The organism is Marinococcus halophilus (assembly GCF_002265875.1).
GTDB classification, from domain to species: Bacteria; Bacillota; Bacilli; order Bacillales; family Marinococcaceae; genus Marinococcus; species Marinococcus halophilus.
Genome location: NZ_NPFA01000008.1, coordinates 115,344 through 170,600, shown reverse-complemented (window position 1 = coordinate 170,600; position 55,257 = coordinate 115,344). Strand labels below are relative to the sequence as shown.

Here is a 55,257-nt window from a genome sequence, read left to right as displayed (position 1 = left end):
ATACAGTATATGGGTCTCCACCTTTCTCCTGAATATCCGGCATTTGTTGATGAGCGCATCTGCTAAACAAATTTTTTCTTCTGCTTCTAAATGGAATCAGGCTGTTTTAGCCTTCGGCTTAACGGATGAAGTCTTCGCCCTGATCTCTGCCAGAAAAGATAAAACAAATGTATTTTTTGGGATCGGGGTTTTCTTGGCAGCCTACATCAGCTGGGTAGCTTTTTCGTGTGCAGGATATTATTTTGGCGCTTTGTTTCCCGATTATCTTCAGATCAGCATGGACTTTGCGCTGTATGCCTTGTTTGCGGCATTATTGTTTCCAATGATTTTAAAATACCGGATGGCTCTATATACCGCTGGCTTAAGCGCAGCAATCAACACACTTCTTGGACTCTGGATTCCCTCCGGATGGGCCATTCCAACAGCAATGACAGCTTCAGTATTTATTGTCGTATATGCCAGTTCTTTGAAGCAGGAAAAGGAGAGTCAGCCATGAACATGCTTCTCTTAATCATTGGAATGGGTGTTATTACATACGTAACGAGAGTTGTGCCCTTTTTTTCGTTAAATATCGAACGCCTGCCCCTTCCAATTCAGCAGGCACTTCAGCTTATTCCCTACGCCGCGCTCGGAGCAATGCTGCTTCCGGGAGCCCTTCGTTCTCCGCCTGATACCTGGTTTGGTCTGCTTGGACTCTGCACTGCTTTTTTGATTGCCTTTTTAGGCGGAAAATTTATTGCTATTATTTGCGGCACTGTCGGGCTGCTTTCCCTCGCTGCTTTTTTTATTTATTAATATAAAAAGCAGGAGCTCTGCCAGCTCCTGCCTTACGGGTTTTTGGACGTGTCCAAAACCGGAGAATCCAGATTTTCAGCAAGCATTTGGAATTCTGCCTGGTACGAATTTTCAGGGTCGAGAAGATCTGCATCAAGCTCCCCGTCCCACCTCCGTTTGTTTCCCGGGCTGACCTCCACGGATTTCTCCGCCTGCGTAAACACCTTTCCTTCTGAATAAACATAAACCGTCTCAGAGTCGTCTTCTTTTTTAACAATTACTTCTGCTTCCTGGCCGTCCTGGAAATTCAGCTTCATTTCTTCATTTCCCGTATTTTCAAATTCTAAATGCCACGTGTTGTTTTCAGTATCCAGCGTCCCGGAAAGCGTCCACGTGTTTTCTTCCATTGAAGCTTCCAGAGTGCCGGGGGAAGATTCTTCAGCCTGTTCGCTGCCACAGCCAGCTGGAAATATACAGAAACACGCTATCACCGCAGCTAACCACTTTTTTACAGCCATTCCTCTCACTTCCCGGCTTTTTTGATCAGTCGTCTTTACGGAACAGACCGAACACAGTAGTTGTGTTAATAATGTTTGTAAACGCCTCCGGATCTGCTTCCTGGACTACTTGCTGAAGCGTGTACATTTCATAACGCGTAATCACTGTCATTAATATTTCTTTTTCGCTGGCATCAAATCCTCCCCGCGCCGGAATCCGTGTAATTCCTCTGGTCAAATTTTGATGAATAGCATCCCGCATTTCGTCCGGATTTTTCGTTACAATTAAAGCCGTCAGTTTTACATGGCGTGTGTGGATAGTATCTATAACCCTCGAGCCGACATACAGCGTTACCAGGGTATATAAGGAGCTCTCCCAGTTGTATAAAAACCCGGCTGCTATCACGATAATCCCGTTTAACAGCATAAAATATGTGCCGACCGGACGATCACCCATACGGGCCAGTACGAGGGCTACAATATCCAGGCCGCCTGCCGAAGCACCCCACTTTAAGGCTACGGCAGCCCCAGCTGCTGTGATCGCTCCACCAAAGACACTGTTTAATAAAATGTCTCCCGAAAGCTCGGTAATAGGTATAAGGTCCAGAAAAAAGGTCGTCAGCGCTACGTGTAAAAAGCTGTAAAACGTAAACAGCCGTCCTACTTTGAACCAGCCTAGCATAGCAATCGGTATATTAATTAAAAACAAAAGCACCCCAGTGGAGAACGGCAGAAAGCCTGCAATAATCTGCGCAATCCCTGTAGCCCCGCTCGCAAATACGTTTGCCGGCTCCAAAAACAAGTTTAGGCCGACCGCCATAATTAAGGCCCCAAATACGATAACCAGGACGCGTGTGACCTCTGAGACGATAGATGAATGGCTTGTAAGCATAGTGTCCCCCTTTCTGCTGCAATGTTTATTCTAAATATGGGAAGAAGCCCATTTTGAGGCTGCTATCATCCCTTCTCTCGTTACTTTGTGACCTGCTTCCTGCTGAAGATAATAGGCCTGCCTGGATGACTCTCTATATGGGAGACGTTCAAAAAAGCGATACGACAGTTCGTAAGGCACCACATCATCTTCTTTTCCGTGCCAAAAAAAGATAGGCTTCGATTCAACTTTAGCAGGTTCAAGAGAAAGATCGTAGGTGGCCAGCTTCTCTAAAAGATCCTGTTCCTCGTGCTCTGACAGCTCCCAGTCAGTGTTTTTCTTTAGCGAACGTATCTGCTCTTCGGCCATCGCTTTCCAGGACGGCGACCCCATCATGATTATGCCCCCCTGAATCCATTCAAACGATTTAAGCGCCCCGCATGAAATGATTCCTCCCATGGAAGTGCCGGAAACGTATATGCGGCCGCTGTCAATCCATTTATATGTAGTCATTTCATTCACCAGGCTTTGGGTTTCGTTTACCGCCTGCATAACAATATCCCAAAACGCATAGGTTCTTCTGCCAGCATCAATATCTCCCGCGCGCTCTCCGTGATAAAGAGCGTCGGGGAGCACGACCCGGATCCCCTTTTCTGCCAGATAATAGGCAAAGGAAAGATTTTGTTCTTTACTGCTGCCAAGTCCGTGCCAAAATAAAACCGTAGGCTGCGGATGAAGTTTATCTGCCTGCTTGAAGATATGCAGGCTTGGAATATCTGCGATCGTTTGGTTTTCAATGGTAATCATGCTATTCCATCCTTTGCAGCCATTATAGTAGTGCACTCTGAATATTGTACCCCAGTAAAGCAATTATTGAAAAGACCGAAGCTTTCCATGTGCTCTAGAAACAAAAAAGACAGCTGCGTGCATTTAGCACTTCGACAGCTGTCTCTTTTTTGCCTATTTTTCGTCTTTTTCCTTTGCTGTCCGGAGCGGTTCTTCCTCTTTTTCCTCTGCTTCTTCATAATGAAGTACAGAATATTGAGCACCTTCAGAGACCATTTTGTTGTCTTCAAAATCCTGAGGGTCCGGGTTGCCCACCGTTTCATTCAATTCTTTATCTTCATCTTCCTTCGTTTTGCCGCCTACCTTAGCCGCAGTGCGCTTAGATACATCTTTTACCTGGGCCCTTGTTTCTCCGTCTTTTAGAAAGTAGACGGCTGCGCCCACAATTAGTGCCGTCAGTACGGTCCATAAAATACCATTTTTCTGCATACAATATGCCTCCTGTCTCGATCAACTGATTTCAGTGCTTCTTTTCGCTATTTCCCAAATCATTTAATACTAAACCCTTCTTCTTTATGAAAAATGTTACATAGAAAAACTGCAGAATTAATCTGCAGCTTCTCCCGAATTATTTTTTATATAGATCGTTTACGTCTTTCAATGGGTTTTCCATGCCGGAATTTGTTTCTTCATCCCAGGCGAGCATTCCTCCAGCAAAATTATAGACATTCTCGATCCCATTATCCTGAAAATACTGAGCCGTATGCTGGCTTCTCGAGCCGCTCCGGCAGATAAACACATATGATTCATCTTTTTTGAACTGATCGATCACTTCAGGCACCTGGTTCATCGGAAGCAGAGGCACCCCCGGTATGTGCCGTTCCTCATATTCCCCCGGCTCTCTTATATCAATCATGATTGGTGTATTTTTTTTGCTGCGGTATTGTTCTTTCAGTTCGTTTACATCTATTTGACGGATTCCTTCTAATTCATAGGCCATACTGGTTCATCCTTTCTATATTAACTTTCGGATTAATTCTACCATCTATATACTGATTCGTTAAAAGTCTTGTACCTTTGAATATGCCGTGTCTGATACAATAATGTAAGAATAGGAGGCGGTCAGCTTGAATAACGATATTATTTCGCTGTTTCCAGAAGCAGTGCCTAAGGAGCGGTGGAAAAAAATCACCCGCCCCGAACACTACCTTTATTACCAGCTTCCGGATGGCTCGCAAATGGCTCTTCCCATTCAATCCCTGTCTGTCCGGGAGCAGCGGCTGCTCGAAGCTATGCTTACACCGATTTCTCCCGGCATAGAGGAAGCTTCTCCATGGGCAGATTACCTTCAGGAAAGAAGCGATAAGCTGCCTGAACGGATTCCTGATCCGTTTCGCTTTTTGTTTCTTGAAGGCTCCAGCCTGCATCTTTGGAGAAACGATATTCATGATACACTTCTCGAATATTACCAGCGCTCTGTCGTCCTATCAGCAATTAGTGATGAAAAGCTTCTTGCCATCATCCCGGACGATGGTCCGGAAGAAGAAGAAGTATTTGAGGCTCAGGAACTATCAACTCTGCTTATGGGAGACACGATGGTTGACGCTTCTGTGTATTACGGGAGAAAAATTTACCGCAGTGAAAATCTCCGTTCAATTTTTCAGCAGGAACAGAAAATGTTTTCGTTTCTTCAGGAGCAGCAGCCTTCCAGGCGCTCTTTCGCTCCCTTTGAAGCGTTGCCCTGTATCCATATGGCCGAAAATAATCAGCTCTCAAAAAAAGAGCTGATCCATTATGCCCTGGGCGGACTCGAGCAGGATGAAGAATTAATGCATACGCTCTATACTTTTTTCCTCGAAAATTTAAACAGCAGCGCCACTGCCAAAAGGCTTCACCTTCACCGGAATACGCTGAAATACCGGCTCGACAAAGTGACAGACCGGATTGGCATCGACGTCAAACAGTTCCTGCACGCTGCCCCGCTATTTTTGCTTCTTCAGGCTCAGTACGGCTCGGGCATCGCATAGGTTATACTTTTTTAACTTTATTCGAAAGTGTACCAATCGCCTTTACATAGACCTCTATCTCGTCTCCATCCTGTAAATACTTAGGAGGAGTAAAACCTGACCCGACCCCTGACGGCGTCCCTGTCGCAATGACGTCGCCAGGTCGAAGCGTCATTCCGCTGGATAATTGTTCGATCAGTTCGGCAATGCCGAAGATAAGGTCCGATGTGCTTCCGGACTGTCTTTTCTCTTTGTTTACATACGTTTCTAGTTTCCATTCCGAGGACTGATCGGAAGGACCGACAGTAACATATGGCCCAATCGGTCCGTACGTGTCCCCGCTTTTGCCAAGAAAAAACTGCTGATGTCGCTTTTGTACATCCCGGGCGGTAACATCATTGAACAGCGTATATCCAAACACATGCTCCATCGCTTGTTCCTTGGAAATCCGCCGGCCAGCCTTTCCAATAACTACAGCTATTTCCCCTTCGTAATCAAGAGCCTTTGTAAACGCTTCGTCCAACTCTATATCTTCCCCATCCGCAATCAGTGACGAAGAAGCTTTCGTGAAGACCAGAGGTGCTTCCGGAGCGTCTTTTTCACCCATCTCCGCAGCATGGTCTGCATAATTTTTTCCAATGCAGATAATGTTCTGCCCTTCCCGCTTTACCGGCGGAAGCACCTTTACGTTTTCAGCAGCGTACGTTTTGAATTGGTGGCGGTGCTCTGCATAATCCTGCCACCGCTCCACAAGCAGGGCATTTGCATTAACAGTTTCTTCAAGCCACTTTCTTAAATCGCCATCTTCCCCAATTTCCAAATCAACATACACGTCAAATTCCTCATCGTATCCCGCAAGAAACGACTGGCCATTTTGTTCTACCGCTGCAATCCTCATGATTATTTTCCTCCTTGAACATTATTGTGTCTGCTCAGCACTGATCGTTACTCCGTCGAGCTTTAGGGTCCCCCCGTCCAGCAGCCGGCTTTCGGCTTCTTTTGCAGAAGCCTGCCATTCCTGTTCATACGCTTCTTCAAACCTTACCCTGGAATGGTTAAAAAATATGCCGTTTCCGGCTATATACTGATCATACGATTCCAAAAAAGCCTCTTCCCCGGTTACCCGGACTCGAACAAGAACGTCACTTCCGTTCCATTGGTCGTTTTTATAATATCCAAAAGCGTATACGTTATCCAGCACCGCGTAAGAGCCCAGCGGGATAATGGCTTTTGTTTCCTGCGCCTGTTCCAGGCTGTCCGCGGTAATTAATTGTTCCCCCGGCTGCAGGCGGTCGGCAAAGCTGAAGCTCAAGTAAAAAAATAAACCTACCATAAAAACAGCGAGCAAGGGGGAAAGCATCCGTTCTATGCGTTTCGACCGGTTTGCGCCCGCCCGGTGCAGTGCATATGCAACCGCTCCTCCTATTACCAGTGTAACAATGGCGCATATGACGTAAAAAATCCAGGGGGTTATTGTCCAAATCATCGTCTAATCCTTTCTTCATGTCTTCGTTAAAAATTCCTTTCCTATCGTATCATATCCTCCCTCCCCATCAGAAACAGAAGCTTTTTCCCTCAGCCGTATATACGGGTTTATTTCTGGATGAAAGCGGTAATACAACTTTAAATACCTCAGGGGGGATTGTTGATGAACAAACTGCACACCTCACTGGCTGTCTGGGCACTTTTTTTATTTGTTATGGCCTTTGTTCTCCCTTTTGCGACAAACGGCACCAGTATTCTGGCTGATTTAATGCACAGCTATACGATCTATGGCTTCTTTTCCCTCGTACCAATCATTGTTTACGGAACTATCCTCTCCATTTGTTCAGACTGGATCACTAATCTTTTTTTCAAGCGTTTCCCCGAAGTCTCTCTCGTTCTGCATATTATTGGCGGTGCTTTTGTTTACGTTTTTTCCCAGCATTGGAACATTGCACTTATGGGGATTTTCGCTGCTGTTTTGTTCTTCACGCTTGATCAGCTGTTTGTACTCTGGCATCGAAGGTTTACCTTTATGGCAAACATTCCATTTGTTCTCAGCTTCAGCAGCGTCCTTCTAATGTTCATTGGCGCTTCCTTTCCCTGAAAAAATATAAATAAGCCCCGGGAACTTCAGCCCCGGGGCTTATTTGTTATGAAGGGTTCACCCGAAAAAGAGGCTGCCCGTATTCTACTAATTCTCCGTCTTCCACCAGGATCTCTGCAATTTCTCCACTGACTTCTGCTTCAAGCTCATTCATTAATTTCATCGCCTCTACGATACAAACGATGGTATTCGGCTTGATCGTTGCCCCTTTTTCTACATAAGCACCTGCTTCCGGTGAAGGTGAGCGGTAGAATGTGCCTACCATCGGGGAAGTAATTTCATGATAATTAGATTCATTGTTCTTTTCTTCGCTGCCTTCCGGCGCACTTTCTTTTTTCGTTTCTGCCGGCTGTGGGGACGGCTGGGCGACAGGTTGCGGTGCCGGTTCTACAGCTTGCTGTGCCACGGGCCTCATTGCTGATTCTTTACGTATAGTAACCTTTTCTTTCATGTCGTTTCGAATTTCCAGTTCTCCGACAGACGAGTCGTCCACCGCCTGAATGAGCTCTTTAATTTCTTCAATAGAATACATTAAGCTTCTCTCCTCTCAAAAATAAACACTTACACATGCGTTGAACTTAAGAAAAAGCGCTGATACTTTTGCTGCTGCCTCGCTTTTTCAGTAAGCACCGCATTCATTACCAGATCGCCAAATATGTTTGCGATGTCTTGAAGCGAATACAAACCGCTTGATTTGTACCACTTGTATGTCCAGTTCATCATTCCAAATATCGCCATCGAGGTAATCGGCACTGGAAGCTCCTTTCGAAACTCTCCTTCTTCAATACCCTTTTCGACCAATTGAAACATCGTATTCTTGTATTCATCCCGTTTAGCTTCAAGCCGCTTGAAATAATCTGCAGATAAATGCTTTCCTTCCTGGTAAAACACTGTTACGTGCGGGCGGTACACTTCAAACATGCGGACAAACGAGCGTATCACTTCATATAACCGCTCAGCCGGCGTATCATACCTGGACTGCACTTCATCGGCCTTTGTGAGCACGTAGGTGATAAACGATTCATGAATAGTATAGAGAAGTTCTTCTTTAGACGTGAAGTTGTGATAAAAACCGCCTTTAGATGTGTGGCTCTGTTTCACAATGCGATCGACGGTGACCGCATGGAAGCCAAATTCTTCAAACAGCTCTAAAGCTGCATCCGTAATTCGCTTTTTCGTCGATCTGGTCGCCATCGATCCTTCCGCCTTCCTATATGCTAGACACTGCTTTCTTCTTCCATAATAGAATAGGTGTCCAAAAAGTTTGTAGTAAAGTTTCCGGAAACAAAATCTTCGTGCTCTAAAAGCTTTAAGTGAAACGGGATCGTCGTATCTACTCCGTCGACGACAAATTCGCGCAGCGCCCGCTTCATCCGGGCAATCACTTCTTCTCTATTTTTCCCGCGGACAATAAGCTTAGCTACCATCGAATCATAATAAGGAGAAATTTTAAACCCGGTATACATTGAGCTGTCCACCCTTACTCCAAGGCCTCCCGGCGGCAGATACAGATCAAGCTTTCCGGGGGAAGGCCTGAAATTTTTGGCAGGGCTTTCCGCGTTGATTCTGCATTCCATCGCCCACCCCTCTATTTCAATTTCCTCCTGCTTTACCTGCAGCTCATGGCCGGCTGCTGCATAAATCTGTTCCTTGATTAGATCGACACCGGTCACTTCTTCTGTCACGGGATGCTCTACCTGAATCCTTGTATTCATTTCCATAAAATAAAACTTTTTATGGGCATCCAAAAGGAATTCCACTGTACCTGCCCCACAGTAGTCAACTGCTTTTGCAGCCTGAACGGCAGCCTCTCCCATCGCCTCTCTCGTTTCTTCATCAAGGGCCGGTGAAGGAGCTTCTTCTACAAGTTTTTGGTGACGCCTTTGAATCGAACAGTCCCGTTCTCCTAAATGGATAACGTTTCCGTGACTGTCTGCCATAACCTGAATTTCAATATGTCTCGGCTCCACGACCAGCTTTTCCATGTAAACACCGGCGTCTCCAAAAGAACTCTCTGCTTCCTGGCGGGCCATCTGGATGCATTTATCCAGGTCTGCAGCGGTCTGGGCTGCGCGCATTCCTTTGCCGCCACCGCCGGCAGTAGCCTTGATCATAACAGGATAACCGATATCTTCTGCCAGCGCATGAACGTCCGTATTTTCATCAATCAATCCATTACTTCCTGGTACAACCGGCACGCCCGCTTCTCTCATTGTTTCTCTTGCCACGTCCTTTGTTCCCATACGCCGGATGGCTTCCGGGGAGGGACCGATAAACGTAATATCATGGTCTGCACAAATCTCGGCAAACTCTGCGTTTTCGGCTAAAAATCCGTAGCCTGGATGAACTGCTTCAGCTCCGGTTTTTAAAGCAGTAGAAATTAAATTAGTCATTTTTAAGTAGCTTTCCGAGGAAGCGTACGGCCCTACACAGTAAGCTTCATCCGCCATATGGACGTGCAGGGCGTCTTTATCTGCTTCTGAATACACGGCCACGGTTTCGATTCCAAGCTCCTGGCAGGCTCTTATAATACGAACGGCGATCTCACCGCGGTTGGCTATTAATATTCGTTTAAACATACTTCGCGCCTCTCTTTCTGTAAACAACCAGCGGCTGATTCCCGCCCCCGCTGACAATCTATCTCGAAAACCCTTGATATGTAAGGATTTTTCATAATTATACTACCCTTCATTTTATTCCTTTTGTCAATTCTTCTCAACAATTTTTTTAAAACTTTTCTTTCCTTCCTGTTAAGCGTACATAAACCCAGCCATTTTGTCTGATATAATAGATGCTTAAAGAGAAAAGGAGTGGGTTCTGTTGACCAACACTGTAACTACATATGTTAGAGATGAATATTCTGTTTTAGCGGATGTTATCATGTGCGAACCCAGGCATATGGCCATTAAAGAAGTAATAAATGAAATGCAGAAGCAGCATGCTTCCGCCAATATCAATATAGAAAAAGCAATACTTCAGCATAACCAGCTCTCGGCTGTCATTCAGGAATTCGGGGCTTCTGTGCATTTTCTCCCTGCTTCCGCTTTTCTGCCCGAGCAGGTTTTCACCCGGGACATCGGATTTGTTATTGATGAGAAATTGATCGTATCAAATATGGGCGCCTCTATCCGTTTAGAAGAAACCAAAGCACTCGCAGACTGGTATGAGCGTCGTTACGGCTCGTGCTTCTATTTAAAAAAAGGCACCATCGAAGGCGGGGATGTTATGCTTTCAGATGATCTTCTTTTTATCGGCCAGAGCTCCCGAACGTCTGGCGAAGGACTTGAAGAACTCCAGCAAATGTGCCCCCATAAGCAGATTATACCGCTCCATTTCGACCATCGCCATCTCCACCTGGACTGTATTTTTAATATTGTGGCCAGTGCTACTGCTATTGTTTATGAACCTGCGTTTGAAGCAGACAGCCTGGCAGCAGTCAAACAACGTTTTAATATAATCTCTGTACCAGACGAAGAGCAGGCCCGGCTTGGCACCAATGTATTCTCCCTGGGCCGCCGCCACATTATATCGCTGCCGGAAAACATGCATGTTAACAAACAATTAAGGGAATACGGATTTATAGTTCATGAAGTGCCCTACGATGAAATCATCAAATCCGGGGGCTCTTTCAGATGTACTACTCTCCCCTTGCGGCGGGTAGAAAAAATTATTAATAAAGAAAGGAACGTGGAACAATGATCATGTCTGCAGAAGAGATTCAAAATGAGCTTAGCAATCTGCCCAACTGGAATAACGACGAAGACAGGGCCATTGTGCGTGAATATAAATTCTCCAATTATCTAGACGGCATTGAGTTTGTTAAAGAGGTCGCGGCACATGCAGAAAATGTTCAGCACCACCCAAAAATTACCGTGGACCACACCAATGTAACTATTTCTTTTACTACTGTAGATCAGGGCGGCGTCACCGAAAAGGATTTTAACGCAGCTAAAGAAGTAGAACGACTTGCTGAAGATGTCCAATAGCGCTTAAATTCTTTTCTATATAATTCGTCTAAAAACAGCTGCCGAAGCTTTGAATCGGCAGCTGCTTTATTTTGCGAGGCTAAAGTCACTATTTACATGTATCTTTATACAGACTTTTATGCCTTTACATATGTAACAGAGATACTTATATTAATAATTTGTCTTAAATACAGATTCAATCGCTTGAGTATATTATGGACTCCCTGGATGCCGGGCTGGCAGAAATTTGCTTTCCGCCCCGTCTTGTCCAAGTTGAAATTACAGAGGATAATATCTATTACGATCCCCAAATGACCATTGATTTTTATTAACCGCCTCCAGCAGCGCGGAGTCAAAGTTGCGCTTAACGACTTTAGTGCGGGAAGTTCGCCGCTGCATTCCCTGCAGGATCTTCCTATTGACTTGGTAAACCTTGACCGCAGTTTTATCCTCCATATTCCTTCTGCTAATTTTGATATAACACTTCTAACCGGCATTTACCGTCTTAGAAGAGCTCGGGCTCGACGTTGTTACGGAGGGGGCTGAAAATGCCGAACAGCTGGAGTTTGTACAGCAGTACAGCACCTCTTCCTATGTCCGGGGATATTACTTCAGCCGTCCGGTACCAAAAGCAAAACTAATGGCTTTTATGCAGGAAAACAACAAAAAAATTCTTCATTTACCCATTAACAGGGGCAGCTGCCTTTTATGCATCTGCCCCTGTTTCAATTAATAAGAATGCTTTTTTTCTACTGTGCCATCTTTTTTATAAATGACGGCTTCCGTGCCTTTCTTTTCTGCCACTTCTTTTGCACGTTCGATAGCGTATGATTTGTTGTCGTAGACAATATCCGGTTTTTTCGCACTTTTCGCCCGGACAGCCCAGCCATCTTCATGCGGCTCCACCAGCTCGGCTTTTTCCATCAGCTCCGGGTCAGAACTGCTTTCCCCGTCGTCACGGGATTTAGGATCTTCTTCTTCCATGAATTCGGTTACTTCTTCTTTAGAAGCATTATTGTACCATTCTTTTGCCTGTTCGGTCGCTATTGGAATGGCCCGTCCTTCATCGTAGCCATCATCGAGCATGGAATTGGCTATATCAATTGCTTTTTTCTTCACAGGCTTGTCTAAATTCTTTAAGGATGAAGGGTAATCATTCATCGTCCAGGGCATGTTCTTTCCTCCTTGTTTTTTGAGTTACCTTTCTTTTCCCTCATGGGTTTTAAATAAAAACCAGCTTTTTTCTTTTAGAGGAGAGCAGAGCTTTAATTTTTTAGGATAATTTGTATGAGAAACTGTTTAGGGCACTGAAAAGCAGGGTACGAGAGAACTAGACATTATTATATAATCCACATGCCCTGGTGCTCTGCCATAAATCATGGTACCATTTATTAGGCTGTAGGATTAATCGCATTTATTGTAAGGAGGAATGGTGAATTATGGATATGATCGGTGGCATAGCTTTACTTATCATTGCGGTAGCTTTTGCAGTATTAGTTATTTTCTTAGCCCGCGTTTTAAGTAACCTCACTAAAACATTGAACGGGGTGAACGAAACAGTAGACAAGCTGCCTGACCAGCTTGACCAGGTAATGAATCAATCGGAGCTGATTTTACATAACAGCAACGAGACGATTCTGGATGTGAATGAAAAGCTCCATTCGTTGAGCCCGCTGTTTTATATTGTTGGAGATGCCGGGGAAGCTTCCAGAAAGCTCAGTTCAAGCCTTGTTGATATGACAGCAGGCATGAAGCGAAGCTCCACTGAAGGTAAAGGTAAAGTGAACGAGCAGGCTCTTGGCGGCCTTTACGGCACTCTTGCTTTAGGATACTACATGTACCAGAAGCGCCAGGCTATCAAGGACTGGAAAGAGGAGAATACAGGAAATGCATAAAAAAAGCCTATGGTCGGGAGTTGCTGCCGGATATGCTGTTTCGGTGCTTGCCAGTCTGCTCACTGCTCCGAAAAGCGGAAAAGAATACCGCCGCAAAGTATCTTCCGGAGCAGGAACCGTACAGCAGACACCCGCCCGGGTGAAAGGAAAAGCGAACGCCCGGGCCGAAAAGCTGTATGAATCCGGAAAAGTCCGGTACGAACTGCTGCACGGTAAACTCGATAATATCCGCCTGGAAGCCCGTATCAAAGGTGCATCAAGTATGCAGCACCAATCAATGCAAAAACCAGCTGATGAATAAAATCAGCTGGTTTTTCTTTTATTTTTTTATCCGTTTCCACCCTTTTTTCAAAGGCGGCAGAGAAAGCTCCCCGCGTTCAAATATGTTTTTTATAATAAACTCACTGTAATGCACTGCCTGCTGGTACGAAATTCTTCCCGGAAGCGGAGGCTGCATGTCCACTACGCAATCAATGACTACCGGCTTGGTGGCAAGCACAGCTTTTTGCAAAGCCTCATGCAGCTCCATTTTTGATCTTACTCTGTAGCCTTCACCACCGCACGCCTTGGCAAATTCCGCAAAATTAATATCACTGATATCTGTTTCCGTATCCAAGTGACCCATCTGCTGTTGCTCGTACTCAATCATTCCAATTTTTTCATTGTTAAATATGACACATATCATTGGAAGCCTGTACTTCACGGCAGTGGCAAAATCCTGCATGCCCATTGCGAAGCCCCCGTCCCCGGCAAGCATAACGGTCTGCCTTTCCGGCCAGGCCGCCTTAGCGGCGATTGCACCCGGAAGACCGCAGCCCATCGTAGCCATCCATCCAGAAATGACGAAATCCTGTTTTTTCAGCTTCAAATAACGAGTCGCCCATACGGTGACATTTCCAACATCTACAGACACTACCGCATTTTCCTCCAAAAACTGCTGCACTTCGTGAATTACCTGTGGCGGCTGCAGCGTGTCTGTTTCCTCGGTCATATCTTTTTCAAGCTCCTCCCACCACTCCTTCCTCTTTTCTTTATATTTTTTCATAAAGGCGGAAGCTTCCCGGCGTTCGAGGTTTTCCGTGTACCACTTCAGAGCCATACCAAGGTCAGAAACTAAACCAACCGTCACAGGATAGTATTTCCCTATCACTCTTGGGTCAATATCGATCTGAATCGCTTTCGTGTTTTTCGGCATAAAATCGCGATAAGGAAAGGATGTTCCCGCCAATATCAGCAAATCCGCTTCCTGAACCGCTTCGTAGGACGGCGTTGTGCCAATCTGTCCGTTCTGTCCCAGGCTGTGCTCGTGCTCGTCAGGGACGACACTCTTTGCAAGCAGGGTGGATACCACCGGGGCCTGTATATGTTCAGCAAATGAAAGCAGTTCACTGACGCTTTCCCTAGCTCCCTTCCCGGCTAGAATTACCGGCCTCTGCGCCTCGTGCAGCAGTCGGGCGGCTTCCACCATATCTTCCTTCTGCGGCCAGATCTGCGGCCTGGCAAACGCACTGGAGGACATAGGGACTTCGCGCTTAATTTCTGCCGTGGAGATGTCGTCCGGGATAACGAGCACGGACACACCCTTCTCTGTATATGCAGTACGAATCGCCTGGTGCAGCATATCCGGAAGCTGCTCGGCGCTTTGTACACGCTCGTTAAACACACTGACATCAGCAAACATTTGGTTCAGCTGGATTTCCTGAAAATTGTCTGTGCCTATGATCGAAGATTCCACCTGGCCGACCAAAGCAAGCACCGGCACTTTATCTCTTTTCGCGTCATACAAGCCGTTCAATAAATGAACACCACCGGGGCCGGCAATGGAAGAGCAAACTCCCAGCCTTCCTGTGAGCTTCGCATAAGCTGCGGCGGCAAGAGCCCCGGTCTCTTCATGACGGATCTGGATGTATTCCAGGCCGTCTTTCTCCTTTCTCAGCTCTTCCATGAGCTCATTAATGGAATCCCCGGGCATTCCGTACAGATGGCTTACTCCCCATTCTTTAAGTATTTCCACCACTTTATTTCCTGCTGTTTGATTGCCCATCGCACCCGTTCCTCCTGTTTTCACGAATTTTCACAATTCTTTACTTCTCTACCCCTCTTCTTATTTACTTCAAACCTCCTGGCGTTTGTTTTTTCCTGTCACTACTGAAAAAGCCTCTCCCATATTGGGAAAGGCTTAGCGGTTGTCTATCGGCTCAGGGTATAAATCATGCTGAAACAGCCGGTTTTCTGCAAGCTGTTCGTATTTGCTCCCCGCCCTGCCGTAGTTTACAAACGGGTCAATCGAAATACCGCCACGCGGAGTGAATTTGCCCCAGATCTCCAAATAACGAGGGTTCATTAAATGGACCAGATCGTTCACAATCGTATTTATGGAATCTTCATGGAAGCCTCCGTGGTTTCGAAAGCTGAACAAATACAACTTCAGCGATTTGCTTTCCACCATTTTTTCATCCGGAATATAGCTGATATACAGCGTGCCAAAATCTGGCTGTCCGGTTTTTGGACAGAGCGTGGTGAATTCCGGACAGTTAAATTTTACGAAATAGTCCCGATATGGGTGCGTATTTTCAAATGTTTCCAGCAGAGAAGGGTCGTACTCAAATGTATACGATGTTTTTTCACTGCCCAGCTGGTCTAATTGTTCAATGTCTTCTCTTTCCGGCATGCTTTTTTCCTCCTTATACTCCCTGTTTGTTTCCCCAGAGCAGTGTATGCAGCTGCGGCAGGACCCGCACTCCATTTAAACGCTCTTCCTGCAGCACTTTTTCTGTAAGCCATTCGTATTTCGCAAGCAGGTGATCTCTTAATTTCTCCACCTGCGGCGTTGCGGTGTCGTCATTTCCCACCTGCAGATACATTGTTACGTCAGGATAACGCTCATGCACGTCTATCGCATATTTCAAATCGTTTTCATCAAAAACGACGACCTTCAGGCTGAGGGCTTTATCCCTACGCGGCTGCAGTTCTTCCATATAACGGTCCAGCCTGGGCCAGTCCGTTTTCATCAGCGAACTCGGCGGCTTCGGAGAAACTGTTACTTCGTCAATTTCCTTTACCCATTCGTTCCAGATAGACCCCTGCGTCTCAATCGCCGTCTCAATTCCATGCTGCTGCAAAAGCTCCACAAGATCTCCGAGCCCGGGGTGCATGGCTGGATTGCCTCCAGAGATGGTGACGTGATTAAAGGCTTCTCCTCCGGTTTCTTTTAATTTATCATAAATGGCTTCTGCACTCATCGCTGCTGCTTTTTGCGATCCGTCCCACGTAAAGGCGGAATCACACCAGGAGCACCGGTAGTCACAGCCGCCAGTGCGAACAAACATCGTTTTCCGTCCGATAACCATGCCTTCCCCCTGAATTGTCGGTCCGAATATTTCCAGTACCGGTGTTGCTTTCATTTAGGAAAAGTCCCCCTCTTTGGGCCGAAACACAGCATAGCTTGTCGGAGTCTCCCTGACGAGCACCTGCAGGCATTTCGGTTTATTGGACGTTTCATCGAGCTTCTGCTGGACTGTTTTCCAGATCACCTGGGCCACCACCTCTGTCGTCGGATAAGCGGCTTCAGTTTCTTCACTGGCAAACTCTGGATGGTCGTTCAGCATCGTATGGTCGTAGCGCTTATGGATCCATTTTTTTAATACAGTAAAATCAATTAAAAATCCGTTCTGGTTCAATTCATCACCGGCCACCGTCACATTGATCGTATAAGTGTGCCCATGCACCCGGCGGCACTTCCCCGCTTCTTCAGACGGGATATAGTGCGCCGCACTTAAATGCATATCTTTATTTAATTCATACCGGTAGTTGTGCGGCCACTGTGGGTAATACGAATAGATCATAATCCTTCCCTTTCTTTTTGTTCCAAGTATTGCTCATACCCGGCACGACGCAGATTACAGGCTGGGCATTCCCCGCACCCGTCTCCTGGTATGCCGTGATAGCAGGTGAGCGTTTCATCTTTTATATATTTAAGCCTACCGAGACGGTCGGCAAGCTCCCAGGTCTCTTTTTTATCGAGCCACATTAACGGTGTATGCAGCACAAACTCTTTGCCTATCGCCAGGTTTAACGATACATTCAGTGATTTCACAAACACATCCCGGCAGTCCGGGTATCCGCTGTAATCGGTCTCGCATACACCTGTAACGATATGTTTTGCCTTTTTCTGCGAGGCAAGAATCGTTGCAAAAGAAAAGAATAACAGGTTCCGGCCTTCTACAAATGTAGAAGGAAGCTCTCCGTCTTCCCCTGCCTCCACTTCAATATCATCCCGTGTTAATGCATTCGGCGCCAGCTGACTTAAAAGTCCCATATCCAGCACATGATGCTCAATATTAATATCCTCAGCAATCCGCTTTGCTACTTCTATCTCTTCATCGTGCCGCTGTCCATAAGAAAAAGTTACGGCAATAACTTCTTCAAATTGCTCTAATGCCCAGAACAAACAGGTCGTGCTGTCCTGGCCTCCACTAAAGACAACGACCGCCTTTTCATTTTGAAAACCCAATTGTTATTCCTTCTTTCCACCAAGACATTTCACAGCGTTCCTATTATAACATCTTTTTGCGTACGTGCCTCTGCTCACGCTTACCTCGAAAAAACCCGTGAACAGTAAAGGTCACGAGTCTTTTGAATCGTTATTTTTCATTTCACGTATGTACGTTTCTGACTATAATGTTATTCATTTTCCTGGTCTAAAAAAGCGTGGCTTCCCATCGCATTCCGCTGTCCCTGGTATTTACCTGTATAAGGCACTCCTGCTTTTTGGTCCATTTCAGCAAATACGAGCTGGGCGAGCCGTCTTCCGGACGTTAAACGAATGGGAAGGCGATTGGCGTTGTAAAGCTCGAGTGTAATCTCTCCTTCAAATCCTGGATCTACCCATCCAGCATTTTGAATAAAGAGCCCCATTCGCCCGATCGAGCTTCTCCCCTCCACAAAAGCTGTAATATGCTGGGGGAGCCTGATATATTCTTTTGTAGTCGCAAGCAGAAACGAATGCGGAGGTATAATCACCTGGTCGCTTTCAAATTCTACATATTTGGCGGGCTGGTCCAGCTGAATCGACTCAATAGCGTTTTCGTCGATTTTTAAAAAGTGCGTGCCCAGACGAATGTCTACCGATGCCGGCTGGATTTGATGGTCTTCTAACGGATCGATACTGAGAGCGCCCTGACCCATCATCGAGCGGATTGTTTGGTCGGAAAGTATCACCAGCTCTGCCTCCTTCGCATTTCTTTCTTTCCCAGTATAAAGAACAATGAAGAAAAACGCCAACACCGCAAAGCAAGGGGAAATTTTTCTTTTTATTATTTCACAAAAAAGCACCCTCCAGGCGGAGCCAGAAGGGTGTTAATGCCGTGTTATACAAATTCGAGTTCCAGCTTGTATCCTTGTTCAAACAATACTTTTCCGTCCTTGTATTCATCCATCAATTCTTTATAGGCCTCTGTCCATTCGTTAAAAGCCTTCTTGTCATGCATATCCAGGGAGTCATCAATTTTGCGCAGAAGCCGCTCTCTGTTAAATTCAAACACAGCGTACTCCATCATCATTTGAGCATATAGAGATTGAAGAATCTGCCTTGAAGGTCTTCTTCCATTCTGAATTGGCTTTACTTTTTTCATAAAATGCTGTTCATGAGTTGGATGTAACATATTCGTCGAACCCCCTGTTCTTATTGCAGCGCCCGCTGGGCACTGATCTTTTTTAAAGCGGGCGACGCGCGCATGGCCTCCCAATGCCTCTCTATTGATTGCCAATAATTTGTGTGTACTGCACTATACCCACCTTTAATGCCAATAAAACTAATCGTCTGACAACTTCATGGAAAATAAAAACGAATTGTATCCGCTTACATAATCCCATTATAGACCATTATTCATAAAAATTCGAGTTATACAATTGAAAAAATTATTGTACAGCCAAAAAATTTCATTGAAAAAAGGGAACACACATTCGTATAATGAATATAACTACGTATCGGAAGGAGGGGGCAGGAATGGTTGTTACAGAAAAGGAGCATATTGTTATCCACTATGCTGTTCTACTCCCGATTGTAAAGAAAGTACTGGCGCTTGACACCGAGGCGCTTAAATCTTCTGGTTTTCGCCTGCAGGAGCCCTATGAGCGCTTGTTTCACCAGGCTTTCGATGCTCTTCAGCACGACCTCTGCCAACTTCGCCTTTACATGAATAGAAAGAACATACACATTACCTTTGATCGAAACGATGATATCTTTACGCATTACGTGTATTATCTTGACGGCGGCTCGGGCCGCACCTCCCATTTAAATGCCAATTTAAAAAAACAGACAGAGCGCTGTCTACATCTTTATTTTGCCGGCCGCTCCGCTTTAACCAATGACGAAGTGCTGCATCCGGCTTCCGTTTGACAAATCAGGCCTGCGGCGGTACATTAACGATACAATCTCAGGAAGAAAACCCGCAGTTTCGCAAAAGGAGAAAGCCGTGTGAAAAAACAATTTGCCATTATCGGACTCGGCCGGTTCGGTGTCAGCGTCAGTACAGAATTGTATAAGCTTGGACATGACGTACTGGCCATTGATAATAATGAAGAAAAACTCGATGATATTACTAATCATTCTACTTACAGCGCCGTCGCTGACGGCACAGATGAAAAAGAATTAAGAAACCTGGGCATTACAAACTTTGACCATGTCATCGTTGCTATTGGTGATGATCTTCAGGCAAGTATTTTGTGCACTCTTTTATTGAAGGAAATGGACATTCCCTCGGTTTGGGTAAAGGCGCAGAATTTTCACCACCATAAAGTTCTCGATAAAATCGGAGCAGATAAAATCATCCATCCGGAGCATGATATGGGTAACCGTATTGCCCAGCACCTCGTTTCTGACCGGGTGATTGACTATATTGAACTTTCAGCAGAATATTCTATTATAGAAATTACCGCTCCAGCATCTATGCATAAAAAAACGCTGGCCCAGCTCGATATTCGTGCTAAATACGGCGTCACCGTTCTAGGCATCCGCCGAGGCAAAGATGTTAATATCTCTCCGACGGCCCAGGACCGTCTCTACAGAGAAGATATACTCATTGCCATCGGACATAATAATGATCTCCGGCGGTTTGAAGAGACCAACTAACCTTTTGACCATACAAAGAAGCAGCAGTACCCGTATCAACGGGGCTGCTGCTTTATTATGTATAATTAATTCCTGGATGATTAACGAAGTCACCGTGACCGGGGCAAGCACGATGATACTTTTTCTAAGAAAAAGAAATCGGCGGCTGATTCTTTGCCGTGGAAGCTGCAAACAGACCATGAAGCATTTCCTTATTCACTGTGATATCTTTAACCGTGTACTTATCAAGCACTGCTAAATAAGCTTTCAGAGCCTCTCCCAAAACACCCTGGAGCCGGCATCTTCCTGCTAAAATACATTGATTCGTTTCCGGATCAAAGCATTCCACCAGCGTCAGGTTATCTTCTGTCTGCCTTACAAGCCAGCCAACGTTAATTTCTTCCGGTTCTTTAGCTAAACGAATTCCTCCATTCCGCCCTTTCACCGTATGAATAACGCCAAGCTTCGACAACTCATGCCCGACTTTTGTTAGATGGTTGTATGAAATAGAGTATGCTGTCGATATTTGTTTAATGCTGTGCAGGGACTCGTCTTCATCATGAGCAGCCAAATACATTACCATCCGTAATGCATAATCCGTATAGGTTGTTAACTGCAAAGCCCTCGCTCCTTTTCATCCAGGATAGTGTTAGTTTATCACACCCCGTAAATGTTAATCTAATTAACTGCCCACAAAAAAGAAGAGACAGCGTCTCCTCTTTTTTGTGTGGTTTTTGCAGAAAAATGGAGCCTCAAATGCTCTGAATGAGCGATGATGCCACCGTAAAATAAATAAGCAGACTGATAATATCAGTGAGCGTTGTAATGAATGGGCCTGAAGCAATGGCCGGGTCCAGTTTCAGCTTGTTAATCACAAGCGGTACAAGTGTCCCGATAACACTGGCGACTCCAAGCGAAATCATAATGGAAAAACCGACAATAACTCCTATCAGAGGCTCCCCGTAAAAAAGATACAATAAGATCGTAATTACAATACCAGAGGCAACCCCAATCATAATCCCCGTGGAAAACTCCCGGCTTATAGTCCGCCACAGCCCTTTTCGCTCAATATTTCCAGTTGCAAGCGCCCGCACGGATACAGCAAGCGATTGTGTACCTGTGTTTCCCGCTGACCCCATAATCATTGGGATAAAAGCCGCAAGCAGAACGACGCTTTCAAGTGTGCTTTCAAACCAACCGATCACCTGGGCTGTAAACAGCCCTAAAAACATCAGTAGAATAATCCAGGGTGCCCGGAGCCTAGCTGCTTTAAAAGCGTTAACACTTACATCCGTAGAGCCACGGGAACCTGAGATTTCTCCGATGTCCTCGGACGCTTCTTCTGCAAGCACATCGAGTGCGTCATCTACCGTTACGATTCCCACAAGCCGGCCTTCATTATCAATAACAGGCGTAGCTAGAAAATCATATTTTTGTATCAGCTGGGCGACCTCTTCCTGGTCATCCTCTACGTGAACGGAAACGACCCGGCTGCTCATTACTTCGGCCACGGTGCGGTCTGAATCCGCTACAATCAAATCACGGATCGATGCAACCCCGGCAAGTTTATCCTGTGCATCAACTACATACAGATAATAGATCATTTCTGCATCCGGCCCTTCCCGCCGAAGATGCTCGATTACTGCCTCAATCGTGTCCGCTGCTTTGATAGAGACAAATTCTTTTGTCATGATGGCCCCGGCTGTTTTATCTTCGTAGGCCAGCAGTTCCCGTACGTCGTTGGCGCCCTCTTGATCCATTGCCTGCAGAATATGAGTCATCTGCCTTGGCTCGAGCTCTCCTAAAAAGTCAGCAACATCATCTGCATACATATTATTGTACACTTCGGCAGCGTACTGATCGTTCAACTGCAATGCTACTTCTTTTTGTACTTCAGGTTCAAAGCTGTCAAACACTTCGGCAAATTCTTCCGGAGACAAAAATTCGTAGACGACCGCCCGCTCTTCATCAAGCTCCAAAAAGACTTCTGCCTGGTCCGCAGGATGCAGATCCAGAAATAATTCCCGAAACGTTTCCATGCGCTCCTGCTGCAATGATTCTGCTATCAGCCCCACGAATTCTTCCCGTGCTTGTTCATTTAATTTCTCCATCCTTTTCCTCCTCTCCAGGCCGAAACAGGCAACCGCGGTTATTCTTTCTGCCGACTGCTCTCTTTCCACTGTTTCAAACAAAAAACGCCTTCCACCGTTGGGAAGACGTGCATAATCAGCCAATCACCATATATGCCCGTTCTGTTCCCCTTCGTCGAGCTTTAGCACTGCACAGCGTAGGAATGTATCATCCAGCTTCATTAAAAAACACCTTAATTCGATGAATTCTGTTGACCCATTGGCGTCTTTAGACATTTTTGGGCAGAAGCTTCTATCTATGCAGGAGCCTCACCTAACGAGATTATAACTAGCAGTAACGTTGAATATAACGCTGCTCTCTCTTTTTGTCAACGCAGGGAGCATTCTTTTCCACTGAACATATTCCCTTTCCTGTCGATATAAAAAGAGAGATTTTGACTTTTAAAGACAGGACGTCCAATGATGCGAAACGTATATTTGTTTTTTATAATCACATTCCTATTCACATGCTTCTTATCCCTCGGCGGCCTTTTTTACTATTATTACACTATAACTGCTGGACAAAAAGAGAAAATAACAACGGAGCCCTTGCACGAAGAAGCTTCTACAATTTCTGGCCCGCAGACCATTCTGGTGGCAGGCACAGACAAAGAAGAAACAGCCTCCCGCGCAGATGTCATTATGATTGTCTCTATTCATCCTGATAATGAATCCACTCTGTTATTTAACATTCCAAGAGATACTAAAGTTTACATTCCGGGCAGGGAAGGCACGGATAAAATAAATCATGCCTACAGTTATGGAGGAATGCCTTTATTGAAAAAAACATCTGAAGAATTTCTGGACACCTCCATTGATTTTACAGTCGAAGCAGATATGGAGGGTTTTCGGGAAATTGTCGATGCGTACGGCGGGGTCACCGTCCAAAATGACTTAACCTTTACTAAAGATGAAGGAAAGCCTTTTACTTATACAGAGGGAGAGCTTCATTTAAATGGGGATCAGGCCCTCTATTATGTCCGTATGCGTAAGCAGGATCCAAAAGGGGATTTGGGAAGAAACATTCGTCAACAGCAGGTGCTCGAAGCACTGCTTGAAAAAGCAAAAAGCCCGGCTACTCTGCAAAAAGCGGAAGAACTGCTTTACGCCCTCGGTGACCACATACAAACGGATATGACGTTCCAGGATATCCGCAGCTTTTCTTATCACTACACCCCTGCCCTCTCCCGGATCCAGACGACTGAAATCCAGGGCAGCGCTGCTGAGCAAAACGGTGTAAGCTATTATCTTGTTTCTTCCGAAGAACAAATGAAAACGCAGCTTCGCCTTGAACGGCACCAAACAGGTAACAGCTATTAATTCTTCCAGCCACTAGCTTAGGAGTTTGGTTTCTCCCTGGCCTCACTTCGTTTCCAAATCAGAAAAGAGACCGCGTTGTATCCTGCATGGGCAGCCGCAGCCCCCCACAGCGTTCCCTGCCATAAAAGCAGGCCGCCAAGCAGGAGCCCCAGGACAAAAATCCAGGCGTGGATCAGCTGTTGGCCGGCATATTGCGGCACGTGCACCAGCATAAAAATAAAAGCGGAAACACCTAACGCAAGAAAATCCGGCAGTATAAGCACCAGTGTGCCAAGCACCGCTGCCCGAAACAACATTTCTTCTGATACCGCTGCTCCTGCTGTCACAGCCCAAAAGCTTCCACGGCGGCGAATCAGCTCCTTTAAGAGATCAGTATATGTATTGTCCGGCACGGCAAACCATTGTTTTTCGTGTGCCCACCAGGCGAAAAATCCCGCCGCTATTCCTGTGCAGAGCCCGGTAAAGCTATCGGAAACAGCTGAATTGAAAGGAAATAAACCGCTTATATATCTCAAAGCCTCCCCCTGAAATACAGCAGCAACAACGCCAACACCAACTGCAAACAGCAGCAAAAAATTCAACCATAGAGCACGGCCGGAGATCCGGGACCCTGAACTATTCATCATAGCTGCTTCCTCCTGTGATTGTTATATAAAAACAGCCGGCGAGCTTAGCCGGCTGTTTATCTGTTTCTTATAGTTCGTTGAGTGCTGCAATAATTTCTTTATCGCCACTGATTAAATCAAATTTCTTGCGGATAGTGCCCGGCGTATCCAGAGAAGCTGCGATTACTTTCGCTACATCCGCACGTGGAATTTCGCCCTTTTCATTTAGTTTTTGCTTTAACTCTACTGTGCCGCTAGGATCATCGTTTGTAAGCATCCCCGGCCGTACAATAGTATAATCAAGACCGCTTTCTTCAAGGTAGTCATCCGCCACTCGTTTAGCAATAAAGTAATGGCGCATTTTTTCCGGGCCGTTCTCTGGTTCGTCTGTATTCATTGAACTTACCTGGATGAAGCGTTTCACTCCGTGGGCTTTGGCTGCTTCTACGGACTTTCTCGAACCCCACAAGTCGATAATGGTAGTTTTATCAGGGCCAGTATGCCCGCCTGAACCCGCTGCGAAGACAGCTGCATCCTTACCGGCAAATGCGTCGGAGATATCCCCTTCCAAATCACGGACTGCTGTCTCGTCCGCGCCCAGGCTCTTCAGCTCTTCAGATTGTTCTTCCTTTCTAATTAACGCCGTCACATGGTGCTCCGTTTTTTTCAGTTCCTCCACCAGATGACGTGCAATTTTTCCGTTCGCTCCAATTACCAATACATTCATTGCAAGACCTCCTTCGATTAACATTCCATGGTGATATTCCCATAACCTTCACAAAATAAACACAAGCCTCCCCCCTTTCGCTTCGGACCGTCAATATATACGGTGAAGGAGGTGAGACACATGGCTCAGCTAACAAGAACTAATCTTTCATTTGAGTTTTATCTAGGCCCCGGTGAAGACGGAAGCGGCGAATACAAACGAAAAACATTCCGCAATATAACCCCTGAAATTTCAGATGATGATCTGCAGGAAATTGCGAATGGCATTGCTGCTCTTCAGTCCCACGTCGTACAAAGCCTCGAGCGCAACAACGAGTACAGTATGCAGGTCCCGGTGTAAAAGCCCGGAATAATTTTAACCGCAGGAGGTGAAAATGATGAGCAAGCAATTACAGCTTCGTTTTGAAAGCGATTATGGCAAAGCTACTACCCTTTCCATTGAGGATCCAGCAGAACCTGTTGATGAAACAGCAGTAGAAGCATTAATGGATAGCATTATTGCTAAGGAAGCCTTTTTCACAAGTGATGGCATTGTTACTAAAAAAGTGTATGCAAGAGTCGTGGAACGAAATGTGAACACTGTCTGGGAAACCAATTAACCCGCTTCCCTCAGCCTCTCGGGCTGGGGGATTCTTTATAAAGGAGGATTTTTCGTGGAGGAATGGATAAAGTTAGCCGGAGACCAGGGAGCCGCTGTAATGCTAGCCTTTTTTCTCGTTTACCGGATGGAGCGTAAACTGGATACACTTATCTGGACCGTGCAGAGGCAGAATGAACAGCTCTTTTCCTTTTCCGGGAGACCCGGGGCACTAAAGAATTCTACACACGCCAAAAAACCATAAACAAAAGCCAGCCGTGATCCGGCTGGCTTTTATTGATTTTTGTGATGAGCGAAAAAGTAATTTTTTGAATGATAGCGTACGCTCATTACAATTCCTAAAATAAACATTGTCCCGACAAGCGAGCTTCCTCCGTAGCTGAGAAGCGGCAGCGTAAAGCCAGTAACAGGCAGAAGGCCAAGGCTTTGACCAATATTTTGAAATATCTGGAAAGCAAACAGCCCAATCACGCCTGCGCAGATGTACTTGCCATAAGCGTTATGTGAACGCATGCTAATCAAAAGGATCTGGTACAGTAGCACAAAATAAAGGGTAATAACCATCGCGCCGCCCAGAAAGCCATGCACTGAACCAATAACTGCAAAGATAAAGTCCGTATGGGCTTCCGGAATATAAACCTGGGTTCCGTCATTGCCAAACAACCTTCCAGAGCCGATAGCCGTCAGTGCTCTTGCTGTTTGAAAACCAGCATCCTGATTTTCAAACGGATTCAGCCACCCCTGAATTCTGCTTACCTGGTAAGGGTCCATATTAGAAAATACAAACCGCTCCATCAAATTGGGAAACTGAAAAAATGAAACGACAAATCCAAGTATTGCTAAAAGCGGCCCTCCGATAGCTACTACCAATATTTTATAGGAAATGCCTGAAACGACTAAGAGAGAAACGAAAATAGCACCTACGAGCATGACGCTCCCCATATCCGGCTGCGTCGCCAAAAGCAGAACCACCGGAAGTGTCGGCAAAAACATTTTCCCTATAAGTATAAAGTCAGAGCGCATATTTTTGCTTCCACTGTACTCTGTATGGTGATTGTAAATAATAGCGCTGAGCGTCAAAATCAGGAAAATCCTCATGAATTCCGCTGGTTGAAACTGGCCGAGGCCCGGTATGATATACCATGATTTCGCTCCATTGATTACCGGGGCGATACTTGAGGGAGCGACCAGCAGCCCTGCCAAAAGAGCCAGCCCCACAGCGTATAAAAACCAGTGCAGTACCAAGTAATACTCAAAATCAAAATGTAGAACTACCATCATAATCGCAAAAGCCAGCACGAAAAAAATAATCTGCTGAATCATAAAATTACCTTCATACTGTTCAAGCTGCTGTGCCTGAAAAATGTAGAAACAGCTGACTACTGAAAATAAAAACAATACGAACATCATATTGATATCATACTGTTTTTCTTCGGTCGATTGATGTAAACTCATGGAAGCATGTCCCCATTATATAAAATTTCGGACGCACGGCGTCGCTGTTAACATCATACCTTGTTCTACCTGCGGCGTACAGTCCTGTGAATATTTTTACCGTTCTCCTTCTTCGGTTTTTGCGCTTCCCTATAAGAAACAGGGCTGTTTTCCTCATCGTAAAGGAGAACAGCCCTTTGAATCAAACAGACGCCGTATCCAACGACTCGGCTACTGCATAGACATTTAATAGAGTGAACACGCGGTTTTCTTTCTTAACTACATTCTTTAAATACATTTGTTCTTCTTTCGACATTGCCTGAGGCGGCGCTCCGATTTCACTTTCAAATATATCCATCACGTCGTTAGCCGCGTCCACAATAAGGCCAGCATGGTTGCCTTCAAGAGCTAAAATTAAAATTCTCGTTTCTTCCGTATATGAGACTTCTTCGTAGGAAAGCTTTTTTCGAAGATCAATGATTGGAATGATAACACCCCGTAAATTAATTACCCCGCGTACGCTTTTTTCTGCATTCGGTATACGAGTGAAATTCTGCATTCGTTCGATCGACTGGACATAACTTACTTCAACCCCGTATTCTTCGGCCTCCAGCCGGAATATAATGACTTTTTTCACGGCGTTTTCTTCTGTCATACTATCTTTTCCTCCTTACAATAGAGCATTCGTATCTACAATTAATGCTACATTGCCATCACCAAGGATCGTTGCTCCGGATATGGCGCGCACGTCCCTGAGGTAATGGCCAAGCGATTTCAGTACGACATCCTGCTGGCCAATAAAGCTGTCGACGACCAGGGCGGCCATTTTTTCCCCTTTATGAACCACTACTACAGAATAATTTTCCCGATCCCACTCCCGTGCCACTGGAACTTCAAACACATCCTCCAAAAACATCACCGGGATAATGTTTCCGCGAAAATCAATCATTTTCCGCTTGTGCACATAAAATATGCTGTCGCTCTTAATACTTGCCGTTTCTACAATCGAAGTCAGCGGCAGCCCGTAATGCTCTTGTCCTACATCCACAAGCATTACATCAATAATTGAAAGAGTCAGCGGCAGCTGAATACTGAACTTCGTCCCCTTCCCTTTCTCGGAATGCACACTGATTACACCGCCGAGCGACTCAAACGTGTTTTTCACAACATCCAGGCCTACACCGCGCCCCGATAAATCAGTCACTTTATCGACAGTGCTGAATCCTGCTGAAAAAATAAACTGATGAATATCGTAATCCGTCAGGGCGTCCGCATCTTCTGCAGCTATTACTTCGTTTTCCACTGCTTTTTTCAATACACGCTCCCGGTCAATCCCGCCGCCATCATCCTCAATTTCAATATACACATGATTCCCGCTGTGATAGGCACGAAGCTCTACGTGTCCCTCTTCCGGCTTGCCGTTCTGCCTTCTTTTTTCGGGCATCTCAATTCCATGGTCGATCGAATTTCGTATAAGGTGAACGAGTGGGTCCCCGATTTCATCAATAATAGAACGATCGAGTTCTGTTTCTGCCCCGATGACTTCAAGTTCAATCTGCTTGCCAAGGTCTCTAGACAGGCTCCGCACCATTTTCGGAAAACGGCTGAACACTTGGTCTACCGGCACCATTCGCATATGTAAAATAATTTCCTGCAGGCTTCCGGTCGTCCGGGACATTCTTTCGACTGTCTCTGTCAACTCACTGCTTCGTATTTCTTCGGATATACGCTCGAGGCGCCCGCGGTCAATAACCAGCTCTTCAAAGAGGTTCATCAGCTTATCCAGCCGGTCGATGTTAACCCGGATCGTTTTGTTGGTATCAGCACGCTTCCGTTCTGGAGCACTGGTTTCTTTCTCAACTGGAACCGTTGGCTTTTCGGAACTTTCCCGGTTCTCCGTTTTACTCCCTAGTTCAATTTCCTCTGCCAGCACTTCTCCAATTTCGGAAATAGAAGCTATCCGGCTGACCACTTCTTCTTTTGCAGCGGCGGTCACTACTGCTACAGTAAATTCGTTATCAAACCGTTCTGCTTCAATATCTGAAGCTTCCGGCACAGATTTAATAACATAGCCGTCTGCTTCAAGAGCTTCAAACACCATATAGGCACGTGCTGCTTTTAGCATGGCATGCTCCTCAAGTACGACTTGAATTGTATATGCCTGCATTCCGCTATCCACCGACTGGGCGATTACTGCCTGGTCGTATTCGTTCCAATCCATGGCAACACTCTTTGTTTTTTCTGTTTTCAAAGCTGTCTCAGATTGAGTGCTTTTGCCAAGAAGCTTTGCCGTAATGGCCTGTATATCTTTTTTTCCATCGCCACCCGAAGCGATATTTTCTACAATTTCTTCAGCTATATCTGCTGCTTCAAGCAATACATCCATCGTTTCTGCATCTGCAAGCCTTGTTTTTTCACGCATTTGGTCAAGAACATTTTCGAGGGCGTGCGTCACATTCGTCAAATCATCGTACCCCATTGTCCCGGCCATGCCTTTCATCGTGTGGGCTGAACGAAAAATTTCCCCGATAATCGTTTCATCCTCCGGTTGCTTTTCAAGTTCCAACAAGTGGACGTTAATCGCCTGAATGTGCTCCTGGCTTTCTTCAATAAACATATCCAAATATTCTGTATGGCTCATGCCCGTACCTCCGCCTTTTGAACTCAATACTAATCAATGGTGAGCTGTAACATCATCTTCTCTTTTTATATCGACAGCCCGGAGCAGGTATTTGAGATAAGAGCAGAGTAAAATTTTTCTTTCAGGGATTCGGGCGGCCTTGCGGCTTCAGGAAAGCATAAAAGCCCCCGCTATATGTGACGGAGGCTTCTTCATGCTTTTCATGTTAATTTAAATCAAAATGTTGGCCATTCACTTCATAAACCACCCACTCTGCCAGGTTGGTTGTATGATCCGCAAACCGCTCGATATAGCGGCCGATAAAAGATAGCTGGGTAATATCTTCCAGCAGTACTTCATCGGCTTTCTGCCGAAGCTGCTTCTGTATAAATGATTTGTATTTACTGTCCACATGATCATCTAAAGAAGCAACACGTTGGGCGTGCATCAATTCCTGATTCTCATATGCCTCCATGGCCTGGTCAAACATTTGCTTGGCAATTTCCGCCATATCAGTTAACTGGTCAGTATCATTCCGGCTTCTATTTTCACTTAATCTGGCTGAGCCTTTGGCAATATCTACTGCAATATCCCCCATTCGTTCAAGATCACCAGCCATTTTTAAAGCCACAATGCATCTTCGAAGATCGGTAGCCACCGGCTGCTGCTTGGCAATGGTCAGCATTGCAGCATCCATGATTTTCAGCTCCATGGAATTGATGTTTTTATCGTCTGCAACAATATTTTGGGTAAGTGATTGATTGTCATTGATTTTTAGGGCGAGCAGGGATTGCTCGAAAGCATACTTCACGTATTTTCCCATAGCGAGTACCTCTTGTTTTAAATACGTCAAATCCTGCTCGTACGACTTTCGAACGCCCATTATATAACCTCTTTCTTCCGGATCAGCCGAATCTGCCGGAAATATAATCTTCGGTTTCCTTTTTTTCCGGTGAGGAAAAGATTTTATCTGTTTGATCATGTTCTACAATGACGCCATTTAAGAAGAAAGCTGTACTGTCCGAAATCCGGGCGGCCTGCTGCATATTATGGGTAACAATAACAATCGTGTAGTCTTTTTTAAGCTCCTGGACCAGTTCTTCTATTTTCAGCGTGGAAATCGGGTCCAATGCTGAGGTAGGCTCATCCATTAAAATAATATCAGGCTCGATCGCGAGGCAGCGGGCGATACATAGACGCTGCTGCTGGCCGCCGGAAAGGCCGAAAGCATTTTCTTTCAGCCGGTCCTTCGTCTCATCCCAGATGGCTGCTTTTTTTAAGCTTCTTTCTACGATTTCATCAAGCGTTTTTTTATCTTTAATGCCATGAATTTTCGGGCCATACGTGACGTTGTCGTAGATTGATTTTGGAAACGGGTTCGGGTTTTGAAACACCATACCTACCTTAGTCCGTAAATATTCTACACTAAAATTCTTTGCAAAAATCTCATTTTCCCGATATTTGATAGAGCCGTTTGTTTTCACAATCGGGTTCATTTCGGTCATTCGGTTTAATGTTTTAATAAATGTCGATTTTCCACAGCCTGAAGGACCAATAATAGCTGTCACAGATTTTTCCGGGATTTTCATTGAAATGTCCTGCAGCGCATGGTTATCAGCGTACCAAAGATTCAACTGCTCAACATTGTAGGCAAGCGGTGCTTTTTCCTCGGCATTAATACTATTATCCTCTACTGAACGGTTTTCATGCTTGGTTTGCATCTGGCTACCCCTTTCTTTGTGCCTTTTATTAAAAGCGCTTCTGGAATTTACTTCTGATAAATACAGCAATCGAGTTCATAACCAAAAGCATCAACAGTAAAATAATGATCCCAGCTGCTGCAATATCCTGAAATTCCTGCTGTGGCCGGCCGGTCCAGTTATATATCTGAACCGGCATTGCTGTGAAATTCGAAAATAGGTTTGAAGGGGTGGAAGCGACGTATGTTAACGCACCAAGCACCAGGATAGGAGCTGTTTCACCGATCGCCCGGGATAAAGCTAGAATGGTACCTGTTAACACCCCCGGCAAAGCTGTAGGCACAACAATTCTAAAGATTGTCTGCCATTTTGTTGCCCCCATCGCATAGGAGGCATGCTTAACATCTGTCGGCACTGCGCTGATAGCCTCTCTAGAAGCCACAACGATAATCGGAAGCACAAGCAGGGAGAGCGTCAGTCCCCCAGCAATGACACTTGCTCCCATGCCCATGAGACGGTTAAATATTGTAAGCCCCAGCAGGCCGAATACAACAGACGGGACACCAGCAAGATTCGAAATGTTGGTTTGAAGCAAGTTTGTAAATTTGTTTCGAGGTGCGTATTCCTCCAAATAAACAGCAGTACCGACCCCTAAAATAAATGAAACAGGTGCCGTAACCAGCATGAGCCAAATCGTTCCAGCTAAGGCAGCCAGCAGTCCGGCATCTTCAGCGTTTCTTGACGCAAAATTAGTCAAAAGGCCCCAATCAAGGAAGCCTGCTCCCTGGGTGACTATTCGTACCAGTAATATGAGAAGCATTGCTATACTAAAAGCTGTAGCGGTAAAGCATACACCCTTGAAAACTTTATTCCAAATCTGTCTTTTACTTAACTGCGGGGAGTTTTCCTTCTGTACTTCCTGCGGTACTGTCGTATTTGCAAATTTCATTTAGTAATCCTCCCGGAATCTGCGGGAAATGTAGTGAGCCAGCAGATTCATAGCCAAAGTAAAGACAAACAACGTCATTCCGACAGCGTAGATACTGTAGTAAATCGGGGTACCAAACCCTGCGTCTCCCTGAGTTGCCTGCACAATGTAGGCAGTCATAGTCTGTACAGCCCCTGTCGGATCGAGTGTCATTGTTGGACTCGCTCCACCGGCCACTGTTACAATCATTGTTTCTCCAATCGCCCGGGATATTCCCAGAACAAAAGAAGCAATAATGCCTGACAAAGCTGCCGGCATAACTACTTTTACGGTCACTTCCATTCGGGTGGCCCCTAAAGCAAAAGCGCCCTGGCGGATCGAATTTGGCACAGAACTCATTGCATCTTCCGAAAGGCTTGCAATCATTGGAATGATCATAACACCAACGATAATTCCGGGACTAAGCGCATTATAAATATCCATCCCTGGTATAATGGATCGTAAAATCGGTGTAACAAACGTAAGAGCAAAAAAGCCATACACAATCGTCGGTATGCCTGCCAATACCTCAAGAACAGGTTTTACTGTTTTACGTACTTTTTCCGATGCGTATTCACTTAAATAAATAGCAGCGCCCAGTCCGAAAGGTACTGCCACAAGCATAGCAATTCCTGCAATCATTAATGTCCCGTTCACCAATGGCCAAATACCATACTGTGGGTCAGAGAAAAATGGATACCATTCCACAGAAGCGAAGAAATCAGCAAACGGCACATTACTGAAAAATGTTATTGTTTCAAATAAAAGAGTAAAAACAATACCGACAGTAGTAAGTACCGATATTAAAGCGCAAATAAAAAAGACAATAGGCATCAGCTTTTCCATGAAACTCGATGAACCCGAACCTTTGGTTCTCTGCTCGATTCGTTCACTGATCGAGAGTTTTGAACGATCTTCCATTTCTGCACATCCCCTTAACAGATAATTCCCTAAGTGCAAGGATAAAAGCAAGGGAGTATATTCTCCCTCGCTTCTCCGTGCCATTTTCTTCTATTGATTAACTACTTCGTCAATCTTTTGGGCATTTTCTTCATACACTTCCTCTGGAGCCGCTACGTATCCTACTTCTTCCGCTAAACTTCCTGCGTTTTCATTCATGAACCGCACATACTCCACAACATCTTCGTTCTGCTGAAGAGATTCATTTTTCACATATGTGAACAACGGGCGCGCAAGTGGGTATGATTGATCGTTAATTGTTTCCTCGCTAGGCTCAATACCTTCATTTCCGTCTTCTTCCGGTACGATTGGAACTGCTTTTAAGGAATCCTGATTTTCTGCATAGTACGCATAACCGAAGAAGCCGATAGCGTTCTGGCTGCCTGCGACACCGTTCACCAGTACGTTATCATCCTCGGAAAGCTGTGCTTCACGGTTAATGTCTCCTTCTTCAAGCACTGCTTCACTGAAATAATCGTACGTGCCGGAATCCGTGCCTGGCGCGTAGATATCAATTGGCTCCTCTGGCCAGCTATCACGAATGTCAGACCAGTTCTGTGCATCACTTCCATCTGCAAAGATTTGTGATAATTCTTCAAATGTTAAATTGTCCACGAAGTCATTTTCCGTATTTACAGCTACGGTGATGCCGTCGTAAGCCAATTCCAACTCGGTATATTCAATACCCGCTTCTTCCAGCGCCTCTTCTTCTTCCTGCTCAATAGGACGCGAAGCGTTACTTAAATCTGTTTCGCCAGCAATAAAGCGTTCAAATCCTCCCCCGGAACCCGAAACCCCTACAGGAGCTTCGATATCCCCGTGCTCCTGCTGAAACTCTTCGGATACTGCCTCCATAATCGGAAAAACCGTAGAGGAGCCGTCAATAGCAATATCCCCAGAGCCTCCGCCTTCCTGGCCAGCACTTTCTTCTCCGCTGCCTTCACTGCCGGAACTCTCTTCCGAACCCCCGGGCTCTTCTCCCCCGCCGCCACATGCGGATGCAAATACTGCCAGCGTAGCGAATGTTGGAATCATCCATACTTTTTTAAAGTTCAAACCAACTTCCTCCTCTTTATTTATGTAGTCAAGGCAAAGCAACTCTTTTGCTCCCAGTTCTTAGTATAGGACTTAATTATTAAGAGAAAGTAGCTGAACTGTTAAGAATTTGTAAAGGTAAAAATGCTTCCGCTTTCATTTAAACGCAAAAAAATCATTCCCCGGGAGAAATGATTTCTGCTTCATTCGATAGTTAACTTGAGGCCCGTTGCTGCAAGCTCTACGGGACCTGAAAATATATTTTCTGCTTCTTTCTTTAACTGTATGTGCTCTCCGAAATGAGGAAGATGAGTCAATATTAATTTTCCTGCTTCAGCTTTTTCAGCTAGTTTTGCTGCTTCTTCGGAATTCATATGTCCGGCAAATGACCCATCCTGCCCGGCATAAAAACTCGACTCTGCTATAAGTATATCCACCCCGGCAGCTGCCTGCGCAATTTCGGGTATATATGAAGTGTCCGCGGTAAAAAACAGGCTTCCGGAAGCCGTTTCAATCCGAAAACCAAAGCAGGGCACAGCGTGTTTTACAGCCACAGGAGTAATAGTAAACGGCCCAGCTACAAACGGATCCTCCGCCCGGTATTCTGTCGGCTGTACTACTTCTTTATAAAACAGGCGCTGAAAGCCTTCTTCATCCTGCCGGTGCGCATAAACCGGCACCTGATGATGCTTTTCCGGCCAGAGTATAGGTTCAAGCAGGCGATAATACTGAAAAGCTCCAAAATCACCTACATGATCCTGGTGGTAGTGGGAAAGCAGTACAGCATCAATTCCGCTAAGCTCTGTATAATGCTGCAGCTGGGAAACCACCCCGCTTCCGCAGTCAAGCAACAGCTGAAACCCTTCTTCTTCAAGCAGGTAACCGGAAGCTGCTTCCCCCGCCTCCGGAAACGCATGCCAAAAGCCTATAATCGTTATTTGCATTTCCCCCGCTCCCTTCAAATAAAAAAATCCGTTTAAACAGAAAATATCTGTTTAAACGGATACAAACGTTACGCTTCTTTTGCATAAACGCTCACGCGTTTACGTTTTTTCCCGACACGCTCAAATTTCACAACGCCGTCGATTTTGGAGAAAAGAGTATCATCTCCACCTTTACCGACGTTGTTGCCAGGGAAAATTTTCGAACCGCGCTGGCGGACGAGGATAGAACCACCGGTTACGTGCTGGCCATCGGCGCGTTTGGTGCCCAAACGCTTGGAAATGGAGTCACGACCGTTTTTTGTACTACCTACCCCTTTTTTCTGAGCAAAGAACTGCAGGTCTAATTTCAACATCAACATTCACCTCCTATGCTCTTCAATTGATATAAATTCACCGTACTGATCAGCTATGGTCTCCAAAGAGACAATCATACCCTCTGCCAGCAGCTGCATCTGTTGGTTATCCTCTTCAGTGCTTTCTTCCGGAAGCACACAATGAAAATAACCGCCTTCTGTGCCTAAATCCACTGTTGGATCTGTATGGCAGAGAGCCGCCATCGCATTAACAGCCCCAAAGGATACTGCCGAGGCGCCGGCACATACTAAATCATAACCGTAAGGGCCTGATTCAGCGTGACCGGTCATGGTAACAGAACGAATACGCTCTGTTTCATCGCGGCTAACAGTGACCCGTATCATAATTACGCATCAATGCTGTTGATTGTAACTTTTGTGTATGGCTGACGATGGCCCTGCTTACGGCGGTAGTTTTTACGTTTTTTGAATTTGAAAACGATGATTTTCTTGTTACGGCCTTGTCTTTCGACTTTGCCTGTAACTTTAGCTCCCTCCACAAAAGGAGAACCAACTTTCACATCGTCGCCTCCGACAAATACTACATTGCCGAATGTTACTTCATCTCCAGCTTCTCCATCCAATTTTTCAACGAAGATGGTCTGGCCTTCTTCTACTTTTAACTGTTTTCCACCAGTTTCAATAATTGCGTACATTTCTGCACCTCCTAATCACTTAGACTCGCCAATACAGGTGCCTTTCCAGGGCTTAAACCTGTTCTTGTGCGGTTGTAGTTTGGGTGCTTCCAAACAACTAACGTTATAAATAATAGCATATATTAAAAACGAAAGTCAATTCCCCGCTGCTTCATTTGAGCTTTCAATGCCTCATTTCTTTGTGCTGCTACTTCAAGACTTCCCGCATAGCGCACAATGATCTCCTGTTCTGTCGGCGCAGAAACAATGAACAACCGTCCCGGCGCTATTTGCTGCAGGGCTTCATACAGCGCTTTGCCTTCCCGGATGAGCAGCCGGTCCGGCACCTCTAATACAATCGCATCCACCTCTTCTTCCTTCCAGGCGCCGAGCATTCGTTTCGATTTTTCTGCGAGTTCTTTTTCCGACAGTCTCCAGCCTTTACCGTATTCAGTTCCATAGGGTTCGAGTATGTGTTCTTCGAGGCTCTGGCGGGAACGCTGCCGGGTCAGTTCCAGAACGCCAAGTGCAGAGAAGCCGGCAATTCGGATCTTCTGCGGATCCTCATCTGATTTTTCTTCTAATGCCTGCATTAAACGCCTCCGGTCTTTTTCGTCATGCATGCGTATAAAATCAATCATGACCATCCCGGAGAGATTTCTTACACGCAGTTGATGCATTACTTCTGCAGCTGCTTCGAGATTCGTTTTTATGATCGTATCCTCCAGACCATGCTTTCCGGTAAACCTTCCCGTGTTTACATCAATCGTGACGCACATTTCTGTTTTCTCGATCTGTAAAAATCCTCCGCTTTTCAGCCAGGCGACAGGCTTCAAAGCCCGCTCGAGATCCGCATCCACATTCTCTCTTGAAAAAATGTTTTCCGGATGGTCCAGCAGCACAAATTCCGGCCGTTGTTCCAGCGCCCGCCCGCTGAATTGTGCCTTTGCTGTTTCCACCGCTTCTTTTGTATCTGCAACAATTCTTTTTATTTGCTCTCCAGGCACATAAGCCAGGCATTTTATTAAAAAGTGTTCTTCCTGCGACACCTTTCCCGGCGAAGATAAACTCTCCCCCCGGAGGATCATGTCCTGCCACAGGCTCTGCAGCTGGGATACTTCCTTTTTAATTACATCCAGAGGCTGTGTTGTTCCTTCTGTACGCACGATCAGCCCGTCTCCATTCAACGGCAGGGCTTCTTCCTGTTCGAGCCATTCTTCTTTTACAGCGTTCTCCACCTTTTGTGAAATAAACAAACCCGGCTCATCGGGGAGGTAGACACAATATTTTCCCGGCAGTGACAAATTTTCTTTAAGTTTGGCACCCTTGCTGGCCGTTTCTTCCTTCACGACCTGCACAAATAAATACTCCCCCTTTTTAATGAAACTTTTAATTCCCCGCTGCTTTTTTTCAGCAAGCGGCTCTTTCAGCAGCCGGTACGACATAATATTGTCCCTGTGCAGATATCCTTTTTTCCCTTTACCGATATCAATAAATGCAGCATCCATGCCTGGAAGCACATCCACGACTCTTCCTTTATAGATTTCTCCGGCCGCCGTGTCATCCATTGCTGACTCGAAAAAGAACTCTTTCACTCTTCCATTATGTTTCAGGGCCGCTCTTGCTTCCCCGGATTTCATATTTGCAATTAATTCCATCGAACGTTCCTCCAGTGGTACATTTCTTTCTGAAAGAAAAAGACTGCCACTTGCTGGTGGCAGTCATTCAGTTAGACTTATTTTCTTCTCTGACCTTCGCCTTTTCGTGAAGAAGAGCAATCTGCGTAGTCAGCCGCTTCAGCTCCTGTTCAGAGGCTGCTTCCTGCATTTGTTTATTTAAAAGAGCCAGTTTCTGGCGTTCTTCATCGGAAAGATAAGGGTGCTTTTCTATAACGGTCATCAGTGATTCCTCCTTCGCGCATTCGGATAGATACTCGAAGCCTTTCATTCTGTAAAAACCTTTGCAGGAAAGACAGGCGATTCGGGAATCAGATCCAAAACAGCATGCCCTTTCATTGTTATTATACCACGCTGATCTTAAAGAAAACAAAATTGGCTTATCTGCCCAAAAAGGACAGGAAGAATGCTCCCTGTCCAAGTATCTGCTATGCTTTTATTCCGAATAAACTTTTCACTTTAGAGAAAAAGCTTTTCTTTTCTTCTACTGCCATCAGCGGCACCGATTCCCCTAGCAGCCGGCGCGCAATATTACGGTACCCCAGCGAAGCTCTGCTGTTGGGATTCATTGCAATCGGCTCGCCTTTATGAGCTGCTTTTAACACATGCTCCTCGTCTACAATCATCCCAAGCAGGTCTACTGCAAGTGTAGCTACGACGTCTTCCACGTCCAGCACATTGCCCTCTCTGGAAAGATCGCTCCGCACCCGGTTCACTACCAGCTTAGGCGGTTCAATGTCTTCATTTTCCAGGAGCCCAATGATACGATCAGCATCTCTGACAGCTGCCGTGTCCGGCGTGGTGACGACGATTGCTTTATCTGCGCCGGATACGGCATTCTTGAATCCCTGCTCAATACCAGCCGGGCAGTCGATAAGAATAAAATCGTATTCTGGGCGCAGTGTTTCTACAATCTCCTGCATTTGTTCCGGGTTCACCGCAGATTTGTCCTTCGTCTGAGCTGCCGGCAGCAAGTGCAGGCAATCGAACCTCTTGTCCCGGATTAATGCCTGCTGTACCTTACAGCGTCCTTCTGCGGCGTCCACCAGATCATAAATAATCCGGTTTTCCAGACCCATTACGACATCTAAATTCCGAAGCCCGATGTCGGTATCAATCAAACATACTTTTTGTCCCTGCAGTGCAAGTGCTGTACCGATATTAGCCGAAGTCGTGGTTTTCCCGACCCCGCCTTTTCCGGATGTAATTACTATTGCCTCTCCCACCAACGGTTCCTCCTTTCAGACCTTACATGCTCCTCGTTCCGGCTAACGGTTACCGGAAAGTGTTTTCGGCCTGACATGCTTATGTATACGAGACCGAGCGTAAATAATGCCCGAGCATTTTTGTTTCCTCAAATGCAATTGCCTTGTATTCTTCTCCAGTGACATACGCGTAGCCCGGACCTTCAATAGCAGGCTTCTGTTCCTGCTTTTCATGCTTTTCCGGTGCGTAGAAATACGTATCCGAAATAGAAATTTGTTTAGGAATCATTACTGAGGCACATACCACAGCATGGCTTTCACCTTCTGTGCCGGCTCTTGCTATTCCCTTTAATGCCCCGATAACATAAATGTTACCCGTAGCTTCGACTACTCCGCCGGGATTGACATCGCCGATAATCAGGATGTCGCCTTTTTTCCGGAGCACCTGGCCGGAACGGACGATCTGTGTGACAGAGGTCACCGTGGCTTTTTCAATGGCCTCGTGTGCTTCATCTTTTGTCATTACGTTCGAATGGACTTCATGCACCCGTACGGAACCCGTTTTGTTCAACACTTCCGTAATTTCTTCTTCGTGACTTTTACTTAAATAACGGTTCCCGGCATGCACACGGACTTCCACTTGAGGCCCGTTTTCAAACAAACGCTGCTCCCGTTCAATCTTCTTCTTTAATTCTTCAAGAAGTTCCTGATAAGAGCACTGATCATTTAATACAATGGTTAGTCCTTCTTTAGTGCCTTTAATCGTTACATAATTTCCATTGTTATTCGTCATATTTTCACCCCTGAACCCTTAAGCGCTCTCCATTCTTAGTAAATGTCGTTCTTTCCATTATACGGTTTCATTTCACAGGAATAAACAGCAAACCACTTCTTTTTTTTGAAAATTATCGCTGTCTGATCTTTTCCTGGTTTTCGATCCAGTCAAAAATACGGCGGAAAGGAACAAGCAGCAGTAAAGCAGCAGCTCCGTTAATAAGCCACGAAGCAATCATACGCTTCACTAAAAATTCCCCGAAAGAAAGTCCGGCAATGCCTAACAAAAAATAAATAAAATAGATGATTAGCTCAAATACGAAAAGCGCGCAAAATATGATCAGCCACTGCCATCCATAACTGTTTCGGACTACCGGCAGAGAATAGGAGCTCATATACGCAATAAAGCCAAAGCAGAACGTATAGATACCGAGAATCTGCGTGTACGTAAAATCATAGAGAAAACCAACAAAAACACCTGCCCATACTCCTGCGACCGGGCCGCGGTATATGCTGGTCAAAACCACCCCGATAAGCGCAAATCTTGGCATCCACACCCATCCACTTTCATTTTCCTGTGGAAAAAGGATTTCAAACCACGTTCCTTCGACAAGAAATAAGCAAAAGATCGATACGGGGATAAGAAAGCGCGTCATGACTCTCCGCCGCCTTCTTCACCGACCGGGTCCACGTTTTCTTCTTCTTGATTTTCCTGCTCCTGATCTTCTTCGAGTGAAGGGAATTCTTCACTCAAGTCTTCAATGCTCCGGTCTAAAACATTCACATACGTGAGGTCACTGAAGTCTGCCGCTGGTTCAATAAGGGCATTGTACGTTAAACCGTACTCATCCGGCTCAACGCTTTGTACTTCACCAATCGGGATACCGCTTGGAAACGCCCCGCCCATTCCTGATGTAACCACCTGCTGGCCTTCTTCAATTTCTGCATCGCTGCGAATTTTCCGGAGCATGAGGCCATCCCGGTCTTCGTCCCAGCCTTCAATAAAGGCGTTGACTGGATCTTCACCAGTATCAACGCTGGCGCTGATACGGTTTGTCCGTTCTCCGTCTGATAGCAATTGGACCGTGGAGGAAAATTCGGAAGCCTCTGCTACACGCCCGATAAGACCTTCGTTTGTAACGACAGCCATATCCTGTTCAATACCGTTTTGAGTACCCTGATTGATGCCAATCGTCTGTGTCCAGCGGTCAGGATTACGGTAGACAACAAGCGCCTGCCGGCTTTCATAGTCGCTCAGCATTTCCTGCGTCTCTGATGATTCCCGGAGCGTTTCATTTTCCTGACGGGTATTTTCAAGCTCTGCCGAAGTGGCAGCATACTTTTCGAGCTGCTGTTTGAGGGTTTTATTTTCCTCGTATGTATCCAGCAGGTTTTCCACAGCTTCGAAGCGATTTGCTGCAAAGTGAGCCGGGCGGCTGATGGTCGATTGAAAGACACCGACAGAGTCTCTTACAAACTCTTCCGGCCACGGCACCGATTCCCGTTCTCTCATAGAGAACCCAATGAGTATAACAAGAAGAATAATGCTTACCATCAAGATGATTAATCGCTTGTTGTTAAAAAAGTGCGGCATGGTTACCCACCTACTCTAAAGATAGATTAAGCATTCCGGCCTGAGCGGGATGTAATACCTGCTTTCGAGCGGAATAAATGAATATTTTCTAAAGCGCGTCCTGTACCAAGTGCCACACAATCCAAAGGCTCTTCCGACACTAAAACCGGCATATTTGTTTCTTCGCTGAGCACCCGGTCAATGTGCTGCAAAAGCGCCCCTCCTCCTGTTAACAGGATCCCGCGGTCCATTATATCCGCGGCCAATTCCGGCGGCGTCTGCTCAAGTGTACTCTTCACCGTGTCAATAATAGTCGATACCGTGTCTTTAAGACAGCCTGAAATCTCTTCAGAGGTAATTGTAACTGTTTTGGGAAGTCCGGTCACTACATCTCTCCCACGAATTTCCATCATTTCATTGTTTTCATTTTCTGAAGGAGGAGCAGCAGCACCGACTTCAAGCTTAATGGCTTCTGCTGTACGCTCTCCAACCATAACATTGTAGGTTTTTCTTATATACTGGATGATTGCTTCATCCATTTCATCACCGGCAATACGGATTGATTGACTTGTGACAATTCCACCGAGAGAAATGATCGCCACTTCTGTTGTTCCGCCCCCAATATCAACGACCATGCTTCCCGTAGGCTCCCATACGGGCAGGTCAGCTCCAATGGCTGCTGCAAACGGTTCTTCAATCGTGTAGGCTTCTCTTGCCCCGGCCTGTTTGGTTGCGTCTTCTACAGCCCGCTTCTCAACTGCTGTAATACCTGACGGCACGCACACCATCACGTTCGGCTTTCTTGAGAATATAGAACGTTTTTTGACCGATTGCCCAATAAAATATTCCATCATGGTAGCCGTCGTATCAAAATCAGCAATGACGCCGTCTTTCATTGGACGTATGGCCGTAATATTCCCTGGCGTACGCCCAATCATGTTTTTTGCACTGTGACCTACAGCTTCAATATTTCCCGTGTCTGTCCGTATGGCCACCACCGAGGGTTCACGAAGAATGACTCCTTCTCCTTTGGCGTAAACGAGCGTATTTGCCGTACCTAAATCGATCCCCAGGTCTCTCGTTCCAAACATCTATGTATATCTCCTCTCGTCTTGCAAAATGCATGACAGCCTTTTTTCAGCAGGTATTATCATTAAATTGTCTAATAAATTGTTATGTTGGATAATGTTTTTCGGCATCCCCAGAATGCCTGTATGTAGTGGGCGTTCAGCGGCCTTTAGATGAATAGTGTCATCTGCGGATTTTTCGCACTTCTGACGCCCCGTTAATATGCATTAAATTATAATTGCCCCTGCATGCACTATTTTTTATTATACTGAAAATTATTTGAAAAACATAGGGTCAATGCACCTGTTTTTTTAGATAGGTGTATTTTCACGCCGGCCAATTTCCTCTTTTTTCAGAAAGCAAATAATTTTTAATCTGTTGTTTTACATAAAACCCTGCTCTTTCATACTCTCAAAGCGGTGATCGCCTACGATAACGTGATCAAGCAGCTCAATGCCCAGCAGTCTGCCGCATTCTGCCACCCGTTTGGTTACCTGAATATCTTCACTGCTCGGCGCCGGATCTCCGGATGGATGATTATGCAGACAGATAATCGACGCTGCTGAACGGCGCAGAGCTTCTTTAAATAGCTCCCTTGGGTGGACAATACTTGAATTCAGGCTGCCGATAAATAATGTCTGTTTATGGATAATTTGATTTTTAGTATTCAGGCATAATACTACAAAATGCTCCTGCTGTAAAAACCTTAGATCTTCCATCATGTATTCTGCTGCATCTTCCGGAGAACGAACAACGTACCTGTCCGGGTAAGAATAACGAAAGATACGCTTTCCCAGTTCGAGTGCTGCTTGCAGTTCCAGTGCTTTCGCCTTTCCAATTCCCGGGATTTCCATCAGCTCTTCTCTGGTAGCTTCTTTCAATAATGGCAGAACGTCAAAGCGTTCCATTACCCGGGCAGCTACTTCTAGTACCGGCGCCTGCTTTGTACCTGTGCGGAGAAGCACGGCCAGCAGTTCCTGTTCCGTCAACGCCTCCGCTCCTTTATGTTCCATTTTCTCACGGGGCCGAAACGGTTCTTTTCCAGCAGGCATTACAGTTACATTCATTAGTAATCGTCTCCTTCATGTGCGGGGATATAAAATGGGGGTTACAAAAACGATAGGTACCACTTCAGGCATATTTCTCCGGCAAACAAAGTAAATATGCCGCCAGCGGCAATAGCGGGAGCAAAGGGGAAAGGTTTTCCTATTTTAAAAATGCCAAAAGGATACAGGAGGAAAACAACCATAGAGGCTGTAAATACAGCAGCCGCAAAATTGACGGCAAGCAGGCAAGGCCCAAAGAAAAAACCGAGAGCGGTAAATATTTTCAGGTCACCGCCGCCCATCCCTCCTCTTGTCGTCATGATAATGGCTGATAAAAGGAAAAAACCGGCGACTGCGCCTATGAAGCTTTCGGTCCAGGCAGGCTCTTCCAACCAGAAAAATTTTAAAAGCACCGCTCCAAGTAAAAACAGAAGCGACACCCTGTCTGGAATGAGCATGGCTGTAATATCACTGATAGTAATAATAAAAAGGTAGGAAATAAGAAGTAAAGCTGCAGCGAATTCTGCCGTCAGCCCGAAGCGGGCATAAGCGAGGAAAAACAAGACACCACCGGCGCCTTCCATAAGAGGATAAATCGCAGAAATACGGTTTTTGCAGAAACGGCATTTACCGCCCAGGTACAAATATGAACAGCAGGGGACTAAATCTCTTTTTTTGATCGGCTGGATACATACCGGGCAGCGCGAAGGGGGCCGCCACACGGACCCGCCGGCAGCCAGACGCATGCCGGCGACATTACAGAAGGAACTCACTATCATCCCTGCCGCTGTAATATATACAGCGAGCAATATGCTCATCACAACACCTCTTCCATTTTTTTCTTATTATAGCATGAATTTCTTTTTATTAGCTCGAAAATATATTAAAAAAGCAGAAGCCGGCGTGCTTCTGCTTTTCGTTTCATTATTGATTCCACTCCTGCGTCAGCTGGGAGATGAAATACAGGGATCCGGCAAACACGACCACGTCTTCCTGTCCCCGGCCCGTGTTGGCGTTTTCCCATGCTTCCTGCCAGCTCCGGGCTTGTTGAACATCTGCCGAATTGGCTGCCGCAATATCTTCCGGGGCTGCTGCCTGTGGAAAATCAAAAGGCACTGCTGTGATAGATTTTATATTCAATCCGTCCAGCTGGTCGAGCACCGGTGCCTGTAATTTATCTTCTTTCATGCCAACAATAAAGTGGAAACGACTGTTGGGATAGTGCTGTCTTAATGCTTCTTTAAGACTTTTCATGCCTTCTTCATTATGAGCACCGTCGAAAAGGACACGCTGTTCGCCAGGCGCATTTTCAAGTCTTCCCGGCCAGGATGCTTTCTTCAGGCCGGTCCGGATGTGCTCATCTTCTGCGGGCAGTGCGTAATACATTTTCAAATAACGTGTAGTAATCACAGCGGCTGCCGCATTCTCTACCTGATGCTCCCCGAGCATGGACACTTCGAGATCTTCCATGTCTCCAAGCAGGGAATAAAAAGAAAATTGGGTTCCCGATTCTGATGGTGCGAGGCGGCGGACATGAAACTGACGGCCAAGCTGGTAAAATTTCGAACGCTGGTAATCGGCAGCTTCCTCAAAAATGCCAGCAAGCTCTTCATTCTGTTCACACGTTATTACAGGTACCCCGCCCTTAATAATACCGGCTTTTTCCCGGGCTACTTCTTCGAGCGTGTCCCCGAGTATTCCCTGATGATCGTGCCCGATGTTTGTGATAATGCTCACCATAGGGTGGATCGCATTAGTAGCGTCCAGGCGGCCGCCAAGGCCAACTTCCCATATGACTACGTCCGGAAACGTTTTTCTGGCAAAATACATTGCCGCGATGACAGTAATCACTTCAAACTCCGTCGGCGAACCAAACGGGGTGCGCGCAATACTCTCTACTACCGGGCGGAGTACTGCAGCAAGCTCCAAAAAATCCTCCTCACTGATCGGCTCTCCGTCTGTCGCAATCCGCTCACGGAAATGATGGATATACGGCGAGGTGAATGACCCGCAGACAATGCCTGCTTCTGTCATAATGCTTCTCGTAAATGCTGCGGTAGATCCTTTACCGTTTGTACCGCCAATGTGAATGCCTTTCAGCCGGCGTTCCGGATTGCCGACAGCTTCAAGCATCATATTCATCCGATCAAGGCCCGGGCGGATACCAAACGTTTCGAGTGAGTGCACCCATGCTTCTGCTTCTTTATATGTGTGCAAAATATACCTCCCTTTAAACAGCCATGCAACAGGCCCCCTGGCCGGGGGCCGGCTGCTGCTTAGCTTTTTTGCAGTTCTTTCATTCTGGCCGTTACTTTTTCTCTTTTTTGTTCATAATCTTTTTGTTTTTCTTTTTCTTCTTCAACAACGTGGGCAGGAGCTTTGCTGACAAATCCTTCGTTGTTCAGCTTTTTAGTGACCCGTTCCACTTCTTTATCGAGCTTGTCTTTTTCCCGCTGCAGACGCTCTATTTCTTCATCTACATTAATCAAGCCTTCGAGCGGCAGAAAGATTTCTGCCCCGCTCAGAACGTGAGAAATGGACTTTTCCGGAGCTTCCAGTGCCGCATCAATAGTCAATGTCTCCGGGTTTCCGAACCGTACAATATAGTCCCGGCTCCGTTCGATTCGTTCCAAGACCTGGCTGCTGGACGGCTTCAGGCTCATCGGCACTGCTTTACTCGGTGGAACATTCATTTCCGCCCGTGTATTCCGGACTGAACGAATAACCTCCTGAATTAATTCCATATCACGTACCGCTTCCTCATCAAACAGCTGAGGGTCTGCTGTCGGCCAGGAAGCACTCATGATCGACGTCCCCTCGTGAGGAAGGTGCTGCCAAATTTCTTCTGTAATAAATGGCATCATCGGGTGAAGCATGCGCATCGTCTGGTCGAATACATGAACAAGCACGGACTGGGCCATTTGTTTCGGCTGTTCGGCTTCGCCGTACAGTGGAAGTTTAGCCATTTCGATATACCAGTCGCAGAGGTCATCCCAAATAAAGTTATAAAGCGTCCTTCCGGCTTCGCCAAACTCATATTTTTCCATCAGCTGGGTGGCGTTCTGTTTTGTTTCCTGCAGCCGGTGTAAAATCCAGCGATCTGCTACCGTTTTTGTGCCTTTGAGCTCGATGTCTTCTGCCGTTACCCCTTCCACATTCATTAGCGTAAACCGGGCGGCGTTCCAAATTTTATTGCCAAAATTCCAGTTGGCCTCTACTTTTTCCCACTGGAAACGAATATCGTTGCCCGGCGTTGTGCCTGTAGCGAGCAGAAAACGCAGAGCGTCCGCCCCGTACTGATCGATAACATCCATCGGGTCCACCCCGTTGCCGAGGGATTTACTCATTTTCCGTCCTTCGCTGTCACGTACCAGGCCGTGAATAAGCACGTCCTCAAACGGGCGTTCTCCGGTAAATTCCAGCCCCTGAAAAATCATCCGCGACACCCAGAAGAAAATAATATCGTAGCCGGTGACAAGCGCACTGGTTGGGTAATAGCGCGTATAGTCTGTGCTTTTTTCCGGCCAGCCCATAGTGGAAAACGGCCATAAAGCCGAACTAAACCAGGTATCAAGCACGTCCTCATCCTGCTTCCACTCTTCTGGGTTTTCCGGTGCCGTGCGCCCGACATAAATTTCACCTGTTTCTTTATGATACCAGGCCGGGATACGGTGCCCCCACCACAGCTGTCGGGAAATACACCAGTCCCGGATATTTTCCATCCACTGCAGATACGTTTTTTCGAAGCGTTCCGGCACAAAGGTAACTTTTTCTTCCTTCTTCTGAAGCTCTACGGCCTGGTCCGCAAGCGGCCCCATATTTACAAACCACTGCGTGGAAAGATACGGTTCAACTACGGCGCCGCTCCGTTCGGAATGGCCGACAGAGTGCATATGTTCTTCAATATCAAACAGAATGCCCTCTGCCTTTAAATCCTTCGTCAACTGCCGACGACAGGCAAAGCGGTCCATGCCTTCGTAGACGCCGGCATTTTCATTCATGCTGCCGTCTTCATTCATCACAAGCACGCGCGGCAGATCATGGCGGTTGCCCATTTCAAAATCATTCGGATCATGTGCAGGCGTAATTTTCACTGCCCCTGAACCAAAATCCATGTCTACATAGTCATCTGCGATGATCGGAATTTCTCTTCCAATCACGGGGAGAACGGCTGTCTTACCAATAAGGTGTTTATAACGACCGTCCTCTGGGTGTACGGCTACTGCCGTATCGCCGAGCATTGTTTCCGGCCGGGTCGTCGCTACTTCGATCGAGGTGTTTTCGCCTTTAACCGGGTAACGCATATGGTAAAAGTGACCCTGCACTTCTTTGTATTCCACTTCAATATCTGAAAGTGCCGTCTGCGTTTCAGGGTCCCAGTTGATAATGTATTCACCCCGGTAGATAAGGTCTCTTTCATACAATGAAACAAACACTTCCCGCACCGCTTCCGACAGGCCTTTATCAAGCGTGAACCGCTCTCTCGAATAGTCGAGTGACAGCCCGAGCTTGGCCCACTGGCTGCGGATGAAATCTGCATATTCTTCTTTCCACCCCCACGTTTTTTCGAGGAACGCTTCCCGCCCGAGCTCATATCGGCTTGTGCCTTCTTCCTTCAGCTGCGCCTCGACTTTGGACTGGGTGGCGATACCAGCATGGTCCATCCCCGGAAGCCATAAAGCGTCATAGCCCTGCATGCGTTTCATGCGGATTAAAATATCTTGAAGTGTTGTATCCCACGCATGGCCGAGGTGAAGCCGGCCGGTCACATTCGGCGGCGGAATAACGATAGTATACGGGGTGCCATCTGTCTGGCCTGCTTCAAATTGGCCGGTTTCTTTCCAAAACTCATACCAGCGGTTCTCTGTTTCTTTTGGAGCATACTTTTTCGCCATTTCCATTTCTTGTTTTCCCATACAAATCCCCTTTCTTCTCATAAAAAAACTCCTCATCCCCAGTAAGGACGAAGAGTTTTCGCGGTACCACCTTAATACCCGCTGCCAAGCAGGCACTTTCCCATAACGGCGGTTACCGTCTTTTCTTACTGTATGCGTTCAGAAAAGAAGCTCGAGGGCGACTTTCCGCACGGGTTGTTAAAGAATCTCTCAGCCCTGGATTCTTTTTCTGTACAACGAACCTGCGTGCGTACTCCTCCCTGTTTCTGCTTTTATTATTAATATTGCTTTAGTGTCTTTATTTTACGAAACGAAGACCCATGCGTCAACTGTCTTCCCCGTGTTCTTTATTTGCAGCCAGGCTTGCAAAGACGCGGTCAGCCGCATCAATGGTCCGCTCGATGTCTTCTTCACTGTGCTCTGTCGATAAAAACAGCCCTTCGAACTGCGAAGGCGGAAGCGAGATGCCTTCTGCCATCATTCCACGGAAATAACGGGCGAACATCCCTAAATCAGATTTTTTCGCAGAGGCAAAGTCAACAACGGGTTCATCGGTAAAGAACAAGCCGATCATTGCCCCGGCCCGGTTAATTTGATGAGGGATACCGTGTTTAGAAGCCGCCCGGTTCAGTCCTTCTTCAAGCTGGGCAGCACGGGCACGAAACGTTTCGTAGCTTTTTTCGTCCACCTGCCTGAGCGTTTCAAGTCCGGCTGTCATCGCCAGTGGATTGCCGGAAAGTGTGCCTGCCTGATAGATAGGCCCGTCCGGCGCAATCTGCTGCATAATATCGGCACGGCCACCGTAGGCTCCCACCGGAAGGCCGCCGCCAATGACCTTTCCAAGGCACGTGAGATCAGGCGTCACGCCGTAGTGGCCCTGGGCACTGTTATAGTCCACCCGGAAGCCGCTCATAACTTCATCAAAAATCAACAGGCTTCCGTACTGGTTCGTAATGTCACGAACGCCTTCCAAAAACCCTTCTCCGGGGGTGACAACGCCCATGTTACCGGTAACAGGCTCGAGGATAACTCCGGCAATTTCGTCACCGTACTCGTCGAATGCCTTTTGCAGGCTGTCGAGATCGTTGTACGGAACCGTCAGCGTGTTCTGGGCAATGGAGCCCGGGACGCCCGGGCTGTCCGGCAACCCCAGCGTAGCAACACCGGAGCCGGCTCGAATAAGAAGGGAATCCCCGTGGCCGTGGTAACAGCCTTCCATTTTCACGATTTTATCCCGGCCGGTAAATCCGCGGGCTAGGCGCAGAGCGCTCATGGTCGCTTCCGTGCCCGAATTCACCATCCGTACTACTTCAATAGATGGTACCCGGTCAACGACAAGCTCTGCCAGGCCGGCTTCGGTTACGTGCGAGGCTCCAAAGCTCGTACCCTTTTCAGCCACGATCTTCAAGCTGTCGACCACGTGGTCATTCGCATGCCCGAGAAGAAGCGGTCCCCAGGACATCACATAGTCAATGTATTCGTTTCCGTCGATATCTTTAATGCGGGAACCTTTGCCTTCGTCCATATAAACGGCCGGATGGCCGACAGATTCATATGTCCGCACAGGGCTGCTGACGCCGCCCGGCATTACTTTCTTTGCGCGTTCATGTGCGTGTATTGAATTATGATACGATTTCATGTCATACCTCCTGAATACTTAAAGTTATCTTGTTGCTATTCCCGTCCTTATTATAACGAAAACAAGCCCTGGACTGAATACATTCCAGAGCTTGTTTTTATTATTTACTGTCTTCCCGCATATAACGGACAGCGTCTTTGGCAAAGTAGGTTACGATCAGGTCCGCACCGGCACGCTTCATGCTGGTCAGCTTTTCCATAACTATATCTTTTTCATTTACCCATCCGTTTTGGGCAGCAGCTTTAATCATCGCATATTCCCCGGACACATTATACGCTACCACTGGATAACCGGTGCGCTCTTTCACTTCTCTCACAATATCGAGATAAGCAAGAGCCGGCTTCACGATAAGAAAATCGGCTCCCTCTTCGACATCGGTTTCCGCTTCCTTCAACGCTTCAAGCCGGTTCGGAGGGTCCATCTGATAGGTTTTCCGGTCCCCAAACGAAGGCGTGCTGTGAGCCGCGTCACGGAAAGGCCCGTAAAAGGCACTGGCATATTTAACTGTGTAGGACATCAGCGGGACCGTGACGTGCCCAGCCCGGTCAAGTCCTTCCCGGATCGCCGCTGTAAAGCCATCCATCATGTTCGACGGGGCAATAATATCTGCCCCGGCTTCTGCCTGGGACACGGCAGTTTCTGTTAAGTTTTTCAGCGATTCATCGTTATCCACATAGCCTCCATGAATCACCCCGCAGTGTCCATGGTCCGTATACTGGCATAGACAGGTATCCGCAATTACTGTTAACTCCGGATTGTGTTCTTTTATCTGCCGGATTGCCCGCTGGACGATACCGTTTTTTAGAAAAGCCGGCGTCCCTTCTGCATCTTTTTCTTCCTCATGAGGCACGCCAAATACGATAACGCTCGGAATTCCGAGAGATTCCAACTCATCCATTTCTGCATTCAAATAATCCAGAGAAACGTGGTAAACGCCCGGCATGGACGGTACTTCTTTACGCACATTCTCTCCTTCGACCACAAAAATAGGATAGATTAAATCGTTGGGCCTTAGTTCGTTTTCTCTTACCATTGCTCTTATACCCGGCGTCGTCCGCAGCCTGCGGTGCCGGCGGAAATGTAAATCAGTCAATGTGAAGCCTCCTAAATGATTTCCTTGGTTTTTTCTATGATTCCTTCGACGGAATGGACCTCTGCTTCATAAACATACTTGAAGCCGCTCTCGCGGGCAGCGCGTCCGGTCGAGGGACCGATTGCCACTACGGGAATAGCTGAAAGCACCTGCCGGTAAGCACCTGCAAGCTGGTGCAGCGCATTTATAGAGGAGGGACTCGCCGCTGTCAGCACGTCGATCTCCCGGGTTTTTAAGACAGACTGAAGGAGGGACTTATTTTTTTCTTCAGGTACCGTTGTATACAAATGCCACACCCAAATGTTGATACCCTGAGCTGCCAGCAACCGGTACAAGGTGTCAGCCGCCTGGGCGCTTTGAGGAAGAAGTACACTTTCCCGGCGGTCGATTACCCGCCCGGCTGATTCAGCTAACGAAACGGCGTTATATTTTTCCGGCATCAGCTCTACCTGAAAGCCTTCCAGTTCCAACGCTTGTCTGGTTTTTGGTCCTACAGCAGCTGTTTTTAAACCGTCAGGAATACCAAGACCATACCGTTTTTTCCATCCTGCCAAATAGTAGACGGCATTCACGCTTGTAACAAGCATCCAGTCTATATCGCCGTTCTTCCAGCGCTCTGCTGCCTCCTCCTCCTGTTTGTATCTTGGCACCGTAGTAATAACCGGCACCGCTTTAACACAACAGCCTGCAGACTGAAGACCCTGCACCAGACTTGCATTCTGGCCGGTCCCTCTTGTCACCAGCACTGTTGCTGTCACTACTCTTCCCCCATCTCTTCCCGGGCCTGTTCCAGAATTTCTTTGCCGCCTCGTCCAAGCAGGGCATGAGCAGCTTTTTTGCCCATATCCTCTGGATTATCGCCTGTCAGCTTTTCCCTCAGTATATTTTTTCCGTCTGTAGAGCCGATCATCGCAGTTAACTGCACATTCCCCTGTTTATTTAAAGTAGCATACCCGCCGATCGGCACCGCACATCCACCCTCTACTGCTTTAAGGAAAGCCCGTTCCGCAGCTACACATACCGCTACCGGCTCATCATGCAGATGTTGAATGATCTTTAATATATCTTCATCTCCGCTTCGGCATTCAATACCAAGCGCTCCCTGTCCTACAGCCGGTACGCACATAGCAGGGTCCAGGAATTCTGTTACAATTTCATCGCTCCAGCCCATACGCTCGAGGCCTGCAGCCGCCAGAATAATAGCGTCGAAGCTTTCCTCCCGCAACTTTCGAAGCCTGGTTTCAATATTGCCCCGAATCCACTGAACGTTCAAATCCGGACGCTCCGCTTTAATTTGAGAAGTGCGTCGCAGACTGCTTGTACCGATCACAGCCCCGAGCGGAAGATTATGAAATTTTACATGATCGTTTGCAATATAGGCGTCTCTTGGATCCACACGGTTTGTCATCGCACCAACTTCGAAACCTTCCGCCATCTCCCCGGGAAGATCTTTCATGCTGTGCACAGCTATATCGATTTCACCGTCTGTAAGCGCCTGTTCAATTTCCTTTACAAAAAGTCCTTTCCCGCCAACTTTGGAAAGCGTTCGATCCAGAACACGGTCACCTTTTGTGGAAATTTTTTTTACTTCAAAGCGATAAGGAAGGTCCAGCTTCTCAAGCTCTTTTTGCACCCACTCCGTCTGTTTTAAAGCCAGATTACTTTTTCTCGTACCAAGGGTAATTGTCCGCATGCGTCTAGCCATTCCTTTCTAAGCATCCTTATTTATTATAAGTACCATATATGAAACTGACTCAAATCACTGGAGATAAAATAATTAATCAGTAAAACCACAAAACAAGCAACATTTAAAAGCGCCATTCGGTAACCGCGCCAATGATGAACAGCCAGTAAATAAATATACGTGCTGTAAAAACTAAGAAGAATGATCGAGCCAATCACTTTCGCATCCTGCCAGGGAAGAGCATCGTACCACCTGCCTGCCCAGAGAAAACCAAAGACCAGCCCTGCGAATAAAAGAGGGACTCCGATCACTGTGGTCGTGCCTGCCAGCTTTTCCATTTTCGGAAGGTTCTCCATCCTGATTAACCGTTTCCCCCACAGCTTTCTTTTTAAAAGCTGGTGCTGCAGCACATACATCGCTGAGAATACAAATGCCAGTGTGAACGAAGCATAAGAAAGCAGAATAAAAATTATATGCACAACGAGCGTTTCAGATAGCAGCAGTGTTTCAAGCTCGTTTGGGATATCGCCATTAAACGAAAACGAGCTGAACGTCATCAGTAAAAAACCGATCACATTTAAAAAGAAAACCAGTACATCCATTCGAAAAAACCAATTCACAATAAGTGAAATGGTTACAAGAGACCAGGCGTAGAAGTACATGCCTTCAAAAGGCGTTATTACGGGCGCACGGTCATACATAATTATTCTAAGTACTAAAAAGGCCGTCTGCGACGCCCAGACAATAGAAAGCAACCAGAAGGCGAGTCGGTTCACCTTCCGGTTGGTCTGGGAAAAATCAACGAAGTAGCAAAGGACGCTCAGGCCGTATAGTACAATCGTTAAAATATAAATAATTCCTTCGGCTGCAACCATCCTGACGCCCCTCTCTTAGGAACGAACAGCGACGTCTGTCGCGTAAGCATACGGAAGGCGGAATCCGCGTGATTCTCTAGAGGCATTCCATTCCTCCTCCGCTTCTTCCTTGCGTATTTGGCGCTCCTCTGCTGCTCTTGCTTCTTCTACTTCCTCTTCAAGTGCAAAGATTTCAGTAAACAGCTGCAGCATTTCTTCTGCATCGTTATTATCAGCCATTTCTTTTGCTTTTGTTATCGGATCCTTGATCATTTGATTAATGATACTTTTCGTATGCTTGCGCAATACTTTTTTCTCCCGTTCCGTAAGCTCCGGAAGTTTACGCTCTACGCTTTCCATAGTATCTGCCTGGATTGCCAAAGCTTTTGTGCGCAGAGCTGAAATCACCGGCACCACTCCGAGCGTGTGTACCCAGTCCTTGAAGTCCGACACTTCGGCATGGATCATTCTCTCCATCAGTGCCGCAGCTTTTTTACGTTCCTCCATATTGGAATTTACGATATCCTGCAGATCATCAATGTCATACAGAAAAACGTTATCGAGCTGATTCAGTGCCGGATCAAGATCTCTTGGCACAGCAATATCCACCATAAACAGCGGCTTGCCTTTTCGTTTCTTGTTAGCGGAAGCAACCTGTTCTTTACTCAGTACATACGCATCCGATCCCGTGGAGGAAATCAACACGTCTGCCTGTACAAGCGCATTAGTAAGCTCATCCATCGATTTTGCTTTTCCATTAAACTGTCTGGCAATCTGTTCTGCTTTTTCGTACGTGCGGTTAAACACCGTCACTTCGGCAGCACCGCCCGAATGCAGGTGTTTAGCTGTCAATTCGCTCATCTTTCCGGCTCCCAGAACAAGCACGCGTTTATTTTTGAACGAGCCGACTACTTTTTTTCCAAGCTCTACAGCCGCATAGCTGACCGAAACGGCATTGTCATTAATTTCTGTTTCGTGATGGGCCCGTTTGGCGTACGTGACTGCACGTTTAAACAGTTCGTTAAATATTGTGCCGGTGGTATCATTTTCATGGGCAGTAGCAAGCGCATTTTTCACCTGTCCCAGTATTTGCGTTTCTCCGATCACCATGGAATCCAGACCGCTTGTGACCTGAAATAAATGCTGCACTGCTGCATCATTTTCACGTATATTCAGGAAAGGACCGAATTCTTCCTGCGGCATTTCAAACCAGCGGCCGAGAAATTTTTTCACAAAATGTCTTCCTGTGTGCAGCTGATCGACGACCGCATACACTTCTGTCCGGTTACAAGTAGATACGATGACGCATTCCAGGATACTTTTCATATCACGAAGCTCCTGCAGTGCCTGAGGAAGCGTATCCTCTTGAAAAGCCAATCGTTCTCTCGTTTCAACTGGAGTTGTTTTATAGTCTAATCCAGCGACAATAATATGCATGTTCGTATCTTCACCCCCTGCGTCATCAATACCATGTTTAATGCAACCACCAGATGTTCAACTCTATTTTTACATTCCACTCTTCACACAACCCATTGTATCACACAACTATTTATCTTTTAGCGTTAATTTGTGAACAAGGGCTGACAGTTTCTTTTCTGCTTTATTTATCATTCACTCACTTTTACAATGTATAACTTCCACTTTTTATTTTCAAATAAACTGCTCAATAGCCCGCCACGCTTCATCTTTTCCCTGGGCAGTTTCTGCAGAAAACACCACCGTCTGGTCTT

The 55,257-nt window shown here is 46.4% G+C and carries 67 protein-coding genes, 1 riboswitch and 2 other annotated features (2 of these 70 running past the window's edge); of the genes, 15 read left to right on the top strand and 52 right to left on the bottom strand.

Annotated elements, in window-relative coordinates; translation table 11 throughout:
* Together CHL76_RS10260 and CHL76_RS10255 are read left to right on the top strand one after the other, a co-directional pair.
* A protein-coding gene (locus tag CHL76_RS10260; protein ID WP_094908486.1) for an AzlC family ABC transporter permease crosses the window boundary here: on the top strand, positions 1-496 show its 3' portion. 215 nt of this gene lie to the left of the window's left edge; the window shows 496 of its 711 coding nt (coding positions 216-711); the start codon falls outside the window, past its left edge; its stop codon occupies positions 494-496.
* A complete protein-coding gene (locus CHL76_RS10255; protein WP_158219148.1) occupies positions 493-795 on the top strand; it encodes an AzlD domain-containing protein in 303 nt (100 codons plus the stop codon). The genes CHL76_RS10260 and CHL76_RS10255 overlap by 4 nt, the downstream gene beginning before the upstream one ends.
* 32 nt (positions 796-827) lie before the next feature.
* Here CHL76_RS10255 and CHL76_RS10250 read toward each other — a convergent pair whose 3' ends face one another.
* The 5 genes from CHL76_RS10250 to CHL76_RS10230 form a co-directional block, all read right to left on the bottom strand.
* Positions 828-1,292 (bottom strand): BsuPI-related putative proteinase inhibitor, encoded by a 465-nt coding sequence (locus tag CHL76_RS10250; RefSeq protein ID WP_079475876.1) that lies wholly within the window; start codon positions 1,290-1,292, stop codon positions 828-830.
* A gap of 25 nt (positions 1,293-1,317) precedes the next feature.
* A complete protein-coding gene (locus CHL76_RS10245; protein ID WP_079475875.1) occupies positions 1,318-2,163 on the bottom strand; it encodes a YitT family protein in 846 nt (281 codons plus the stop codon).
* Positions 2,164-2,193: 30 nt separating this feature from the next.
* Positions 2,194-2,949, bottom strand: a complete 756-nt coding sequence (locus tag CHL76_RS10240; RefSeq protein WP_094908484.1) for a serine aminopeptidase domain-containing protein — start codon at positions 2,947-2,949, stop codon at positions 2,194-2,196.
* Between the two features lie 153 nt (positions 2,950-3,102).
* On the bottom strand, positions 3,103-3,417 hold the full coding sequence (locus CHL76_RS10235; RefSeq protein ID WP_079475873.1) for a hypothetical protein: 315 nt from the start codon (positions 3,415-3,417) through the stop codon (positions 3,103-3,105).
* Between the two features lie 139 nt (positions 3,418-3,556).
* Positions 3,557-3,928 carry a rhodanese-like domain-containing protein gene (locus CHL76_RS10230; protein ID WP_079475872.1) on the bottom strand — a complete coding sequence of 124 codons (372 nt, stop codon included), beginning with the start codon at positions 3,926-3,928 and terminating at the stop codon, positions 3,557-3,559.
* 127 nt (positions 3,929-4,055) lie between these two features.
* Between CHL76_RS10230 and CHL76_RS10225 the strand changes: the two genes are divergently transcribed.
* Positions 4,056-4,955 carry a PucR family transcriptional regulator gene (locus tag CHL76_RS10225; protein ID WP_094908483.1) on the top strand — a complete coding sequence of 300 codons (900 nt, stop codon included), beginning with the start codon at positions 4,056-4,058 and terminating at the stop codon, positions 4,953-4,955.
* 1 nt (position 4,956) lies between these two features.
* Here the strand turns inward: CHL76_RS10225 and CHL76_RS10220 are convergent, their stop codons facing one another.
* Together CHL76_RS10220 and CHL76_RS10215 are read right to left on the bottom strand one after the other, a co-directional pair.
* On the bottom strand, positions 4,957-5,832 hold the full coding sequence (locus tag CHL76_RS10220) for a fumarylacetoacetate hydrolase family protein (protein ID WP_079475870.1): 876 nt from the start codon (positions 5,830-5,832) through the stop codon (positions 4,957-4,959).
* A 21-nt stretch (positions 5,833-5,853) separates the two neighbouring features.
* Positions 5,854-6,420, bottom strand: a complete 567-nt coding sequence (locus CHL76_RS10215; protein ID WP_079475869.1) for a hypothetical protein — start codon at positions 6,418-6,420, stop codon at positions 5,854-5,856.
* Between the two features lie 162 nt (positions 6,421-6,582).
* Here CHL76_RS10215 and CHL76_RS10210 point away from each other — a divergent pair, with 162 nt between their 5' ends.
* On the top strand, positions 6,583-7,023 hold the full coding sequence (locus CHL76_RS10210) for a hypothetical protein (protein ID WP_079475868.1): 441 nt from the start codon (positions 6,583-6,585) through the stop codon (positions 7,021-7,023).
* A 46-nt stretch (positions 7,024-7,069) separates the two neighbouring features.
* On the opposite strand, the gene accB is transcribed toward CHL76_RS10210, so the two are convergent.
* Genes accB through accC form a run of 3 tightly spaced genes read right to left on the bottom strand, consistent with a single transcriptional unit; the run spans position 7,070 to position 9,602 of the window.
* Entirely contained in the window at positions 7,070-7,555 is a 486-nt protein-coding gene (accB, locus tag CHL76_RS10205; protein ID WP_079475867.1) for an acetyl-CoA carboxylase biotin carboxyl carrier protein, read from the bottom strand.
* A gap of 29 nt (positions 7,556-7,584) precedes the next feature.
* On the bottom strand, positions 7,585-8,217 hold the full coding sequence (locus CHL76_RS10200) for a TetR/AcrR family transcriptional regulator (RefSeq protein ID WP_079475866.1): 633 nt from the start codon (positions 8,215-8,217) through the stop codon (positions 7,585-7,587).
* Positions 8,218-8,240: 23 nt separating this feature from the next.
* Positions 8,241-9,602 (bottom strand): acetyl-CoA carboxylase biotin carboxylase subunit, encoded by a 1,362-nt coding sequence (gene accC, locus CHL76_RS10195; RefSeq protein WP_079475865.1) that lies wholly within the window; start codon positions 9,600-9,602, stop codon positions 8,241-8,243.
* 241 nt (positions 9,603-9,843) lie between these two features.
* Between accC and CHL76_RS10190 the strand changes: the two genes are divergently transcribed.
* The 3 genes from CHL76_RS10190 (at position 9,844) to CHL76_RS17465 (ending at position 11,534) form a co-directional block, all read left to right on the top strand.
* Positions 9,844-10,722: a dimethylarginine dimethylaminohydrolase family protein gene (locus CHL76_RS10190; RefSeq protein WP_094908482.1), complete on the top strand. Its 879-nt coding sequence runs from the start codon at positions 9,844-9,846 to the stop codon at positions 10,720-10,722.
* Between the two features lie 2 nt (positions 10,723-10,724).
* Positions 10,725-11,009 carry a 4a-hydroxytetrahydrobiopterin dehydratase gene (locus tag CHL76_RS10185; protein WP_094908502.1) on the top strand — a complete coding sequence of 95 codons (285 nt, stop codon included), beginning with the start codon at positions 10,725-10,727 and terminating at the stop codon, positions 11,007-11,009.
* 297 nt (positions 11,010-11,306) lie between these two features.
* Positions 11,307-11,534: an EAL domain-containing protein gene (locus CHL76_RS17465; protein WP_079475862.1), complete on the top strand. Its 228-nt coding sequence runs from the start codon at positions 11,307-11,309 to the stop codon at positions 11,532-11,534.
* A gap of 183 nt (positions 11,535-11,717) precedes the next feature.
* On the opposite strand, the gene CHL76_RS10175 is transcribed toward CHL76_RS17465, so the two are convergent.
* Positions 11,718-12,161, bottom strand: coding sequence for a DUF2188 domain-containing protein (locus tag CHL76_RS10175; RefSeq protein WP_094908481.1), 444 nt, complete (start codon positions 12,159-12,161; stop codon positions 11,718-11,720).
* 266 nt (positions 12,162-12,427) lie between these two features.
* Here CHL76_RS10175 and CHL76_RS10170 point away from each other — a divergent pair, with 266 nt between their 5' ends.
* Complete coding sequence (locus CHL76_RS10170; RefSeq protein WP_079475860.1) at positions 12,428-12,883, top strand: DUF948 domain-containing protein; 456 nt, start codon at positions 12,428-12,430, stop codon at positions 12,881-12,883.
* Positions 12,876-13,184: a YtxH domain-containing protein gene (locus CHL76_RS10165; protein WP_079475859.1), complete on the top strand. Its 309-nt coding sequence runs from the start codon at positions 12,876-12,878 to the stop codon at positions 13,182-13,184. The genes CHL76_RS10170 and CHL76_RS10165 overlap by 8 nt, the downstream gene beginning before the upstream one ends.
* 18 nt (positions 13,185-13,202) lie before the next feature.
* Here the strand turns inward: CHL76_RS10165 and CHL76_RS10160 are convergent, their stop codons facing one another.
* From CHL76_RS10160 to CHL76_RS10130, 7 genes are all read right to left on the bottom strand, one after another.
* Positions 13,203-14,927 carry a pyruvate oxidase gene (locus tag CHL76_RS10160; RefSeq protein WP_094908480.1) on the bottom strand — a complete coding sequence of 575 codons (1,725 nt, stop codon included), beginning with the start codon at positions 14,925-14,927 and terminating at the stop codon, positions 13,203-13,205.
* 135 nt (positions 14,928-15,062) lie between these two features.
* Complete coding sequence (queF, locus tag CHL76_RS10155; protein ID WP_079475857.1) at positions 15,063-15,554, bottom strand: preQ(1) synthase; 492 nt, start codon at positions 15,552-15,554, stop codon at positions 15,063-15,065.
* A 13-nt stretch (positions 15,555-15,567) separates the two neighbouring features.
* Positions 15,568-16,287, bottom strand: coding sequence for a 7-carboxy-7-deazaguanine synthase QueE (queE, locus tag CHL76_RS10150; protein WP_079475856.1), 720 nt, complete (start codon positions 16,285-16,287; stop codon positions 15,568-15,570).
* Positions 16,288-16,728 (bottom strand): 6-carboxytetrahydropterin synthase QueD, encoded by a 441-nt coding sequence (gene queD / locus CHL76_RS10145; protein ID WP_079475855.1) that lies wholly within the window; start codon positions 16,726-16,728, stop codon positions 16,288-16,290.
* Entirely contained in the window at positions 16,725-17,396 is a 672-nt protein-coding gene (queC, locus tag CHL76_RS10140) for a 7-cyano-7-deazaguanine synthase QueC (protein WP_079475854.1), read from the bottom strand. Before queC ends, queD begins: the two co-directional genes overlap by 4 nt.
* Positions 17,397-17,566: 170 nt before the next feature.
* Positions 17,567-18,103, bottom strand: a complete 537-nt coding sequence (gene dcd, locus CHL76_RS10135; protein WP_094908501.1) for a dCTP deaminase — start codon at positions 18,101-18,103, stop codon at positions 17,567-17,569.
* A 149-nt stretch (positions 18,104-18,252) separates the two neighbouring features.
* A complete protein-coding gene (locus CHL76_RS10130) occupies positions 18,253-18,546 on the bottom strand; it encodes an IDEAL domain-containing protein (protein ID WP_079475852.1) in 294 nt (97 codons plus the stop codon).
* A gap of 344 nt (positions 18,547-18,890) precedes the next feature.
* Here CHL76_RS10130 and CHL76_RS10125 point away from each other — a divergent pair, with 344 nt between their 5' ends.
* Together CHL76_RS10125 and CHL76_RS10120 are read left to right on the top strand one after the other, a co-directional pair.
* Positions 18,891-19,283 (top strand): hypothetical protein, encoded by a 393-nt coding sequence (locus tag CHL76_RS10125; protein WP_094908479.1) that lies wholly within the window; start codon positions 18,891-18,893, stop codon positions 19,281-19,283.
* A 78-nt stretch (positions 19,284-19,361) separates the two neighbouring features.
* Entirely contained in the window at positions 19,362-20,015 is a 654-nt protein-coding gene (locus CHL76_RS10120) for a potassium channel family protein (protein WP_079475850.1), read from the top strand.
* A gap of 124 nt (positions 20,016-20,139) precedes the next feature.
* Here CHL76_RS10120 and CHL76_RS10115 read toward each other — a convergent pair whose 3' ends face one another.
* Complete coding sequence (locus CHL76_RS10115) at positions 20,140-20,613, bottom strand: RrF2 family transcriptional regulator (protein WP_079475849.1); 474 nt, start codon at positions 20,611-20,613, stop codon at positions 20,140-20,142.
* Positions 20,614-20,746: 133 nt separating this feature from the next.
* Entirely contained in the window at positions 20,747-22,105 is a 1,359-nt protein-coding gene (gene mgtE, locus CHL76_RS10110) for a magnesium transporter (RefSeq protein ID WP_079475848.1), read from the bottom strand.
* 139 nt (positions 22,106-22,244) lie between these two features.
* Positions 22,245-22,412: riboswitch (M-box (ykoK) riboswitch) on the bottom strand.
* Between the two features lie 260 nt (positions 22,413-22,672).
* Here mgtE and CHL76_RS10105 point away from each other — a divergent pair.
* Positions 22,673-23,443 carry an LCP family protein gene (locus tag CHL76_RS10105; RefSeq protein WP_158219147.1) on the top strand — a complete coding sequence of 257 codons (771 nt, stop codon included), beginning with the start codon at positions 22,673-22,675 and terminating at the stop codon, positions 23,441-23,443.
* A gap of 17 nt (positions 23,444-23,460) precedes the next feature.
* On the opposite strand, the gene CHL76_RS10100 is transcribed toward CHL76_RS10105, so the two are convergent.
* Positions 23,461-24,069, bottom strand: a complete 609-nt coding sequence (locus tag CHL76_RS10100; RefSeq protein WP_079475846.1) for a CPBP family glutamic-type intramembrane protease — start codon at positions 24,067-24,069, stop codon at positions 23,461-23,463.
* 67 nt (positions 24,070-24,136) lie between these two features.
* Positions 24,137-24,775, bottom strand: a complete 639-nt coding sequence (locus tag CHL76_RS10095; RefSeq protein ID WP_079475845.1) for an SDR family oxidoreductase — start codon at positions 24,773-24,775, stop codon at positions 24,137-24,139.
* 120 nt (positions 24,776-24,895) lie between these two features.
* On the opposite strand from CHL76_RS10095, the gene CHL76_RS10090 reads away from it, so the two are divergent.
* Genes CHL76_RS10090 through CHL76_RS17195 form a run of 3 tightly spaced genes read left to right on the top strand, consistent with a single transcriptional unit; the run spans position 24,896 to position 25,616 of the window.
* A complete protein-coding gene (locus CHL76_RS10090) occupies positions 24,896-25,114 on the top strand; it encodes a DUF1659 domain-containing protein (RefSeq protein WP_079475844.1) in 219 nt (72 codons plus the stop codon).
* Between the two features lie 37 nt (positions 25,115-25,151).
* Positions 25,152-25,373: a DUF2922 domain-containing protein gene (locus CHL76_RS10085; protein WP_079475843.1), complete on the top strand. Its 222-nt coding sequence runs from the start codon at positions 25,152-25,154 to the stop codon at positions 25,371-25,373.
* Between the two features lie 54 nt (positions 25,374-25,427).
* On the top strand, positions 25,428-25,616 hold the full coding sequence (locus CHL76_RS17195; protein WP_079475842.1) for a hypothetical protein: 189 nt from the start codon (positions 25,428-25,430) through the stop codon (positions 25,614-25,616).
* A 29-nt stretch (positions 25,617-25,645) separates the two neighbouring features.
* Here CHL76_RS17195 and CHL76_RS10075 read toward each other — a convergent pair whose 3' ends face one another.
* The 30 genes from CHL76_RS10075 to yihA all read right to left on the bottom strand — a co-directional run.
* Entirely contained in the window at positions 25,646-26,827 is a 1,182-nt protein-coding gene (locus CHL76_RS10075) for an FtsW/RodA/SpoVE family cell cycle protein (protein WP_079475841.1), read from the bottom strand.
* Positions 26,828-27,008: 181 nt separating this feature from the next.
* Positions 27,009-27,461: a chemotaxis protein CheW gene (locus CHL76_RS10070; protein ID WP_094908477.1), complete on the bottom strand. Its 453-nt coding sequence runs from the start codon at positions 27,459-27,461 to the stop codon at positions 27,009-27,011.
* A 15-nt stretch (positions 27,462-27,476) separates the two neighbouring features.
* Positions 27,477-29,447, bottom strand: coding sequence for a chemotaxis protein CheA (locus CHL76_RS10065; protein ID WP_094908476.1), 1,971 nt, complete (start codon positions 29,445-29,447; stop codon positions 27,477-27,479).
* Between the two features lie 205 nt (positions 29,448-29,652).
* Positions 29,653-30,309: a phosphate signaling complex protein PhoU gene (phoU, locus tag CHL76_RS10060; protein WP_158219146.1), complete on the bottom strand. Its 657-nt coding sequence runs from the start codon at positions 30,307-30,309 to the stop codon at positions 29,653-29,655.
* A gap of 22 nt (positions 30,310-30,331) precedes the next feature.
* On the bottom strand, positions 30,332-31,147 hold the full coding sequence (gene pstB, locus CHL76_RS10055) for a phosphate ABC transporter ATP-binding protein PstB (protein WP_079475837.1): 816 nt from the start codon (positions 31,145-31,147) through the stop codon (positions 30,332-30,334).
* 28 nt (positions 31,148-31,175) lie between these two features.
* Positions 31,176-32,075 carry a phosphate ABC transporter permease PstA gene (pstA, locus tag CHL76_RS10050; RefSeq protein WP_079475836.1) on the bottom strand — a complete coding sequence of 300 codons (900 nt, stop codon included), beginning with the start codon at positions 32,073-32,075 and terminating at the stop codon, positions 31,176-31,178.
* Positions 32,076-33,014 (bottom strand): phosphate ABC transporter permease subunit PstC, encoded by a 939-nt coding sequence (gene pstC / locus CHL76_RS10045; protein WP_094908475.1) that lies wholly within the window; start codon positions 33,012-33,014, stop codon positions 32,076-32,078. It lies immediately after the preceding gene.
* 90 nt (positions 33,015-33,104) lie between these two features.
* Positions 33,105-34,109, bottom strand: a complete 1,005-nt coding sequence (locus CHL76_RS10040) for a PstS family phosphate ABC transporter substrate-binding protein (RefSeq protein WP_233133331.1) — start codon at positions 34,107-34,109, stop codon at positions 33,105-33,107.
* A 182-nt stretch (positions 34,110-34,291) separates the two neighbouring features.
* Positions 34,292-35,032, bottom strand: a complete 741-nt coding sequence (locus CHL76_RS10035; RefSeq protein ID WP_094908474.1) for an MBL fold metallo-hydrolase — start codon at positions 35,030-35,032, stop codon at positions 34,292-34,294.
* A 68-nt stretch (positions 35,033-35,100) separates the two neighbouring features.
* The gene (gene rpmA, locus CHL76_RS10030) at positions 35,101-35,385 is read right to left on the bottom strand and encodes a 50S ribosomal protein L27 (protein ID WP_022793178.1); all 285 of its coding nucleotides are present in this window, start codon (positions 35,383-35,385) and stop codon (positions 35,101-35,103) included.
* 6 nt (positions 35,386-35,391) lie between these two features.
* Positions 35,392-35,730 (bottom strand): ribosomal-processing cysteine protease Prp, encoded by a 339-nt coding sequence (locus CHL76_RS10025; RefSeq protein WP_079475833.1) that lies wholly within the window; start codon positions 35,728-35,730, stop codon positions 35,392-35,394.
* A 2-nt stretch (positions 35,731-35,732) separates the two neighbouring features.
* Complete coding sequence (gene rplU / locus CHL76_RS10020) at positions 35,733-36,041, bottom strand: 50S ribosomal protein L21 (protein ID WP_079475832.1); 309 nt, start codon at positions 36,039-36,041, stop codon at positions 35,733-35,735.
* 11 nt (positions 36,042-36,052) lie between these two features.
* Positions 36,053-36,125 (bottom strand) — a sequence feature (ribosomal protein L21 leader region).
* A gap of 38 nt (positions 36,126-36,163) precedes the next feature.
* Entirely contained in the window at positions 36,164-37,678 is a 1,515-nt protein-coding gene (locus CHL76_RS10015) for an Rne/Rng family ribonuclease (protein WP_079475831.1), read from the bottom strand.
* Between the two features lie 67 nt (positions 37,679-37,745).
* Complete coding sequence (locus CHL76_RS17075) at positions 37,746-37,919, bottom strand: hypothetical protein (RefSeq protein WP_022793174.1); 174 nt, start codon at positions 37,917-37,919, stop codon at positions 37,746-37,748.
* A 205-nt stretch (positions 37,920-38,124) separates the two neighbouring features.
* Positions 38,125-38,922, bottom strand: a complete 798-nt coding sequence (gene minD / locus CHL76_RS10010) for a septum site-determining protein MinD (RefSeq protein WP_079475830.1) — start codon at positions 38,920-38,922, stop codon at positions 38,125-38,127.
* Positions 38,923-39,001: 79 nt separating this feature from the next.
* Positions 39,002-39,694: a septum site-determining protein MinC gene (gene minC, locus CHL76_RS10005; RefSeq protein ID WP_079475829.1), complete on the bottom strand. Its 693-nt coding sequence runs from the start codon at positions 39,692-39,694 to the stop codon at positions 39,002-39,004.
* A 112-nt stretch (positions 39,695-39,806) separates the two neighbouring features.
* Positions 39,807-40,331, bottom strand: coding sequence for a rod shape-determining protein MreD (gene mreD / locus CHL76_RS10000; protein ID WP_094908473.1), 525 nt, complete (start codon positions 40,329-40,331; stop codon positions 39,807-39,809).
* Positions 40,328-41,269 carry a rod shape-determining protein MreC gene (gene mreC / locus CHL76_RS09995; RefSeq protein ID WP_094908472.1) on the bottom strand — a complete coding sequence of 314 codons (942 nt, stop codon included), beginning with the start codon at positions 41,267-41,269 and terminating at the stop codon, positions 40,328-40,330. Before mreC ends, mreD begins: the two co-directional genes overlap by 4 nt.
* Before the next feature lie 26 nt (positions 41,270-41,295).
* Positions 41,296-42,339, bottom strand: coding sequence for a rod shape-determining protein (locus tag CHL76_RS09990; RefSeq protein WP_079475826.1), 1,044 nt, complete (start codon positions 42,337-42,339; stop codon positions 41,296-41,298).
* A 360-nt stretch (positions 42,340-42,699) separates the two neighbouring features.
* The gene (gene radC, locus CHL76_RS09985; RefSeq protein ID WP_079475825.1) at positions 42,700-43,383 is read right to left on the bottom strand and encodes a RadC family protein; all 684 of its coding nucleotides are present in this window, start codon (positions 43,381-43,383) and stop codon (positions 42,700-42,702) included.
* Between the two features lie 41 nt (positions 43,384-43,424).
* A complete protein-coding gene (locus tag CHL76_RS09980; RefSeq protein ID WP_079475824.1) occupies positions 43,425-44,180 on the bottom strand; it encodes a prepilin peptidase in 756 nt (251 codons plus the stop codon).
* 106 nt (positions 44,181-44,286) lie between these two features.
* A complete protein-coding gene (locus tag CHL76_RS09975; protein ID WP_094908471.1) occupies positions 44,287-45,579 on the bottom strand; it encodes a bifunctional folylpolyglutamate synthase/dihydrofolate synthase in 1,293 nt (430 codons plus the stop codon).
* A gap of 59 nt (positions 45,580-45,638) precedes the next feature.
* Positions 45,639-48,278: a valine--tRNA ligase gene (locus tag CHL76_RS09970; RefSeq protein ID WP_094908470.1), complete on the bottom strand. Its 2,640-nt coding sequence runs from the start codon at positions 48,276-48,278 to the stop codon at positions 45,639-45,641.
* 40 nt (positions 48,279-48,318) lie between these two features.
* Positions 48,319-48,533: a binding site (T-box leader), on the bottom strand.
* Between the two features lie 49 nt (positions 48,534-48,582).
* Entirely contained in the window at positions 48,583-49,896 is a 1,314-nt protein-coding gene (hemL, locus tag CHL76_RS09965) for a glutamate-1-semialdehyde 2,1-aminomutase (protein ID WP_094908469.1), read from the bottom strand.
* 100 nt (positions 49,897-49,996) lie between these two features.
* A complete protein-coding gene (gene hemB, locus CHL76_RS09960; protein ID WP_094908468.1) occupies positions 49,997-50,989 on the bottom strand; it encodes a porphobilinogen synthase in 993 nt (330 codons plus the stop codon).
* An 11-nt stretch (positions 50,990-51,000) separates the two neighbouring features.
* Positions 51,001-51,747 carry a uroporphyrinogen-III synthase gene (locus CHL76_RS09955; protein WP_094908467.1) on the bottom strand — a complete coding sequence of 249 codons (747 nt, stop codon included), beginning with the start codon at positions 51,745-51,747 and terminating at the stop codon, positions 51,001-51,003.
* Entirely contained in the window at positions 51,747-52,682 is a 936-nt protein-coding gene (gene hemC / locus CHL76_RS09950) for a hydroxymethylbilane synthase (protein WP_094908466.1), read from the bottom strand. The genes CHL76_RS09955 and hemC overlap by 1 nt, the downstream gene beginning before the upstream one ends.
* A gap of 35 nt (positions 52,683-52,717) precedes the next feature.
* Entirely contained in the window at positions 52,718-53,548 is an 831-nt protein-coding gene (locus tag CHL76_RS09945; protein WP_094908465.1) for a cytochrome C assembly family protein, read from the bottom strand.
* A gap of 15 nt (positions 53,549-53,563) precedes the next feature.
* Positions 53,564-54,964: a glutamyl-tRNA reductase gene (hemA, locus tag CHL76_RS09940; RefSeq protein WP_079475816.1), complete on the bottom strand. Its 1,401-nt coding sequence runs from the start codon at positions 54,962-54,964 to the stop codon at positions 53,564-53,566.
* Positions 54,965-55,177: 213 nt separating this feature from the next.
* Positions 55,178-55,257 carry the 3' portion of a ribosome biogenesis GTP-binding protein YihA/YsxC gene (yihA, locus tag CHL76_RS09935; protein ID WP_079475815.1) on the bottom strand. It continues 502 nt past the right edge of the window, so the window shows 80 of its 582 coding nt (coding positions 503-582); its start codon lies off the right edge, out of view; it ends in the stop codon at positions 55,178-55,180.

Excerpts from the sequence above, each read along its gene's own strand:
- CHL76_RS10255 (WP_158219148.1), top strand. The coding sequence starts at position 493 with ATGAACATGCTTCTCTTAATCATTGGAATGGGTGTTATTACATACGTA.
- CHL76_RS10250 (WP_079475876.1), bottom strand. The coding sequence starts at position 1,292 with ATGGCTGTAAAAAAGTGGTTAGCTGCGGTGATAGCGTGTTTCTGTATA.
- CHL76_RS10245 (WP_079475875.1), bottom strand. The coding sequence starts at position 2,163 with ATGCTTACAAGCCATTCATCTATCGTCTCAGAGGTCACACGCGTCCTG.
- CHL76_RS10240 (WP_094908484.1), bottom strand. The coding sequence starts at position 2,949 with ATGATTACCATTGAAAACCAAACGATCGCAGATATTCCAAGCCTGCAT.
- CHL76_RS10235 (WP_079475873.1), bottom strand. The coding sequence starts at position 3,417 with ATGCAGAAAAATGGTATTTTATGGACCGTACTGACGGCACTAATTGTG.
- CHL76_RS10230 (WP_079475872.1), bottom strand. The coding sequence starts at position 3,928 with ATGGCCTATGAATTAGAAGGAATCCGTCAAATAGATGTAAACGAACTG.
- CHL76_RS10220 (WP_079475870.1), bottom strand. The coding sequence starts at position 5,832 with ATGAGGATTGCAGCGGTAGAACAAAATGGCCAGTCGTTTCTTGCGGGA.
- CHL76_RS10215 (WP_079475869.1), bottom strand. The coding sequence starts at position 6,420 with ATGATTTGGACAATAACCCCCTGGATTTTTTACGTCATATGCGCCATT.
- CHL76_RS10210 (WP_079475868.1), top strand. The coding sequence starts at position 6,583 with ATGAACAAACTGCACACCTCACTGGCTGTCTGGGCACTTTTTTTATTT.
- accB (WP_079475867.1), bottom strand. The coding sequence starts at position 7,555 with ATGTATTCTATTGAAGAAATTAAAGAGCTCATTCAGGCGGTGGACGAC.
- CHL76_RS10200 (WP_079475866.1), bottom strand. The coding sequence starts at position 8,217 with ATGGCGACCAGATCGACGAAAAAGCGAATTACGGATGCAGCTTTAGAG.
- accC (WP_079475865.1), bottom strand. The coding sequence starts at position 9,602 with ATGTTTAAACGAATATTAATAGCCAACCGCGGTGAGATCGCCGTTCGT.
- CHL76_RS10185 (WP_094908502.1), top strand. The coding sequence starts at position 10,725 with ATGTCTGCAGAAGAGATTCAAAATGAGCTTAGCAATCTGCCCAACTGG.
- CHL76_RS10175 (WP_094908481.1), bottom strand. The coding sequence starts at position 12,161 with ATGCCCTGGACGATGAATGATTACCCTTCATCCTTAAAGAATTTAGAC.
- CHL76_RS10170 (WP_079475860.1), top strand. The coding sequence starts at position 12,428 with ATGGATATGATCGGTGGCATAGCTTTACTTATCATTGCGGTAGCTTTT.
- CHL76_RS10165 (WP_079475859.1), top strand. The coding sequence starts at position 12,876 with ATGCATAAAAAAAGCCTATGGTCGGGAGTTGCTGCCGGATATGCTGTT.
- CHL76_RS10160 (WP_094908480.1), bottom strand. The coding sequence starts at position 14,927 with ATGGGCAATCAAACAGCAGGAAATAAAGTGGTGGAAATACTTAAAGAA.
- queF (WP_079475857.1), bottom strand. The coding sequence starts at position 15,554 with ATGCCGGAAAGAGAAGACATTGAACAATTAGACCAGCTGGGCAGTGAA.
- queE (WP_079475856.1), bottom strand. The coding sequence starts at position 16,287 with ATGAAAGCAACACCGGTACTGGAAATATTCGGACCGACAATTCAGGGG.
- queD (WP_079475855.1), bottom strand. The coding sequence starts at position 16,728 with ATGATCTATTCGTATTACCCACAGTGGCCGCACAACTACCGGTATGAA.
- CHL76_RS10130 (WP_079475852.1), bottom strand. The coding sequence starts at position 18,546 with ATGTTACATCCAACTCATGAACAGCATTTTATGAAAAAAGTAAAGCCA.
- CHL76_RS10125 (WP_094908479.1), top strand. The coding sequence starts at position 18,891 with ATGGTTGTTACAGAAAAGGAGCATATTGTTATCCACTATGCTGTTCTA.
- mgtE (WP_079475848.1), bottom strand. The coding sequence starts at position 22,105 with ATGGAGAAATTAAATGAACAAGCACGGGAAGAATTCGTGGGGCTGATA.
- CHL76_RS10100 (WP_079475846.1), bottom strand. The coding sequence starts at position 24,069 with ATGATGAATAGTTCAGGGTCCCGGATCTCCGGCCGTGCTCTATGGTTG.
- CHL76_RS10095 (WP_079475845.1), bottom strand. The coding sequence starts at position 24,775 with ATGAATGTATTGGTAATTGGAGCGAACGGAAAAATTGCACGTCATCTG.
- CHL76_RS10090 (WP_079475844.1), top strand. The coding sequence starts at position 24,896 with ATGGCTCAGCTAACAAGAACTAATCTTTCATTTGAGTTTTATCTAGGC.
- CHL76_RS10085 (WP_079475843.1), top strand. The coding sequence starts at position 25,152 with ATGAGCAAGCAATTACAGCTTCGTTTTGAAAGCGATTATGGCAAAGCT.
- CHL76_RS10075 (WP_079475841.1), bottom strand. The coding sequence starts at position 26,827 with ATGAGTTTACATCAATCGACCGAAGAAAAACAGTATGATATCAATATG.
- CHL76_RS10070 (WP_094908477.1), bottom strand. The coding sequence starts at position 27,461 with ATGACAGAAGAAAACGCCGTGAAAAAAGTCATTATATTCCGGCTGGAG.
- CHL76_RS10065 (WP_094908476.1), bottom strand. The coding sequence starts at position 29,447 with ATGAGCCATACAGAATATTTGGATATGTTTATTGAAGAAAGCCAGGAG.
- phoU (WP_158219146.1), bottom strand. The coding sequence starts at position 30,309 with ATGGGCGTTCGAAAGTCGTACGAGCAGGATTTGACGTATTTAAAACAA.
- pstB (WP_079475837.1), bottom strand. The coding sequence starts at position 31,147 with ATGCAAACCAAGCATGAAAACCGTTCAGTAGAGGATAATAGTATTAAT.
- pstA (WP_079475836.1), bottom strand. The coding sequence starts at position 32,075 with ATGAAATTTGCAAATACGACAGTACCGCAGGAAGTACAGAAGGAAAAC.
- pstC (WP_094908475.1), bottom strand. The coding sequence starts at position 33,014 with ATGGAAGATCGTTCAAAACTCTCGATCAGTGAACGAATCGAGCAGAGA.
- CHL76_RS10035 (WP_094908474.1), bottom strand. The coding sequence starts at position 35,032 with ATGCAAATAACGATTATAGGCTTTTGGCATGCGTTTCCGGAGGCGGGG.
- rpmA (WP_022793178.1), bottom strand. The coding sequence starts at position 35,385 with ATGTTGAAATTAGACCTGCAGTTCTTTGCTCAGAAAAAAGGGGTAGGT.
- CHL76_RS10025 (WP_079475833.1), bottom strand. The coding sequence starts at position 35,730 with ATGATACGGGTCACTGTTAGCCGCGATGAAACAGAGCGTATTCGTTCT.
- rplU (WP_079475832.1), bottom strand. The coding sequence starts at position 36,041 with ATGTACGCAATTATTGAAACTGGTGGAAAACAGTTAAAAGTAGAAGAA.
- CHL76_RS10015 (WP_079475831.1), bottom strand. The coding sequence starts at position 37,678 with ATGGAATTAATTGCAAATATGAAATCCGGGGAAGCAAGAGCGGCCCTG.
- CHL76_RS17075 (WP_022793174.1), bottom strand. The coding sequence starts at position 37,919 with ATGACCGTTATAGAAAAGCACCCTTATCTTTCCGATGAAGAACGCCAG.
- minC (WP_079475829.1), bottom strand. The coding sequence starts at position 39,694 with ATGACGAATAACAATGGAAATTATGTAACGATTAAAGGCACTAAAGAA.
- mreD (WP_094908473.1), bottom strand. The coding sequence starts at position 40,331 with ATGACGCGCTTTCTTATCCCCGTATCGATCTTTTGCTTATTTCTTGTC.
- mreC (WP_094908472.1), bottom strand. The coding sequence starts at position 41,269 with ATGCCGCACTTTTTTAACAACAAGCGATTAATCATCTTGATGGTAAGC.
- CHL76_RS09990 (WP_079475826.1), bottom strand. The coding sequence starts at position 42,339 with ATGTTTGGAACGAGAGACCTGGGGATCGATTTAGGTACGGCAAATACG.
- radC (WP_079475825.1), bottom strand. The coding sequence starts at position 43,383 with ATGAATGTAACTGTAATGCCTGCTGGAAAAGAACCGTTTCGGCCCCGT.
- CHL76_RS09980 (WP_079475824.1), bottom strand. The coding sequence starts at position 44,180 with ATGAGCATATTGCTCGCTGTATATATTACAGCGGCAGGGATGATAGTG.
- CHL76_RS09970 (WP_094908470.1), bottom strand. The coding sequence starts at position 48,278 with ATGGGAAAACAAGAAATGGAAATGGCGAAAAAGTATGCTCCAAAAGAA.
- hemL (WP_094908469.1), bottom strand. The coding sequence starts at position 49,896 with ATGAAATCGTATCATAATTCAATACACGCACATGAACGCGCAAAGAAA.
- hemC (WP_094908466.1), bottom strand. The coding sequence starts at position 52,682 with ATGCGGACAATTACCCTTGGTACGAGAAAAAGTAATCTGGCTTTAAAA.
- CHL76_RS09945 (WP_094908465.1), bottom strand. The coding sequence starts at position 53,548 with ATGGTTGCAGCCGAAGGAATTATTTATATTTTAACGATTGTACTATAC.
- hemA (WP_079475816.1), bottom strand. The coding sequence starts at position 54,964 with ATGCATATTATTGTCGCTGGATTAGACTATAAAACAACTCCAGTTGAA.